This is a genomic window from Glycomyces amatae (assembly GCF_020991375.1).
Classification (GTDB): Bacteria; Actinomycetota; Actinomycetes; order Mycobacteriales; family Micromonosporaceae; genus Glycomyces; species Glycomyces amatae.
This window is the reverse complement of the sequence record NZ_JAJLQZ010000014.1, coordinates 1-54611: the sequence shown is the minus strand read 5'-3', so window position 1 is coordinate 54611 and position 54611 is coordinate 1. Positions and strand designations below refer to the sequence as shown.

Sequence of the window (54611 nt, the reverse complement as noted above, 5' to 3'; positions counted from 1 at the left end):
CGCGATCAACACGCTACTGCCCTCAGCGGACGTGCCCGCGGTCCAGCACGCGGCCATCGCCGAGATCGCCGCCACCGGCCGTCCCTGGATCTGGTGCGACGACAACGAAGCCGAGAACAGCAGCGGGCCGACCGAGCACGGGCCGCACCTCGAAATCCGCCCGAAGTCGAAGCACGGGCTGACCCCGGACGACATCGAACGCATCTGGGACTTCATCGACAACCCGTATGCCGTACGAAGCGCGGATGCCCCGGCGACGGAGGCGCGCCCGTGACCAGCGAGCAGTGGAAGACCGGCGGCTGGGTCCGCGACACCGAGGGCCAGATCTGGGTGCGCTCCAGCGACGAAGATGCGGCACAGGGCTGGGCGTGGAGGAACCCGCCGCCAACACCTGAGCGCGTCATCGGAGGGCAGACCTTCATCGTCGTCCCTTCAGGTGCCGTCCCGGAGGACCACCCGACTCGCCCGCTGACGCGCATCGTCAGGGCGTCGGCGATGCGTGAGGACCGATCGCGTTCATCGAACAGGACAGGCCCGACGAGTACGGCCACGACGCGCTGAACGAGATGAACTGGAGCCTGCTCCAGGTCGGTGCCGCGAGGGACCGGCTGCCAGTACTGCACCCGCGAGACCGGAGTGCCGATGGCCCGCCTATATCTGAACCGGAAGACCGAGCACGCCCGGTGCTGGCGCGGCGTGCCCAACCTGGGGGACCGCCCGGTGAAATCGCCGACCGTCCATCCGGGCCGGCTGCCTATCACCGTCACACAACGTGTGTAGGCGTTCGTCAACCACGGCACCGGGAAGCGGTGACAGGCAGGCACTGGCGAAGCAGGCACCTCCGGGGCACCTCCAAGCGGTCGTTCTGGGGCCGTATACGGCAACGGCTCAGCATGAGGCATTGCCGCGCGAGGCTGGCAGCACCAGCTGTCTGGTCAGAGGGGGTCGACGGTATCGATCGCACCGACTTTGCGAATGCAGCCGGACCGAATCTCCAGTTCGGCTTTCCCCCGCACCACACGGTAGGCGACCGTGATCCCATCGTCTCGCACTGCCACCAGTCCGTACGCCTCGGAAGCGTCGCCGGTCGCGGCTTCAGCGGAGGCGTCCTTAGTGATCGTGTACCCGGCCTCGTCCCACGATGCTCGCAGTGCCGCCATGTACGCGAGGTTGGTGTCGCTGCTGGGTTCGAGCGTGCCGAACCCGTACTTGATTTGCAGGTCGACCCAGGTTTCGTTCCATGCGGCGCCGTCGTCGCACACATCAAGGTCGGCATAGTACGGACCGCGGGTGACCTGGAAGCCTTCGACGTCCTCCATCACGGGAATGGAAGCGTCGACAACGGCCCCGAGACGTTCCCATGCGTCGGACGAGTCGAACGTCCGCGGCGGATTCGGCTCCTCAGGAACATACTCACGACCCAGTTGCGCGATCGATGCAGCGGTGAGCGCGACGACCGATGGGACGATGATGAGGTCAGGCCACAAGTGCAGTTTTGCGGAGGCCGGCCTGGCGAGACGGTTCCCTATGGATCCTGAGGTAATGACGGCAGCGATGCCGGCACCGGCGACGGGAATCATCGCCATGATGCCGAAGAACGGTTGCGCGATGAGGTGGAGCACCGCCTGGACCGCGAAGGCGACACCGGCGAGGATCAGGTAGGCGCGTCCGCGACGGGTGAGGCCGACATGGACTGCGGCGAGCACGTACACCGGGAACGCGACTGCTGCGGCGGTCAGGAACAGGACGGCGCTGCGGTGCATGTCGTCCATGGGCGGATTCACGTCGCCGAGGTACCAGAGATCAGGAGCGACGTTCGTTGCCGGCAGGCCGCAGGCGATCGTGAAGAACGCCATGCTCGCCATCGAGACACGCAGCCCTATAACGGAACCGTTTGCTGGATTGCTGGCCGGATCGGGGCTGCTGCGGTTGGCGGCTAGCGTGTCAGTGTTGCGCGGGGGCAAGGAGTCGCTTTCACTCGAAGTGACGGAGAAGTCACAACAGATGTGCGCAGTATAATGCAGGTGCGCTACGCCGACGGCAAGCCAAGCTTGTCGAAGAACGCCCGGTTCCGTTCCATGGCCATGTTAACAAGACGATCGAAGCTCATCACCTCGATGTACGCCTTGGCGGGTTCGTTGAAACCGAAGTACCCCAGCCCGTCATGGGTCGGACGCAGGTTCGACATCTCGCATCGTTCCACCATGGTCTCGGTCAGATCTGCCACGATGTAGCAGAAAGCGGGAGACTCCTCGGACTTCGGGATCGGGCGCCCAGTAGCGGTCCTAACTCCACCTGCGCGCACACGCTTCACGTAGCCGAGACACTGCTCGATCGGGTTCTTCCCCTCCGACGCGTCGTTGCGCATCGGCCGTTTGATTTCGACGACGACGAGGGACGGCAGCGGGAGCTTTTCACCTGCCGCCGCCAACACTGGCGTATCAGCAAGTCTCGTGGCAAGGATATCGGGTCTCTTGATCGAATCATCGCCGGTGATCGACATGCTCTTGAGAGTTTTATCAGAGGCAAGGTAATCATGGAACGCAAGACTCTCGTCGATGATCCACAGGTTCGACGCATCCGGGCCAATCTCATTCGAATCGGTCCGCATCGGAATGAGCAAGGAGTGGACGGCGTCCTCTCGACTATATTTGCCGTCATCGTCCGATCGGATCAACTTGAGCAGGAGGTCCAGAACGACCCGTCGCCGCGAGACATAAGCCGCCAAATCGGACTGATTGATGTCACTGAGCTTGTCGAGATACCGGGCGAGTCGCTCCTGGTAGTCCTCGGACATGACGGAGCCAGTCTCAGCGAAAACTTCCTGCCCCTCGGCAATGGCGTCAGCTTCGAGTTTCTGCAAGGCCCGATGCAGCAGCAGTTCGAGGTCCAGGTCCTTGATCCACGGATCCACGGTGATACCGAGCGCTTCGAGTCGGGCTAGGACCGGCCGGTACCGCGGCGCATGGCGGCTCACGAACTCATTGACTCGTTCCTTGCCCTCCTCGCGAACCGCCCTGAGCGGGACATCGAGGATTTTCTCCACTTCGCCCAGCACGCCTTCGCGGATATCGTCGAACGAGACATCATCGGCTGCCAACCTGCCTGAGACCGACTCGTCGATGTCGAAGGCGGTACGGTCCGCGCGAACGCGTTCGTCGAGGAAGCCTGAGGACAGATAACAGACGTACGTGAACTCGGCACCGTGCTCGTCCTTCAGCCTTCCAACCAATCCGGGCACCTTACCGGTGATGTTCTCCTCGAAGACCACGCGGTTCGCAGCGCACCAATACAGTCGCGGCGCAGTGCTGCGCGTGGAGGACCTGAATCGAAGGTTAACCATCGTGAACTTCTCGCCTTTGACATCGACCGTCGTCGGCGCCATTTCGGAGAACACGAAGTCCTCCAGCAATGCGTTGAGCGAGACGGACCCGTCGTCGTCGGCCACCGTCACCTCGGGCGCGCCGCCCGGTCGGAGGAAGTACCAGATGCAGTGCTCAAACACTTCACGTGCGATAGATTCGATGGTCTTCGGTGCGCTCTGCTGGAAAGCGACCTTAAAGCCCTCCAGGGACACCGTCGTGCCAGGTTCGTCGGCATCGACGTGCTCCCCAAGGTGCTCAATCTCTTCCGCCACAGAGAACCTAAACTGCCGGCCGTGAAGGCTCCCTGCCGCGTCCTGGTAGGTACTGTCGACCGAAATCCGGTCGAACGCTTTGAGCCATAGCAGACGGCCCACGCCTCGGCAGCCAATTCCCGCCTTGAACTCGCTGTCCAAGGTCTCGAAGGATTTCATGTTGTCCGGGTCGAAGCCCGTTCCATTGTCTTCGACACTGAATCCGACGATCGGTTTCAGCGCAGTGCGGCCAGGGCCGGAAGATCCGAAGTCCAGCGGATCCTGCGGGCTGCGCAGAATCCTGACGTGCAGGCGTCCCTTTTCGACTGCATCTCCGAATCGGGTGTCAATGGCTTGAAGCCCATTGACGACTGCTTCCAAGAGTGGGAGAAGGGCATGGCTCTTTGGCAGGCTAGTGTTTCGAACCCGACCTGCCAGCGATGTTCTCAGTGCCATGGCATACCTCTCAACGTTGCGATCACGCAAAATCTTATCGGTAGGAACAGAGCCCGTCGCAGGGCTGACTCGGACTGGGCTCGTTCGGTGAACGTTCAGGTCCAACAGAGGCCGTATTATCATACATATGTATGATAATATGTCATGCGTACGACACTGTTGATCCACCATATGGCTATGGGCTTGCCTCGGCGGCCCCGCGCGATCGACACCGTACTCCCACACGACGATGTACCCGGGGCGAAACGCGCCGCGCTGGAGCGCATCGCCCGGTCTAGGCGGCCCTTCGTGTGGTGCGACGACCGCGAAGCGGCCGACGTTGACGTCGTCGGCGCGGGCGCGCATCTGGTGATCAGGCCGCAGTCGCGGCAGGGCCTCACGCCCGCCCACGTCGAGCAGGTGTGGGCGTTCGTCACAGCGGCCACGGGGTCGAGTCACGTTGCCGCAGCGGAACGGATGACGTCGTAACCGCTGTTCACCAGCAGGTGCGCAGCGCTCTTGAAGACACATTGACCCATACGAGGAACTCGCTGCTCGGCCGGCCCAGACCAGTTCGCTCGTTCTCCCACTGCCAGGGCCGCAGTGCCGTCGTCGCAGTGGTCCTGGGGGTGTGGGGGTGATCGGTAGGGTTCACTTCAGAGCATGCGGGTGATGGAGGTGACCGCTCCGGCGCTCGCGCCAAAAGCAAGCGCGAATCCCATCGCCAGCATGCCGAACGTGATCAATTCATGTTTGCGACGCGTGAGGCGTTCGAGTGCCACGAGTTCCGTTGCACAGACCCGCAGTTTTCGGGAGGGGTGGCGCACCCGGTCAAGCGCGTGTTGTTCCGTAGCTGCAACGGATCGCTGCGATGCCGCTGACGACCGCGGCAGGAGCACGAGGCCGAAGCTGACACCAGCGATGGTGACAGCAATAAGCGCGCACCCCACCAGCATCTGCGGGACCATGTCAAGCATCGGCAGCACGGTCGTGGCCGCGGCAAACATCAATCCGACCACGGCAAAGGCGCCGACTGCCTTCGTGTCAGCTTGGCGGTGCAGGTCTCGTTCGTGGGCGATGCCGTCCGTGAGGTCATCGGCCGCGCTTGCGGCCTCCTCATCGCTAACGGGCGCCGTTGTCTCAGGGTTGGTGTGCTCGGTCATGCAGTCTCCAAGCGGACCTGCCGAGCGCAAACGGGGAGCAGCGTCGCCGCAGGGCCCGCTCAAGCATAGGCAACCCTGCCGATTCGGGTCCCGTCGCCAACCCGACCGAGTGCAGGCACTGGATGCCGAACGTTAGCGTGGCGCCGCGCGACAGCAACACGACGTCGCCGAGTGAAGCGGACCAACTGAACGGTCCTGACCCACGCCCTTTGGCACGGCCCATACGGCGATCCTTCAGGGCATGATCGAGCACATCAAGCAGCAAACCGGCACCATTGATGCGACTTCTGACGGCAGCGCCGCTGCGGAGGTCTATGCCGCGGCCGTCACCGCTGTGCCGCCACCGGCCCGCGGCCGCGCCGCCTGGCACAGTGCCTCGTGCGCCACGTGCCGGCGGTGGCGCGCTTCGCCGGTCTCGATACCGGCGTCATAGGTACGTCCGCACTGGTCGGCATGCGCTTCCGCTACGCCGACCGCCTGGTTCGCCTCCAGGTACTCGTTCGCTGCCCGACCGAACGCCACGGCACGTTCCAGACCGTCCACGGCGGCGACCATGCCCAACCAGCGTTCCCGGGCGGCGGCTACGTTCTCCCCGGCTAGCGTCGCGTCGAAGGCCGCAGTGCCGTCATGTCCGGCCTGCCAGTAAACGTGGCTCCACTGCTCCACGAGGTCAGCGGCGGCGATCAGTTCTTGGAGATCACGACGGGTATGCATGAGTACAACGTATCGGCTTTGGCGCCGTTGGCGCTTCGGCCGAACTGCCCCCGCGGCGATGGCCGTTCGCCCGAGGCCCACCATTGCCGCAGGTGGTGCAGGTAGCTGACACGGATCCACCGACAGGGGCCGGCTGACGCAGGCTGCCGTCGAGGACGGACCCGGGCCGACAGGTGCGACCGCGGTACGCCCTTGGAGAGGCCCGCGAGCATGCACCGCCCACGGCAGGTCGGACAACCCGCACGGTCGTGGGTCTAACCCGCACACAGGCATCACGGCCTCGGCGCAGCATGCGAACCGCAGGCCCGAGGCGGCCGTGACGACAAGGAGAACGCGACAATGACGACTGCTGATCCTGTGGCGGTACCGCACGGTATCTGCACCGCCCACGAGTTCACGAAAGGCAACAACGACCGGTTCTACCAGTCATCGACCCAGACGCAGCAAGGCCTCGCTGAGTAGCGCCGCACCGACCGCTCCGGCCTGGAAACGTGGGGACCGTTCGACCATGCCGAGCCCGACCCGGCAGCAGTCGCGGATGTGGACCGTGACCTATGGGTGCGCAATGCCGCCTTCCCGCGCTGGCACCAGCGCTACGTCGAACACGGCACGGCCGCCAGCCAGGCCCGCCCGGTCGCCTGGGATGCCTTGGTGCTCAAGTACGGACCGGTGACCGTCGCCCCACCCGAGCAACTAGCGTTTCTGCCGGCCCCGAAGCAGCGGCGCCAAGGCACGGCGCTGCCACCGATCGACCCGATCCTGCAACGACGCTTGCCCGAGCCCGGCGTGCCGGTCGTCGACGCGAGGTTCCGCCGCTGGCTTCCGGACGAAGACGGCCGGTACTGGAACCTCCGCGTCGGGGAAGCGGTCATGCCGGAAGCGCTCGCGGCTGAGGCTGGGCCGCTGCGCCCCCAAGGGTCACCCGAACCTGACGACGAGGACACGCTGATCGCACCGGTAGCGGCGGCCGGTACCGCGGGGCTGCTGGTGGCCACCCGCGCCCTGCAGGACACCGCGGCCCGACTCGAGAGCATCGTCCCAGTCGACCCGGAGACGGCGATGCGCGCCGGTCGGACCGGATCGTGGGAGTCCGACCGCCTGCACGACCTGGTGTGGGCGGCGCGTGTGCACACCGAAGGTCACGCGGTGCCAGCGGCAATGGTGGACGTTCTCTTCAGGTGGGTCACTGGTGGGCCGGACCGGCCCCGGCCTTATGTGGAACTGGCCGGGCTGTGGGCGCCCGCGTTCGACGCGGTCGGTATCGGCGCGCTGTCGTTGGAGCCGCTTGCGGACATCGGCCTGGCCGACGCCAGCGACCTGACCCGCGGTGTACCCGGGTGGCTGCTGTCGCGCACCAACGGTTTCATCAACCGCAGGTAGACCCGCCCCGGCCTTGGCCGCTGACGCGGTGCAACCCCGACCGAACGAGTGCTCAGCCAGCCCTGGAGCAGCTGCACCAGATCGGTCTAACACCGCTCAGCGATGATGCCGTGGGCAGTGCCACGCAGCAGGTAGGATCCGACTCGGCGTTGTTCGCCGTCAGCCAGCGTGATCAGGGCACCGTCAACCCAAGCCGTGTCGCCTTCGACCGTGATCTGCTGGCCGTGGTCGTTGAGTTCCATGGAGCCGTGAGCGTCATCGCCGAGGGCACCAATGAATGATGTGGGCCCGTCGCCGATCGCACCGTAGTGGTCGGTCATGTGCGCCTCCCTAGCGTTCGTGGTGTCACATCATGATTGCAATGCCGTTGCGGGCCATGGCATCGGGACTCATGAAACCCACCACCATAGGCTGGCGAACGCGACGGCGGCAACGGCTCTCGGCCCCAGCATCCTCCACCAGCAGCGGTCCAGATCGATGCACCACGGCCGGAACGCGAACACCAACACGACACCGGTCGCTACCAATGCCACAACGGTCAGCAGCGCTGCGAGTGGAGCAATGATGGACCCGAAGGCCACGGTCCCTACGACGAGGGCCATGACGAGGCTCGCTGCGTCAACGACGACGGTCGCGGTGACGCCGGTTCGGTAACGCTGCGTGTCGCTGCGGTCGAGAAAGGCCGTGACCGTCTCCAGCGTCTCCAGGTCGGGGGTGGCTGGTGCGACCGGTCCGAGCACGTCCAACGCGTCATGGAGACTATCGGCGTACCCGGGTTCGAAACCGACCGGGCTGTCACCGAGAGGCGGGTTGCAGGTGTGACCGTGGACCATGCTGGCCCATTCGGCGAGCTGCCTCGGAGTCCAGACGTCGTGTTGGGTGGCGGCGATCGCCGACCGCACATGCGCACGAGTCAGCGTGGCCACCGGAGCGCCCTGGTGTCGGCCAACCAGTTGCTGCAACGCGCTCAGGAGTGCCGCCACAGGTTGGCGCCGGTGGAGCAGGTCATCGAGGACAACGCTGATATCGGGAAGGTCCGCGTCGAACCGGCACGGGGCGACCGGGTGGAGGGCATCATTCATGCGCCGTCACCTGCTGCAGGGACCGCTCGGCAAATCCCGCGGATGCGGGCGGCAGTCGCACTAAGTATGCGGTTGATGGTGGGCATCAGGTCCGTTCAGTGAGCGATCAGCGGACGGCAGGTCGGTGCGGGGCCGGGAGGCACCGTCATGCTGTGTGCGGCAAGCCGGGAGCGGCGGCACGCTGAGGGACGGCACACCATGCTGCCGCTCCCGATGCCAGTGCCCGGCTGTGGATCTGCCTTCCGGGACTGACTGCCCCATTGTGGAAGAGACGGTCGCGTTTGGGAAGATGACGAGGCTTAACCATTGCAAGAGTCAGTTCGGCTACGGGGAGGGCCTGGCATGGAATTCGGGACGCTCATAGACCGCTACCTGCGCCGACAGGGCACCACCGTGGCCCGGTTCGCTGACACGAACTTCTTCGACCGGGCCTATGTGTACCGTGTCCGCAACGGCCAGCAGCAGCCGTCAGCCGGGCTCGCGCAGGCACTCGACCGGGAGTTCGCCACGACCGCGTTCACGGCGTTGCGTGCAGCGCACCTGCATGCCGACGCGCAAGCGGCCTCCCGGATCGACCTGGCTCAGGTGGCTGCGTTCCGACGCGATTTGGATGCCCTGCGGCACCTGGACGACGCGATTGGCTCTGCTGCCGTTCGTCCCGCCGCCCGCAGGAACCTCACCCAGGTCACCGGTATGGTTCGGGCGGCCCGCGGGCCCGGTCGTGACGAGCTTGTCGACGTCGCGGCAGGATGGGCGATCTTCGCCGGCTGGGTCGATATCGCCACTGCCGCATGGCGCAGTGCGAGCATGTCGCTGACGCGTGCGTGGGAATGGTCGGCCGAGAGTGCCAATCCGACCTTGCAATCGGTGGCGTTGACGTTTCAGGCCTATCAGGCGCTTAACCGGGCCCGGGTCGACCGGGCGCTCAGCTTGGCGGTCGCGGCGTCGCGTGTTGCTGGTGCCCATCCGGCGCAGCAGGCGTACACGGTGTTGCAGCGCGCCCGCGTCTATGCTGAGCTTGGTGAACGTGAGCGTGCCCGGCCGCTTTTGGACCAGGCGGACCGGGCGATCGCGGTGGCGGCCGCTGAAGGTGCCCCGCCGGAGGTGATCTACTGGAGCACCACGCCGTTCTACCAGCTGCATGCGGGCCGGACGTTGACGGTCATGGGCGAGAGCGCGGATGCGGTCGCGTATCTCCGCGGCGGTCTTGAGGGACTGCCGGACGCACAGGCTCGCGCTGCATGGACGAGGAAGTACCGCACCGCGCTGGACCATGCCGTAGCCGTTGGTTAAGGGACCGTACTTGCGGCCGACAGTTTCAACCAGTTGCACACTGTCAATTTTATGTGACGTGGAGTACAGTGCGAAGGCATGAATCCCACGATCCTCACCATCCTCATCCTCGCCGCCTACCTCACCATTGCCGCACTCGCATGGCGGCCCGCCGCGCGCTACTGCCTCACCGGCGAACGAGAAGAGCACCTGCGATGGCATGACGACCTCACGCAATGGGATCGCCGCCGCGCCATGCGAAAATCCGGCGCCATAGCGTTGTTCGCCGTGCTCCTGTGGCCCTACACCGCCGTGATCATGCTCCTCATTACCTACGTGCCCCCCGTCTACCGCAGGGCCATGAACCGACTCACGGCAGGTATCGACCCTGAGCCGCCCGACGCCAACGCGCCATCAACTCACGACGCCTTGGACGACCTCGAACCCATCGACGCGGTCGCCATGGCATGGACGGTCCCTGGTGATTCGCCCGCTACCCATGCCATACAAAAGCGTCATATTGCCGCCCGCATGCCTGAACTCGCGCGCGCACTCGACCGTCTTACACACCACCGCACCGCCGACATGTGAACCCAACCCGGGCCGGCCTGCACCACCGTCACGAAACACCGGACAGCCAGACGACCTCTGGAAAGCCCGATCACGACCGCAAAATGAGAACTACTTCTCAACCCTGAACCTGTTTGCGCCTCACCATGAAAGGAGCACCGACACACCAGGGAGCACCCATGGACGACACCGCCCGACCCGACACTGACCGCAGCTCTCGACAGGCACACCAATGACCGTCGAAGGCCTCATCGCGCACCTTATCGGCGACTACCTCATCCAGTCCGAGTGGATGGCTGCCGAGAAAACGAAACGGTGGACGCCAGCTGTGGTGCACGGCCTCGTGTACACGATCCCGTTCCTCATCCTCACGCAGTCCCCGTGGGCGCTCATCGTCATCGCCGGCACCCACATGGTCATCGACCGGTACCGGCTCGCCCGCCACCTGGTGTGGCTCAAGAACTGGCTGGCGCCGCACGGCTGGAACCTGCCGTGGGCGAAATGCCAAGCAACCGGATATGGGCCGGACAAAGAACCTGGTTTCGCTGTCGCACTGCTCATCGTCGCGGACAACACGATGCACCTGGTCATCAACGCCGCAGCATTGACATGGCTTGCGTGAACGTCACGAAAGCGGCGAGGGTCCAACTGCGCGCCGAAACCGTGACGGTGACAACGGCCGCTATGGTGCAGGTCATGTACACGTACCAGCCGCGATGTCCACGGCGCAGCGCCAGCGGCCAAGTCTGCGGTGCGCTGGCCGCGGAGTGGCCCGTTCTCCCATGCTGCCCGCTGCCCGTGCTGGCGTGCTGGGAGCATCTGAGCGCCGATGAAGCAGAGCACTGCCATGCGATCCGGGACGCCTCCGCTCGCTGGCGGTGGACCGGTGCGGCGGGCGACGGACCTGATGCGCCAACCGTGAGCGTGTTCCGGCAGGCTTGGCCCCGTGCCTACGAATCGTGGCTGAGCGGTGATGATGCACGGCTACAAACGCTGTGGCACGAAGAGGTCGGCATCTCCGCTCTCGCGGCGGCGTTCGCGCGGCATCCGGAAACCATCCGTGCCAGGCTCGTACTCCTGGGCGTAGTGGGCATGCCGGCCTCGGTTACCGCGTACGCCATCGCAACCTACCGTACGAGCGCCGCCGCGAGCGCGGCTCCGTCAGCGGTCACACCTACAGTCGCAGTCCCGCCGCAGCCGCGGCAGCCGTCACCATATGAACGGCTTGCCCACGCCGACATCCCTTTCCACCTGCGGGCGCGCGCATGGCTGGAACTGGCGATGCTGGTCGAATGCGGCGCGTGCTGTGCCGACCCGGGCGGACGGTGCACCGGTCCAGAAGCCGTTGACGTAGGGCGAGACGTGGTGGTCTGCCCCGCACGCGTTGACGAGATACCTGAGGTCACCGCTGAACGGTGCCCGCGCTGCAATGGCTACCTGATGGATCGTCCTATGGGCTGGCATGACACGTGCTGGAACCACAGCAGCAAAGAAGACAGAGTTGCCCTCGCGGGGGAGCGCACCGAGGTGTGGGACGCGGGCTACCGCTCATACAAGCGGATGCTGACCATTGACGTCGAGACGGCGACGCAGTTCGGATGCATGGAATGCGGCGTCACCCCGGGCGTTCCCTGCCGCGAACCGCAGACGTACCACCCCTCGGCCACACCGAACCCGCCAGGAGCGGAACTGTCGCACTACGCCCGGGTTCGAGTGGCGCAGTCGCACCGGCGAGCCCGGCACTTCCTGGCAACACAGGAGACAGCACCGCCGCCCTTCCTGTAGTTCGACCATCTCGACACAGACGACCCCGCCGCGGCCGAGAGCTGCAATAGCCCGCCGATCTAACGGCCGCAACGTCGCGCGGCCCATACCCGGCTTGGTCAGCGCAACCGCTTCCGGGAGCCAGTGTCGACCACGAGCGACGTCGCGTGTTCCATACCGAGCGGTACCCAGTCGCCGCCTGGCCCCCACCGGTTCTTACGGACGAGCACCACCCGGCGCGTGTCTTCGACCCGAACAGCGGCTTTCGCAGGGTACAGCTCGATCACCTGGTCGGAGTCCTGATGGAACGCCTCGAACGCGGCCGCGCTGTTCTCCGCGTTCGCAAGCGCCTTCTCCGCTTCGGAGGTGTGCCGGGAGACGCGCCGGCCGACGGCGATCACGGTCGCGTCGTTCTTGAACGCGAGATGTTTCAACGCCCGGGAAGCACGCGAGAGCGACGCAACCCGCGATTCGCGCCGCGGCGTACCCCATTCGTCAACGCCGAGGTCAGGATCGTCGAGGAGCTGCACGGCGTCGACCACGATCAGGTCCAGGTCGCCGTAGCGTTCTGCGGCCACTTCGACCACGGCGTCAAGCTCGTCGACCGGGAGCGACTTTGGGTTCTCCACGAACAACGGGGCGTCTCGACGAACCTTCTCGTAGTGCTCGATAGCAGCCCGCTGCGCTTCGGTGAGCGTGTCGTCCAGGACGGCCTGGTGCGGGACGCGGGTCGAGCAGCCGCGCAAGCGGGCGTCGAACGCGTCAGTTCGCTGCGACGGCAGCAGTACGAGCGTGGCCGCACCGGCGCGGAAGGCCATGTGCCGGATCATGTTGACCACGAGCACGGAGTTCTCTTCCGCGCGGGCACCGGCAACGGTCATGAGGTTCCCGGGCGTGAAATGTTGGAGGGCGTTGTCAAGACTGGGGAAGCCAGTGGAGAATTCCATAGCGTCGCCTTCGGTACGTTCGGCAAAGGGGTCGCGGTTAGCCGCAACGGTGATGACAGGGTAGCCGCTGGACCGGTCGGCACGGCCCCAGGCGGGGTTCCTTTTCGGAGTGACGGCCGCTCACGTCCGGACATGACCACTGCACTCCTGATCACGAACACACGATGCTCGAAGGCGGGTACACGCTGCTGGTGTCCGGTCGCCGACGGGTTGGGGACTCGAAGCCTATCGAGACATGCTGGCTGCACCTGAACGATGCAGCACGGCTCCCGTGCGCCACCACCGGCGGCGAGACCGGACCGAGGAAGCGACCCAGCCGTCCACCGAGACGGTCCGGCTCCTGACCGCATCCGCATCGCAGACGCTGGCGCTCGTCGTTGGCAGCATCGCGTACGCTCCGTTGCAGGGGAGCAGTGCCACAACAAGGCTCTGCGTGATGCAGGCTGCGCAGATCGCAATGTCGACGCCGCCGGTCTGCAACGCGGCAAACCGTGGCGGATCCCACGCCGGCGGCATCGAGTATGGCTACCACGTCCGCTGGAAGCACCTTGACACCGGGGAGCGGCGCTCGGCCGGACGGAAACGATGGTGACGGCAGCGTAGACGCCGACCGGCGTCCGTGTGGGTTCAGGTCCGCAGGGTAGCGGGCCCCTTGGTCGCAGCGGATGGTCGGCCTTCGAGAGAATCAGGTGATGTCGAAGTACCGAACAGGTCAGACCGCGCTACTGGTCGTAGTTGATGACGTCGAGCCCCTGGTGGATCCTTGGCGGCAGCGGTTCAACACTTCCGCAGCGGCGGGGCTGCCCGCGCACGTCACCGTACTCATACCGTTTCTCGACATCAAACGCATTGATCCGGCGGTGCGCAACGAGCTGACCGCGCTGTTCGCGCGCCAGGACCGGTTCAGCGTCGAGTTCGGTAAGGTCGGGCGCTTTTCCCACGTGCGGTATCTCCAGCCGACACCGGCCCAGCGATTCCGTGAACTGACCGAAGCGGTGGTGGCCAGGTGGCCAGAGGCTCCGCCCTACGGTGGCCAGTTCACCGAGGTACATCCGCACCTGACGGTCGCGAACGACCAAAGTCCTGAAGTGTTCGACGAGATCGAGGCGGCCATAGAAGCGCAACTTCCCCTATCAACCGTGGTGTCGTCAGTCAGTCTGTTCGTCAGCGACGGCAGCCGCTGGCATCGCCGCCACGAATTTCCCTTCGCCTGCTGACCGCATCGGTACCTTGCGGCCTTGTAGCGCGAAAATGGAAAGGATCCGCACGGCGAAGGGATGGGGCGGTCTGGAAACTCGTCAGAGCCCGGGGGCATGCCGGACAGGTCGGTCATGTCAGGGGTTGCGGCCGATACGCACTGACCTGTCGGCCCGCTAGCGAGCCGCGTTCGCGTCAACCGGGTGGTGGCAGTGCGAGAATCCTGAGCATGGAATACACCGCCCTGCACCGCCTCCTCAACCGCCCGCCCGGCCCGATCGATGACGACCTGCTCAACGCGGCAATCGAAGCAAGACTCGGGGAGACCGACGACCTCGACTGGAAGCGTCAACTTCCCGAACGGAAGGGACTGGGCGATGCGGATTCGTCCTACCTGCACGATATTGCTGCGTTTGCGAACGGTCGTGGCGGCGTCATCGTGTACGGCGTCAACGAGAAGAATCGCTTCGCCACGGGGCGCACCCACGCCGGTGACTGGTCCGAGGGCCTCGAGCGCTCGCTGACGCAGATCCCCGCCTCACACCTACATCCTCCCGTGCTTGGCGTGCAAACGTTCCCGTTCGGGCCAGATGACCTGCGAGCCGTAGCTGTGGTCGTTCCGGCCAGCGTCGACCGTCCGCACCTGATCGGGTCCGCCACGACCGGGTTCCGGGCGCGGGTGCGCAACGGTGCCGACTCGACGTGGATGAGCGAACGCGACCTGGAGGCCGCCTACCGGGGCCGGGCCGCTGAGCGCCAGAACGCCAGCGACGCGCTTGACCGCCTGTACGCGGACGCGATCATGTGGGCGGCGCCGGCTGAGCGCGCCTGGGGTGTCGCTGTCGCCCGGCCGCGCCTACCGGTCGAGCTGCGTAGTAAACCCGACCGGAAGGAGACCGCCGACATTATTGGGGCAGCTGGCGGCATCGGCAAGCGAATGGCGAAGGATTACTACCACCCGCTCAAGTCCGTTAACGAGCACCATCTTCGTCCGGGTTTGCGGCGCTGGATTGCCCGAAACCAGGCGAGCGCCGCGACGCCGTGGCTGCACGCATACGCGAGCGTGCACTTCGACGGGTCAGTGACGCTGACTGCGGCACTCGGCGGCCACCACGGCGTCAACAACACGGTCTGGCAACCGCACGAGTTCCAGTCATGGCGTCTGGAAACACTCGTGTGCGACTTGTTCGGGCTCGTGAAAGCTGCCGCTGACCGCTTCGGCGGGTACGAGTACGACGTGCGGCTCGGCATTGCCTGGGAGAGCGCCGAACGCCTCCTCATGGCCGGGCGGGACAACTTCGGGTATCCGTACACGGACGGTTCCGTTCCCCTAGCCGCGTACACGCCCGTGGAAGCCACCGTTGACACCGACACTGACGAAGCCGGTATGAAGACGCAGGCTCGCGAGTTCGCAACCGACTGCATCAACCAAGGCGGCCTGGAACAGTTGACCGCATTCGACCCCGACGCCCGCAGCGACATGCGATAAAAGGTTCCCTCTGGCACGCGCGATCGAGCGCCGAGCGACCACGCTCGGCGTTGCTCCCAGCTGCCTTGCTCTCAGAATGATGCCTCTGTGTTTCCGGTGGACACTTCGATCGGAGCGTCGGCAAGCTCGGTCATGGTCCGCGGATGGTGCGGCGCGGTCTTCCGCAACCGCAATTCGATCGCTGACGGTTTCCGACCGAGCGTCGAGGCGATGTCCGCGACACGGGCGCCTTCAGTCCACAGTTGCATCAGTTCGGCTTGGTCCTCGTCGCTCCAACGCTGCCCGGCTTTCGGGTACGCCGCGTCGGCCAACTCGGCGTTGTCACGGACGCGGTCGGCGGCAGCGCCGGGTTTACGCGCCGCTAGTTTCGCGATGTCGAGGTGCAGGCGTGCGGACTTGACGCACGCGTCATGGAACGCGAGCCGCGTCGCATCGTCGACGTCGTTTCGTGGCCAGGTCGCCGGGTCCAGGGCACGCCACCGGTCCGCTTCTTCCACAGCGGCAATGGCTTTCGCAAGGTGGTCGCTTGGAATGCTGGTCATGGACGCGATTGTGACCCACCTTCGGCGGCCTGTCCACCCTCGTTGGCGGCCACGGGTTCGGTAACCACGAATGCCGCCCCACCAGCGCCGCCGTTCACACGCAAGCACTAGCTTCCGTGAACGCCCGGGGGAGTTGCAGGTTCGCTGCCATCCGCTAGCGTTCGATCATGACTTCCGAGCGGTCTTCTGTCACGTTGCACCCGAGCAGTGCGGGCACGACCATGTACGGTCCGACGCGGCCCGGCGGTCTGCTCAACACCATGACTAGCCAGTACCGGCGGGCGTTCGCTAGGTCGCCGTCCGCGGCGTTCATGGCGAGTAAAGGCCTCGATAAGGTCCGGGTCCACGGCGTTTCGGTTGCATGGTGGTTTCGCCTCGGGCACGTCACCTCACCCGGCCGGGGCCATCAAGCGTTCGCAGGCAGGCTTGCTCTCCCTTATTCCCGGGCGCTTCCGAACGGGCATGACACGCTAGCGTTCCGGTTCGCGTGCGTGACGCCCGGATGCGCGCACGTGGATCATGCTGCTGTGGAGAGTCCTCCTGGAGACCGGCCGCGCCTGTTCAACGCTCGACCGCCGTTCTCGTGGGGGCTCCCCGTAACGGTGTGCTTCAACGAGGTTGACACGATGACTGCGGTCGCGCTTGGCTTGCGCGCTGTTGGTCTCCCTGGTACGAGCGGGTGGCAGGACGCGTTCACTGAAGTGCTTCGACAATCCAGGCGTGTGAACGTCATCGCTCCGCGAAACGACGGCGGTGCGGCGCTCGCGCTTGCCGAACGTATCGGCGAGACGGTCCCGGCTGCGGCCGTGGTCGTCTGCCCTGACGGGCACGACCTCAACAGTGCCTTCCGTGCCGGTGTTGCCGGAGCGGTCATCGACCAATGCCGTGATGAGCAGCCCTGACTGCGTCGGGCGTGCGCCTGCTGGCGCCTTCGGGTGCAACAGGTACCGGACTCGTGGCCACCTGGCGATATTAGGGGCGGGCTGCCGCATCCAGGAGCGCTCGAAAGTCGCCGGCGGACATGGTGAACATTGGGGAGGCGGCATCAAGCTTCGAATCGCGAATGTCGAACAGGCTGCAGTGCGCCCGAGCCTCGACACAGTCGCCGTTGCCGGAACTGGAGCTTCGGCTGGACTTCCGCCAGCGCGCCTCCACGCAGTTCGTGCTGCCGTTTCCGCTGCTTCGGGTTGCTTTCCGCCAAAGGGTGACTGCCTGCATGGCCGCTCCTTCACGTCATGGCCTGTGGTTGACCGTACGCGGCGTGCGCATGGGAAACTGTCAGATTGCGGACTCGTTCGGGTTCTCGCGGTCCGGTCCGAGCATCAAGTACCGGTCCCAGAACTCGGCGCCGTCCCTGCTGCGTCGTTGCAAGTCGGGGCTCGCTTTGATGATGGTGAACCGGGACGCGAGGTGGTCGTGGACGGCTTGGTTCTCTTCGGGGGTGCCACGGAGGCGGATTGCGGTCACGAGGCCGCCTGCCAGCCGAAGGGGCGTGCAAGGTCGGTTATGCCCGCGGTGTCGAACCCGACGACAAGCACGATCAACCACCCGTCAACGCTGCTGGCGGGCACCTGGGCGCCATGCAGGACAGAGCCCCGGCGAAACTCGCGCTGCTGCCTGAGCGTCGCCGCATGGGGCGCCAGGGCACTATCAGGCATGGTCGGCAGCCCCGATCAGCGCGCTGCGACCGGGTGCGAACACGTCGACGATCGTCATGAATGGCCCGAACCCTTGCGTGGCCAGATTGTCAGGGCCAATCCGTGCCCAGGGCCGGTGTTCGCGCAACCAGGTCATGCCGCGGCGCCACTGTTCCGCCTTGTCGAGCTCGCTCCAGCTTTCCTCTCGTGCTTCACGTTCGGCAGTTTGGGTGTCAGTGAGCGCCGACCAGTGGCCTTCGGCGACACCCGCAGGCCACGCCAGCGCCATGTCGGAACAGTCGACATTCGGAAACGATGACTCGACCGTGTACGACATGACAACCGGTTCGTCGTCGCGCTCGCACAGGAGCGCCTGGACGTCCTCCCAGCCTTGCGGTACGACCGCGGTCGTCTGCCCGTTGGTGTCCTGGTGGTGAAGTACCCGCCGGTACAGGCCGATTTTCAGGCCGGTCTCGATGAGGCCTGCAGCCCATGCCCGGTCGGGGCCGTCGAACCAGCCGTGGACTTCGCAGCGGCGTTCGATCCTGGCCGCGAGCCGGATCGGGTCGGAGCCGGTTATGAGTGCGGTGTTGTAGGCAAGGTCGGTCGTGTGGTGTTCGGTGCCGTTCACGGTCATGAACAGGCCGTGTGCCCGCAACGCGGTCTTGACGGCGGAGACGAACCGTTGCTTCGCCTCCCCGTACCGGTCGCCGGGGCTGCCACCGGAGCCAGCGGTCGACAAGGTCCGCACCTCGCGCGCATACCGGCTCAAGTAGCCGTGCCCGGTTCGCTCCAGGCCCGCTGCACCTGCCATGTCCACGAGACCGAGCAGCCGCTCAGTCCCATCCATGTCGTCGAATCCCCACATGCCGTGCGTGTGCTGGTGGATGAGTTGCGCCAGCCAGGCGCGTTCGGATCCGCGAAGTTCCGCTTCGTGGCCACTGGGGGTGTGGAAGACGATGGCGCTCACGTTTCGCTCCGTTCATGATTGTCAGGTTCGGCATGGCCGGGGCTGGTCTCCCAGGGCCGGGCGGCCATCGGGTACGGCTGCGCGGGCGCTGGCACTCGGTCCCGATGGTCATCGAACCAGAACTCGCCGTCGAAGTGCGGGCTCGCGTGGTACTTCACCAGTTCGCATTCACGTTCGTCCTCGCCGTCGTTCCAGTAGACGACTTCGAGACAGTTGTGACCGTGTTCGCTGCGGGCTTTCGCCAAACCCGCTTCAGCATCAGCAAGGAGAGCGCGAGTGCGATCGAGCACCGCAAGCAGCTGCCTGATGTCACGACCGGCCCGGGTGGCGTCACCGGCCCAGCGTTCACGAATCGGTTCCATGTTAGACATGTCGGGGCTCCTCACAATCGCATGGTTGGCCTTCTTCAAGGTGCCAGAAGTGGTTGACGACCGCAGCGGGGACACTGGCGTGGTTCAGCAGCCAGTTGAGAGCAGCACCGTTGCGCGGCGGTTGCTGCGAACCGGGGCAGCCATACATAGCGGGACCATGCGCTCTGATGCGGCCGTCCTTACGCAGCTCAAATGAGCGGCCGCAACCGATGCAGGTGCCGCGGCGCCGTCCGACCGGTGCGGCAGTGTCCTCGCCGGTGTTCCAGGCGTCTTCGACCGCTTGACGGGTTTCTCGAATTGCTCGCGCCATGCGTCGCCCTTCCCCGGGGTCAGTGAGCAGGTCAGGTTCAGCGTCGTCTCAACGGCCCGCTTCGGACGCAAGCCGGTTGATGACGTTGTAGTAATGCGGGCTTTTCAGGACAATGCGCTTCGCATACGCGTCAGCCATGCTGGTCCTTGGGCGTCTTCGTGGCAGTGCCGCAGGTGCATCGGTCGGCGGTCAGGATTGCGCACTGCTCGTGGTGCCACCATGTGAGGGGCGGACCTGGATGGAGTGTGGAAGGCGGCACGATGGCGATGGTGCAACCGTCAAGGGAACGTGACGCGGCCCCTTCTCGGGCGACGAAACCACGAACCTTAGGTCTCATCACGACTGTCCTCGCTTACCACGATTGAGACGGTCCGCCGCATCGCGAAGGTGAGCGGCTGCGGTACGGACCGCTGATGGTTCATTCATCACCGTCAAGGATGCCCTTCAGATGTCGCCGATGTTCACGTTGTACTGCCACACCGGCTGGCCGGCGGCCTTCCGGTCGCGCACTACAGCGGACACATCCGCGCAGTGCTCAAGTGTGTCAGGCATGGGAGGCGGCCTTTCCATCAAGTCCAATGGCAACAACGGCTGAGATGCAGTTACCTGGTCAATCCTAGTGCACTAGCTTTGACGACGCTAGCTCACTCAGGTACGGTGTGAGCGTGCCGAACCTGCCGACGACCGTGACCACTGCTTCCGATGCGACGGTCTGCCCCGTTCCTGGCGTGCGCCTGCCTGAGCGGACGACGACGACCGCCACCACGGCAGCGGGTGTCACCGTGGCCATAACGTCGCGCTGGGCGGAAACGACCGGCAGCTACGAAACCACTGCGGTCACCGTCAGCAGCGCGAACGGGCGCCCAGTCACCGGCGCGGTGTTGCGATCGGTTCCTCTCGCGGGCATCGCTGCGTCCGGCGCCGCCGACGTCGTCGACCAGCACTGGCCTCCACCGTCGCCGGTGGAGGTGACAGCAGGTCCGACACCGGAGGTGCTAACCGCCGTGGCCGCATGGTTTCGACGCGCAACCGCCGCCGGACGGTCACCGCAGCCTGAGATCGCCCGGGAACTGGGTGTGCCTCGCGGTACGGCAGCCCGGTGGATCACGCGCGTCCGTGACCGCGGCTTGCTCGACTTTGAGTGTGCGACGTAGATGACGCGACACCGGACGGCGGTGCTGCCGTGCCGCCGGCCAGTGGCCCGCATACGACGAGCAGACGATCGGCTACCGCGTCGTAGAAGGCGTCGAACCCGGCGTAGACGCTCGTATGGATGCCTTCGCACCACAAGATCTCACCGGCGCGAGCGTGTCCGGGCCGGACCGCCACCGCTGTGCCGCCTTCACCTGCCCACGCCACCGGGTACACGTCGGCGGGTCCGAGCCCCGCGGCCGCGAGGTCACCGGTCTTGGCCAGTTCCGTGGTCAGGCACTCCATGCGGGACTGGTCGCCGAGTTCGGGAAGGCCGAACAGTGCGACCGGCCAGAGAGCAGGCCAGCCGTTCAGATGCAGCAAGAACTGGCGATGGGAGGCGTCCAGGCGGACACCAGTGCCGTGCTCATACGCGGCAATGGCCGCGGGTGTCGCTCGCGGCCGCGGCGGTCCGGCCCGCAAGTGCCCGTCGATGCTGAGGCTGGCGAGTGCAACGAGGCCGCGCATGACGGGATAAACCCGAGCGGGCCAGTGCTGAGGTGCGGGTGCGGCGGTGTCCATGCCTGACCGTAGCCGACAACTGGCGCGTCCACCGATCCTTGCCACCGGGCGTGTCGCGTTGCCCTGCAGGAAAAGTACATGCGGCACCACACGCTCCCGTAACCGATGCTGCCGCTTCTCAGCCCTTAATGACCTGTCGTGACAAGTGGACGGGGATACATTCAAGCCAGCCCCCTCAACCGCTCCTTTGGCCTTCCCTCAGGTATGCATCCCTCGCCTCGGAGGCCTGCGCATGGAATGCTCGCTCAACCCTGCCGAACTGGGCCCCTACTGCGAACCACAAGACCTCCTGCTCGAACTGTTTCGCGACCTCGGGTTGGTGGGCGCACCAGGCTGGTTCGCGCTCGTCATCATTGCGTTGATCCAACTGGCGACGTGGATCAAAGCCTGGACCGATGCCGCGAGCGCCACCGCTGCGCACACGCGAACCGTCCTACGCGCCGCCCATCGAGTGGGCGTGTTCCTGAGGTCGAACCGCTGGACCCGCAGTGTCGCCGCAGTCGTCATGACCTTGCTCATCCTTGTCGCACAATGGCTCGCGCTCGCATCCGCGTTCGCCGTAGGCACGTGGGTGTCGGTCATCGTTGACGGCATCCAAGGCGGCGCGCGCGGCGCCGCACTCGAAACAATCCTGAGCGACCGCCCCGCAGCGCTACTGTCACCTGAGCACACACGAGACCTGATCCAATTGGACGGCATCACGATCGGCTACGTCTTCATTGGGCTTGTGGTGTTGTCCGCGGGATTCCGCCAGGACCGCGGCCACCGCATGTGGCTGCTCCTTCCCGCGGGACTGCCGGTGATCATCACATTGATCTCCAGCGCTGTCACCACGGTCGGGGTCGGCTTCATCTGCCTGCTGTATGTCCTGCCGGCCCTGTTCGGCGCCGACACGCTCACCGTCGACAGCTTCCGGGACGCGTTGAGCACCCTGCAGTTGGCGAGCGCGTGCACGTTGATCAGCGGTGCCATAGGTCTCGCGTGGTGGTCAGCGACGCGAACGGTGGCGTTGCTGCAAGCGATTTGGGCTCCGCCCCAGCAGCCGCTGGGCACGCCGTAGCGGACATCGATCGAGTCGGGTTGCACAGCGACGCCAGCGCTGGTGCGGTGCACCGCCTCCCCAACCTCCGGTCGGGATCGACAGTATGCCAACTCGGTCGTCACGGTGGACAGTGGCGCCGCATTCGTTTTAATTTGTTCACGTTCGCCATGTTTCCGAGAGCTTGACCCCTGCCACCCTCCAGGAGCGCACCGCAACATGACCGCAACACCTAGGCGCACCAGCGTCCTCACCAAGCGACAGCAGCCTCCCCTCCTGTCCGTCCTGATCATGACGTTCGCAGCCTTGGCGACCCTGTTCGCCGCGCCCGCTACCGCTGCACCGGCTCCCGCGCCCCCGAGCGGCACCGCCGATGTCGGGACCTTCGCAAACGACAATCCGATCGACTGGACCCAGGTCGAATGGTTCATCAACTATCAAGGCGACGGGTTCCCCCTGCGGGTCGGCCAACACGACGACAGCGCCAGCGACGGGTTCGGCGAGCGCCACATCATCGACGGGCACGGCGCCGTCCCCGCGTATGAGGACATTCAGGAGGCCGTCGCTGACCCCACTGCCTGCTGGTACACCGTCCTTGATGAACGTTGGCGCTGCTACAGCGGCGAATCGCTCGTGTTCGTCGTGTACACCACGCAAATCGACGACCGCTCCGGGGACAGTGAACCGTTCGGCATCATCACCGCGTACTACAAACTGCCACCGGGCACCTGCGGCAGGGCAGCGACCACGCCAGCGCTCATGCAATGCGACGTCGAACCGTTGGAAACCAGCATCGACTACCGCGGACCCGACCATGTCGTCAACGGCGACAGTTTGGAAGTTTCGGCTCGACTCGGCGACGACCTCGGCATCCCCAAAACCGGTCAGCCACTCACGTTCAGCCTCGGCACCGGCGCCGACCGCCAAACGTGCGAAGCCACCACCGCCAGCACTGGTGTCGCCACCTGCACCATCGATCACGTCGACCAGCCGGCCGCCGCCAGTGTGCCCTTGACGGTCGAATACGCCGGCAACACCGTGCTTCAGCCCTCCAGCACTGTCGTGGATCTCGCGTTGCAAACACCGACAAGCATCACCTTCACCGGCCCGGAGTTCATCGCCAACGGCGACAGCGCCACACTGGCAGCGGTCCTCACCGACTACCAGGATCACCCGGTTGCAGGCGCACCGGTCGCGTTGACCATCGGCACCGGAGCGTACGCGCAAACATGCACCGGGACGACGGATGCGACAGGGGAAGCCACCTGCGCGATCGAAGCCATCAACCAGGTTTTGAACGAGGCGGCGACCCTCCCTGCCAGCGCCGTGTTCGCTGGCACCAGCGCATACGTCGGATCGGACGATACGGCCACGGTCAAGCTCGAGTACTACACCGGCCGGGCCTACGGCATGGAAGCCACCATCGACCTACTGGTGCTCCCAGTGGAAGTGCCGTCGCAACCGGACACGGGTGAACTTCGCACCGCTGCAGCGGCCACCACCGAAGAAACATGCACGGCGCAGATCACCGCAGTCGTGTTGACCCTGGAAGCCATCTGCGCGAGCGCGACCACCACACTCACCCCGGGCACCATCACGACGGTGGCAAGCACGGAGCACGCCACGATCGGGCTTCCCGGGCTTCCCGTGATCGACATTGCCGGTCTGACGACGACGGCTACGGCGACGTGCGAGGCCGTCACCGGTTCGACATCGTTGACGTTGTCCATTGGCGGCGTGGCGACACCGGTACCGACAACCCCAAACACCGTCATTGACATTGCAGCGGGTGTGCGGTTGACGCTCAACGAGCAGGTGCACACCGGCAACGGCATCACGGTCACGGGCGCGCGGTTGAACGTCGCTGGTACCGACACTGACGTCGTGTTGGGGTACAGCACCGCGGCCGTTCACCACTGCGCCCCTTAGCATTGACGTCCATGAGCGAGCTGGCTGCAGATGGAACCGACCGCGACGAGCGCATCCGCTACATCGCGGCATTCCTGCCTGCAGCCTGGGGCGGCATCAATGCGATGTTCACCCATCCGCCGTGTGACATCGAGTCGTTCGGCGTGGACGGTGACGACACCGTCCACGCCACGACCGTGGGGCAGTACCAGGAGCGGCGGTGGCGGTTCCGCCGACAGATATGGCCGCCGGCGCATCCGGCGATGCTCGCCGCGCAGTTGTACACGACGTCGCTGGAGGAACGCCTGAACATGAGGAAACTACCTCCAGGCAGCGGCGACGTCATCGACTTGTAACTGCAGGCCAGGGTCGAAAGCCGTCGCTGACCCGGCCACAGCCTGCTAGACCCCGTGCAGTTTCAGTCCCACATGGTCGACGACCCATTGGCGCCCAACGTTGTCAAGAGCGAAGTAGATCCGGCCGACCTTATTGGGCTTCGTGTGGTCGTCGAGCTTGATGTGCGGCGTCCGGTCCAACGACCGTTCGTCAAACGTGAACGTGTCCAACCCGGCCCGCCGCAGCCCTTCATCGCTGTGGGCGTACTTGAGTGCCGTCCGCTCCCTGATCCAGTCTTCAAGCCGCTGTCCCACGTTGCCGTCTACCGACCGCCACTCCCGTGCCAAGCCAACCAGCGCGTCGAGCGCTCCCCACATGCCCTCGAAGTCCTCGTACACACAGTCGGCCCAACTGGACTTGGCACGCTCGGTAAACACCAGGGCGCCTTCCGACCGGGCCTCCCATCGCTCCCATTGTTCGGTAAAGTCCCGCGTCGGCGCTGGCGTTCCCGATTCAGGCGCAACTGAGGCGGAAGCGGCATAGGCCTGCTGCGCGTCCCGGTTCTCAATCTCGACCTGAAGCGAACGGATCTGCTGTTCAAGGCGCACGTTCTCCTCAAGAAGTTCAAGATTCTGGGCCCGTTCGTCGTCGAGCAGCGCCTTGAACCGGTTGGCACGAGCGGCTTCGGTCTCCGCAAGGTCGTCGAGCGCCGCCGCGTCGTCTGCGGCCCGAACGGCATCCCACAACTGGTCGCGGCCGCGGGCAACGACACTGAAAGGCGTGATCATGCGCGTCAGACGAGCCAACAGTTCCTCATGGTTGCCATGCAACGCGGTCGCATCCCACCAAGGATGCCGAGCGTCCATGTCCGGCCAGTACAGGCGCCCAGCATCACGGACCAACCGGTCATGGTCACTGCGTCCTTGGTTGAACGCGTCAAGCGCCAACCATCCGGAAATGACAACAACGTGGGCCAAACCCGTAAGCTGGTCGGCTGCACTGTGCGCCAACGTGGCCGACGCACCCGAGGGACGCATGGCAGAGATGACCAGGACGGGAAGGCGACGTTGCAGATCGGTGAGCCAATCGCAGATGCCGCGGACTTGTGCCGTGAGCACGTTCGTCACCGCCGCCGTCACATGGTCGGACCCGTCCGTGCACGAGAGCGCACTGTCGGCCATGACTGCTCGGAGGGCCCGTGGCGGCTTCAAATCGTCAACGCGCGCAGGCGTGAGCCTGCCGTCACTGCGTCGACCGAGCACGACACGGAAGCTGGTCTCGCTCGCGTGGTCAGCAGCCGTCAGCTCACATACGAAGCGGCCACCGGTTTGCAGGTCATGCTCGATGGTCAACCTGAGCGCGCGAGTGCGGTCATTGACGATGACCGGACGCCATGACAGGTGGTTGTCCGCCCATTCGGGTCGACGGGATTTGATGACAGTTTCGCCTGCTCTGGCGATGAGGTCAGCGCGGCGAAGACCGGTAACGCGCGATTCCAGATGCAGCGCCATATGGTCAGCGAGCCGGTCGAACGCCGTTTCGGCGCTGTCGGCTGTGGTGAGTTCGGTGTTGAAGCCGACAACGTAAAGGCGCTGCATGAGGGCGTTCCTCTCACTGCGCGGCTGCTGCAAGGGGCAGGTCACGCGGGAAGGGTTAGGGGACGTATCGATGGTATCGGCCGTTGCGCGTCCCCGAAGACCCTCTTAATGTACCGCTTAAACCCGATTTACACAGGTCAATGGCTTTATCCTGGCAGGGAAACTGCGCGGCGGCACCTCACACACAGCGGTCCTCGGCTGCAGTTCATGGACCGATATCACCCGGCCGATGGCTACCACATGATCCGCGCACACTCGACAACTGAGACGTGTACCAGCATCCTGACGGTAAGCATTTGAAAAGGCATATGGGGAGTATCCCAGGGCAACCTTCGCGTCGTCGTCACTAAAGCAGTGAAAGAGCCACTGTCGGTGGCGCGGTTCCAGTCCAGGAACGGGAGAGACCATGTGACACCGAACGACTGAAGGCTCATGCCTTCCGTGAGGCTGCACATGGAATCCCGACGTCAGGACCGCCCCGCCGCTCTCCTCATCATCGTTATCTGCACTCACGTCGTCCACCGGCCCGCACGCAACGTGTCAAGGCGTCATCAGCGGCGCCGTTCACCTACGACCTGGATCAAACACGGAATCGTACGCGCATGGCGATGCGACGAGCTACCGCGGATAGCCGCATGGAGCAGCGTTGCCGCGATGGGCATCAGCCTGGTCGCCTTGCTGAGTCAGTGCACTTGAACGTCGACGGCGCAACTCAAAGTTTGAGGAAAACATCCCGCTGGTGAGCCGCTGTTGCGCAGTCCGATCCAGGCGGTATATCAGGGGCACGGTCTCATTCCTGGGCCCATGCAGTCGGCGGCGCTGGCGGGGCAAGCAGGCGTGGCGAAACACCAGTGTATGAGCGAGGTCAGCGAGCGTATGACGTCGACCGGCACCTGTGCGGTTGTCGCAACCGCCCGCATGCTACCGAATCATGAAGGTGGCAGTACCTGTCGCCAGCGCTCGCGGCCCGCAACGTGAACCAGACCAAGCGGCTGCCCCGGCGCTCGATGACCCGGCACGACGCCTGCGCTGCCCTTGTGTGGCGTTCACGCCTAGAGGATCCTGCTGCGCTCAGGTCATGCTGGTCGACAGGCATAAACTGCCTTGGGTGTGACGACCCGGCCCTCCCAAGTCGCAGCTTCGCTGCACGTGCTGGCGAAAGGTGATGAGAATGGATCGGTTTTCGGCCTTGGTGGGTCCATCAGGCATCGGGCCCGGGATGCCGGACTACTCCTGGTTTCAAGTCGCGACAGGCCTGACCCTGCCCAGCGACTATCTGGCGTGGGCGGAAGCGTACCCGAGCCTGGAAATCTGCCACGAACTGCTGGTCACCAACTTGATCGCAGGCACCGGCCTTGTCGACATTCCTGACCACCGGGCTTCGACAGTCAGCCGCATTGCGGCAGACAGACAGCATTCGCCGATGCGGCGCACGGTCTACGACGATGCCGGGACTGACATCGGGGCGCAACCATGGCCGCCGATCTACCCTGAGCCAGGTGGTCTCCTGCCGTGGGGCGTTGACACCAAGGGCGGCATCTATCTGTGGAACACGGAGGCGGCAGACTCGAACCTGTGGACCGTCGTCGTCTATGACGGCGCCTGGAGGGAGTTCGATGCCGGGTTCCTTGCATTCCTCATCCGGTTGCTGCATGGTGATTTCGTCGGCTCCCGGATCTTTCTCAGAGGATGGCCGTGGATACCGGCAATCCGCGAGTTCTACGAGGGCGGCGTGCTCGGCGAGCCAGGATGGCGCACCCCGGCGCAGTGGAGCGCGTACTTTGATGCGTATAGCGCTCGCCGGCGGTCCAACGCCGACGGGGCTGACAAGAGCTGGGTCGACCAGTTCAAGGTCACGGAGCTGACGATCGAGCCTCAGCACCCATGCGCGGAGCAACAAGGGCTGTTACGGTTCACTAGTGAGGAACCGTATGCCGTTGCAGCGCAAGGGATCATGCACACGCCGCGTGTTCGAGCCGCTCTCAGTTCCCGATCTAAGGACACCATGACCACCAACCACGCCGCGGAGGCGGACGCCCCCTCCTGGCCTCGAGCAATCCGGCTGAGCGCCCGGTGGACGATCACCGAGAAGATCCTTGGCACCTCAGGTGTCATTGTCAGCACACCCGCTGCGTCTGACGCCGCCAGTATCCCAGGCGCCCGCATCGCCACCGGTCCCGCCGGCCAACCACTGGTCATCCGGGCAGCGAGTCGCACCAGGTGGCTCGTACCGGTGCACCACCCCCGGGCTGCCAGCGAACGCGACAATTTCGACTTCGCAGCCTGGGTCTACGACAACGCGCCGAACCTTGCCCTGCTCGGGCCAGGGGAGCATCGTGGCGAATGGTACGGCGCCGGGATCGGACATGGATACGGGCTCGCTCGGCGCCAGTTCGCGTTGCTTGACACTGACCGGTGGTCGCCCAAGAAGTTGCCTGCAGGTGTGCCCGAGACGCTGATGTTGGTGCCGATGCTGGCCGAGTGCCGCGGTGATGCACTCAACGCCACGATCACGGCATGCCTGCTCCGGTTGGCGAAAGACGGTTCAAGCGTGGTTCCGGGGGCCGTGGCCGAGGGGATCGTTGCCCGCTCACGCGGCGACGGCCGACTGGTGATCACCGCGAGTATCGCCGACCTGCCCATAGCAATCCGCAGCGGCTAAAGCGACGTCGAGCGCCTGAGTCACCGGCGACCAGGTTGTGCTGATCGCCGGTGACCTTACCCGAGATCGGGATAGCAGACTCGGGGCTACACGCCAGGACGCAACCCGGTCAGGCCACCACCGCTGGCCATTCACGCGCCGAGGGCCACACGCGGGGTCGCATCATCACGCGAATCGCGAGAAGGTCCGCGCACCGGCCCTCGATGGCATCGAGAGCCTCGGATGGCGTCCAATCGTCAAGGTGCAGGACCCTGATCTTGGCGAACACAGCTCGCTTGGCGGCACTTGCGTGGTGCTGTGCGAGCCGTCCGGACAGGCCGTCGTTCCGGTTGACTTGGCCGAGCCACCGCAGTCGATCGTGGCTGTCGGAGATGAGATAGACCGCTGTCACGATGTCCACCTCTTCGAAAGTCCAGCGCTGCGGCCATTGGACGGCGTCGAACCGTGATTGGAGAAGGTATCGGCCGGCGGCGCCTGGCAGCGCCCCAAGCCGACCGACCGTGAGGGTAGGGCCGACAGGCAGGACAATGGTCACCCTTGGTCGGCCCCTTCGGTCAGGAACCGCGCACACGAGGATTCCTGAACCTGCACTTCGCTGACCCGCATCAATGAAATCGTTGAAATGAGCGCCTGCAGGTCAGCATGGAGCGCGCTGAGCGCTTCCATCAAGCCGCTGGCCTCATCGTCGGTCACATCGCCCAAAGGAACGCGATTAGCGGCCTTCGCTGCGTCCAGCAGTTCCTGAACACGCCGGAAGCACTCGGTCATGTCGGTCGGCAGCAGGTGAGCCACCATCGCGTACAGGTCACTGCGGGCGGCGATGAGGGTCGCCAACGGGTTGGGCGGCGGCTCTTGCGGCTCAGTCGCGTCCGTGCTGGGTTCCCAGTTACGTTTCGGGCGACGTCGACCTTTCGCTTTGGGGAAGACCTGGTCGAACCACCATTTATCAGCTATCGTGCCGGGAATCGGCTGGCCGTCATCGTCGATCTGCCGCGGACGCTCACCCGTGTTCGCGGCGTGGGCAAGCTCGCGCAGGAGAGCGACCGCCCGGTCGGGGTTGGCGAGCATGGCGGTGCGAGCGTTCGTCGCGCTACGTCGGACCTTCTTGTCGGCAAGCGTGTCACCGTTGGCGTCGGCGCCCTCCCGGCTCTGCGCTTCCATTGAGCCGCGATCGGCTTCGATGATTTCGAATTCGGCCAGCCAGTGGATGCCGCGCGTGGTCACGAAATCAAGAAGCTCGCTGTCGCTGTGGGCGGTTTGGAGCCCGTCGAGGACTGAGTACCATTCGGGAATGCCGGTAAGGTTCTTGCCGTCTTTGAGGAACTTCGCGGGCAGGAGTCCGTCGAACACACGCGGGTTCCAACGGTGGCGGTATCCAGCGCTGATGGCTGAGGAAAGCATACGCAGGCGGTTTCGCATGTGGTCCTGGTTCGTAGCGGACCTGGCGGGTTCGCCGAGGACATGCCGAACGACGGCGGCCTGTTCGGGGTTCTGCGGGAACGTGGCTGCGTACAGCGCGCGGTCGCGTCGGTCGCGACCGGACACGAAGTCCTCGCTTGGGACGCGGTCGGGGTCGGGGCCCTCTCCGGCAAGCCAGGCGCGCGTCTCCTCGGTCATCCACCCGTTGTGTTTCAACGCCCGCAGGACCGCCCGCATGTCCGATTCGGACTTCTCCAACACGTCGTAGTCCAGTGGCGGGCGGCGGTGATCGACTCGGTTGGGGTCGAACACTTGGTTGTGGAAGTCGTCAGCACTTTCGGTGCCGACAATGATCTGCATGTTGACGGTCGCAACCTGCTGAGCTTTGACTGCCATCTGGTGCAAGGGGTGCTCGGGCTGGTCGAACGCGACGCGCAACTGATTGGCGAACGCTGGCACCCAGATTGTCGGATCGGCGACTCGGCCGGTTCCTTCGATGCCGAGCCGGTTGCGTTCGATGCCGTATATGACGTCTTTCATGGTCAGCTCAAACAGGAGCTGCCTGGCTCGGGACCGATTAGCTCCTTTGATCGCGGTCAAGTCGACGACGTGTCGAACCTGGCGGCGACCGGCGTCGGTTTCGACCAGGTGCCGGTCGAGCACCGCATGCAAGGTCGTCTCATGTTGGCCGAATGTCGCAAGGTCATCTTCGAGGCTGTATCCGCGCCGCCCGTCGGCGCGCCGCAGCGCCTCATCGGTGATGTCGATGAGGTTGCTGAGCTTGGCGCTGGCAACCGGCTCCCGCGTGGTCAAGTAGGCCGAGGGCTGCCCTGCGTCGTCAACCCCAGTTACCAGGGCCGGCAGCGTCCGATCATCGACTGCGTCGCGGCGGATCGGAGCGTCGAAGGCTGAGCGAATGCGTTCGTTGTACTCGCCGGGGCCACCGGCGAAACCATGGACCGTGACCGTAATGACGCTGTGGTCGTATGGGTCGACAGTGATGACGTCGTCTTTGAGCTGATATTCGATGTCGTGAGATGCGCGCGAGCGCGTCAGGTAGGACTTGGGGTGGACGACGTAGACGGCGATAGTGTCGGTCACCGGCTTGGGAAGGGCTGTGGCGTAGTGGAGCGCTTCGGAGAAGTTGCGCGACCACGTCGACTTGTCGGCGCCCGGGAACGGGTTAACAGTCGCGTCGTCGCGGAGACGGGGGAATGAGGATGGCATGGTGCACCTGGGGTTCACGAGTGGTAGTTGCGGGCTGCCCGTCATGGGCAGGGCACGTTGACACCCGCACCCCGGTTGGTTCCAGGGCCACCAGATCAGCACCGCACGTCAGAGCAATATAGGTGCAGCCTCGTCCGGGAATCATCCGTCGTTCCACGCCGCAGTGAGACACAGAAACTGGCTCAGTGGAGCATTATGGATTCCTCAACCCTTATGGGGATATGGAGGTTCGGGAAGATACACGGCATGGAGTCTTCGGCTGGTCTGTACTGTACCAGGCTCCCTTGAGGGCAGCTCATGACTGTTTGAGAAGGGGTAACGCCAACGCTAGCCTGCCGTCGAATCGGGAAGCTCGGGCGAGATCGATGTACTGGTTCACTGCGGCCACGTCGGCGGACGTTGCCAGGTGCGTTCGGCACCGAGAACGTCAGCGAGCCACCGCGGCAGCGGCATGATCGGCAAGTCCATTTCCATGCGATAGTTGCGGCCGTCTACGACAGAGCCGGGCCCGGCCAGGTAAGCACCGAGCCGCCTGCCGGGAGCGCGCACGTCAACGCCGGCCCCGAGTGGTGAGGCAGGCCCGGAGTAACTGGGGATGATACGTCCAGCGGGCGCCCGGAAGTACAAGTGGAGGCCCCCGGAGCCGGTTCGGGTAGTGAACGTGTCCGGCCAGCGCTGGCCGTGATCGGCGCATGCACCTGCGAACCGTTCGAGACCGTCGTGTTTGACGTCGAGGTCGATGCCGACGACGCCGGAGGCGCGGCAGGCGACGCCGATGTTGTCGCCTTCGCGCCACTCCTGACGCACTGCTTCGCCGTTCAGCAGGAGGCGGCCGTGCCAGCCAGGTGCGGCGCGTTTGGCGCCTGCAGGCAGTGCGAACACAACCAGGCCGCGGGCCGTGAGGGCCGCAGCGTCGGCGGCCGTCGGCGGCACGGCGGCGTCAGCAGTCACAGCCGTAACCGTTCCTGTCAGCGCCGCATTCGAAGCAGTGGGCGTCGTCAGCGCCCGACTCGGTGTCGTATTCGGCGTGCCGCCAGCCGGTGCACTGCCCGGTGTAGCAGCCGCAGCCGGGGCATTCAGGGCAGGCCATGCTGTTGGTCCAACCGCAGTTCTCACATAGCACCTGGTTGCGGGGGTCCTCAAGGACGGCGACCGCGTCGGCGTACGTGGCAAGGTCGTAGGCGTCGATGTACGCGCACAGGGCTTCACATCGCGGGTCGTCAAGGACGGCGACCGCTTCCGTGTGTGTGATGTTGAGCTGCTGTTTGATGGCGCGGAGCGCGGTGGCGCGGGCGTGGTATTCAGGCACGATGCCTCCTAGCGGCGCGGGGCCCATGACGCGCCGCGGCAGTCGTCGCCTCGGCCAGATAGCGCACGCCTACGGTGCGCGCATGGTTCGTGGAACGCTCGGTGCGGGGCACCTTCGGTGGCGTTCACCAGTCATGGGCTGGGGAGCTACCGGGCCGGAGCACAGCCCACAGTCGATACCGCGTGATCATTCTATCGTAGGCAGCCGACCATCAGTCGCCGTGCAGCTCATCGCAGTAGCAGCCGTCGCAGGACGTGCACACGTGGCAGCCGTCGCATCGCCACGCCATCGGATGCCCACACACCGGGTTGCCCCAGTCCTGGGGCGGTGCGGGCGGGCAGCGGTCGAGGAGGCGCTCGCCTTCAGCGCGCGCCGCCGCGACTGCGGCCTGGTCGTCGCCGTTGATGCGCACCTCCATGATCCGGTGATCCCATCGGGCATATTCGGCTCCGGCGTGCCCAGGGCAGCCCCAGTCGGACAGGACCGGGCCGCCGTCTCCGGGAAACCATGTGGACACCCGGACGCGTTCAGGTCCGGTGCATCGGCGGTGGCTGGCCTGACCAAGCAGGCATCGGCCGCCAGCGATTGCCGCAACCTCGCGTACGCGGGCGTACAGGACCTGCGCGTGCCTTGTGAGTGTCTGGTGGTCTCGGTAGACGAGCTCGCGCGCGGCAGCCATGAAACCTTTCGCAGCGAGCCTCAGGGCTTCAACGGTCGCCGTGTCGAAGGTGCCGGCAGCGAGGCGATCGCGGCCCTGCTGGAACCGCGCAAGCGCCAAGGCGACCTCGGGCCCGAACACTGCCCTTGCGAGACCGTTGTCGTTCACGGTCGCAGCGGCCACAAACGCGGTGATGGTGGCCGCGAGCCGGTCGGTCATGTCGCTGACCGCGTCCGGCTGCGGGTCCAGGGGCGAAGCTGTGGCAGTTTGGGCGGTGGCACGTTTCGCATCCATATACGCCCTGCCAGTAGCTCGTTGTGCGGCGACGGCGCGTTGGCGTTGCCCCTGTGATCGGGGCCGTGGGTTCGACATGTGTTCGTCCTCCGGGCGGGCCCCATGCGTCCGCGCTGCTCGAAGGCGGCTATCAGCCGGGCACGGTCGTCTACTGCTGCCTGTGTCCCGTGTTCACCTGGCCTCTGGTGTCTCCGGCGGCATGGGCGCAGAGTCGGGCGCGGGCGCGGCAACGGCACCCGAAGCAATGATACTGGCACGGTATGACACCGGTGCTGTCGACATTGCGTTGTTCGGGGGACGCACACGGCCGTCAATTATGCGATGATGCGCCATGTGGCCGCGACGGCAATGCGGCGCCGGGATGCGCACCGCAAACGCGTTCTTACTATCGATGCATTGGGCACTGCCAATCCGGCGTCCAGCCCAACGTCGGTGCCTCTCCTGTCAGCGTCACTCCTTCGACCATAACGCCTCATGTCCCCTCAAGGTAGATAGGTCATGTCATGTGTGGATCAACGTGCGAAGTGCCCGCTCCCGCTGCTCCCGGTAAGTCCGAACTCGGTGAAGGCCCGTTCACGCGCGGCATCGACAGCTCACTTGACCGGTTGCGTGATGCTCTGCAGTCATGGGGGCCGTTTTTCGATGCCATGAAGACCTTTTTCGGATGGGTGGTCGCGCCCTTTGCCCTACTCGTGTGGATCACCACCCCTGTAGCGTTGGCGCTCGCCTACGGCGTCGAGGGGACCTATACCGCAATATCGCTGATACCCGCGCCACCGTGCACGTCCATGGTGCTCCTGGCCGCCGTCGCACTCCTGGTGCTCCTTCGTCTGCTCATGCTGCCGATGCAGTTGCGCGGCGCCCGCAGCGGCGCGAACATGAGCCGGTTGGCACCGAGGGTGAAGGCGCTCCAGGAACGCTACAAAGGAGACCGGGGGACGCTTCAAAAGGAAATGATGGAGCTCTATCGAGTTGAACGCGTCAATCCAATGATGAGTTGCCTGGTGGTGATCGTCATGGTGCTGTTCGCTGCGGGAGCTTGGCGCATGCTCAAGGGCCTGGCAGTCAAGGGCGAGAACGGCATGTTCAATCCTGATTTCCTGCACGAGGGATCAAATCTGCGAGACTATCTTACCGGCATTGACGGTATCGACTCGTGGGGTATGAACCTCCTGGTCTCCGTCGGCGAGGTCGGGTTCTGTCAAGCGCTCGTTCCCTACGCGGTCACGCACGTGGTGTCGATAGTGCTCGCGCTCATTCAAACGAGTTTCACGATCAAGGCGGCCAGGCGCCTCCCTCATGCGAAAGGCGCCTACTTGGCACTGATGTGCTTCGGCATCGGCACGCTCCTGTTCCTTCCCATGTTCCTTGTCATACTCAAAATCGTCGACAGTACGCAGTCATGGATACAAACCACCTACATCAAACGCAAGGTCGCCGGCGAACTTCGCCGTCTTCGCGACGACCAGGACATACAAAGGAACGTTGGCGAGAACGTCGCCGATGAAATACTGGGGCGCGCCGCCAGGAAACCGCGGCCGATGCCCCTCGACGGCGACGACCTCACCGCACGGTGACCAGACGCGGCACCGACGCGGCAATCTCCGTATCGGTGCGCGTCGCGCACCTGTCGACCTGGTCATTCCTGCCGTTGCACGGCGGACCTGCCGGCAACGGCGGCCGGGTCGCGGTCAACGATGACGACGTCGGTGGCCTGGTCGCTCCAGGTCACCACTGGCGCGGCAGCGTGCGTCAGGCAACCCCAGTCGCTGATCGTCGGGTCCGCGTCGCCGGGTCCACACACGTGCACGCGGACGCGTGCCGCTCCCGCGCAGGTCGTGTCGCTCTCACCTCCGAGCAGGCATCGGCCGCGTTCGATCGCAGCGGCTTCCCTGGCGCGAGCATGCGCAGTACCAGCCATGTGCGTCAGCACCGCATACACCGGCGCGGATTCGGCCACATACGCAGCGGCGAAGGCGAGGCTCCTGGCGACCGTGCGGATCTCTTCGGCGATGCTGCCGGTCATGAGTCCTGCGGCAACATGTGCCACGGCGATCTGCAACGAGCCGCGGGCCCGAGCGAGCGCAGAGCTGCAAGCGATATGCACCAGAGCGTCCTCCACATAGGCGAACCCGTTCGAAGGCAACGCGACCAATTCCCTATACAAGTCACCCAATGCCCGGGTGAGGGCGTCCGAGTGCGGGTCGAACCGCGAACGGTGGGCAGGGGATGGCACCGCGAGCGTGCGGGCAGCTTCACTGTAGGCCACACCATCCCGTGCAGTGGTGATGCGAATGGCGCGGCGGCGTGCCCGGTCGTTCAAGGAGGCAGTCATGGCAGGTCCTGTTCTACCGCCGTCCCACACGCAGCGGTAGGTCCATAGACAGCCATGACAGATACGTGTCCCAGGGGGACCCGTTGACGCTGCGTCGGTGACGGCTTGGCCCCTGGCGACGGGTCCGTGTGGGAAACCGCGTCTCGGCACGGGCCAGCGCATGGCCCGTACCGATGATAGCGTCCCACTGGCGTCCCGTGCCGCCCACACGCCGTGACGCCGCTTCGTGAAGGATGCGAGCAGGACTGCCATATGCGACAGTGAAGGTATGCCCCCTCCTTTCGAGTTCGACGAATCATCAGAGCTGCCCCCGCAGCGGCACGATTCACCCCACTACCAGGTTGATTACGCTGCCGCATTGCGCGGGACCGGCCCGATCGGCTTCGGCGATGTTGATCCCGAGGACCTCCGCGACCTCATGGAATGGATCGAATCGGAAGCGGCCGTTCCTCCCGCAAGCGATGCGGCGCCAGCAGACGGATTCAGTGCGGCTGCCGGTGCGGAGAGCAGCCCCCAGCCGAACCCCAAGCCGATTCCGGTGCCGGGGAATGAAACATCCGACAAGGTGCCTGAGACCGAAGCCGACAACGTCACCGCATTCCATGATGTCCTCAACGAGGCCGTGGACGCGCCCCCTGCCGGTGGCCCTCCTGATGACGTGATCGGCTCCGAAGCTGACGTCCCTCCTGGCACGGTAGGCGACGGTGCAGATGCACAGGAGGCAGCGGGTCTCATGATGGAACCCGTTGACAGCCCTGACCTCGACGACACCTTGATGGTCGACCGGACCGTACCAGTTGCTTCCCGGACCGCCATTGACGCCGAGGAGAACCATGCCCCGCCTGAGGAACACAGCGAGAGCCCAGCCATGACCCCTCCCGCAGATTTCGGTGGCCCCTCAGATCATGCCGCTGAGCGTTGCAGCGGCAACGATGTCGGACCGGCCTACACCAGCGGATTCGACAGCGTCAACCCAACTGCGTTCCTGTTCGAACCTGATGACGCGACGGTGCCAGCCGAAGCGGTGACCTTCCATCACTGCTGGAATGCGAACCCCGGCTCCGAAGCCACCTCAGGCGTCGTCGGTGCCACTACAGCACCAGACGAGGACGCCCACGGTCCAAAACGCGCCAACGCTCTCCCGCCCCCGCAGTCAGATGCTGCCTTTGGCAGCGGCACCGAGGGACCCGACGTCGCACCGCTTCCCGCTGCGCCCGAGCCCGATCATGAGGTCCCACCAGGCAGTGACGACAGCCAACCGGGTGCAGGTCGCGAAAGGGCAGCGCAAGAGCCCCAGGTCGATGCGGTAGCGGAACTCGATGTTGACGCCGATCCTGAGGCAGTGCTTGAACACGAAGTTGCGTCCGCGACCGACGCAGCATCAGAGCAGAAAACCGTCACCCTGGCCAAGGACGGCAGCACGGGCAAGCAGGCACCCGAAGTCAGCGAAAGCGGCCGGGTGTCGGGAAGCGCGACAGAGCGGGAGACACCCAATGATGCACCGTTTCGTGAACTCATGCAGCAGGCCGGAGCGCTCTTCCTGGCAGAGCACATCGCGCCGGTGCATCCGTTCAGCCCCGAAATGCTCGGTGCACGCGCGGCCAGTTTCGCTGCCGCGCCGAACCCGTTCAGTAAGTTCGTTGGCTTCGTCACCGAAACCACTGTTTTCGTATGCACCGGTGACGCGTTCGGATCGAAATGCGCCGGCACGTTCGCTGAGCACTTCACCAACCTCCTCATACAAGACGATTTCGCCAGCTCAGCGGACGGCATCCGTTCAGGTACCGGGCAGGCGATCCTGGCCGCCAACGCCACCGTTGACCTTTTCCACGGGAACGCCAAGGGCAGCCTGGCATTGAAGACACTCCTCGAGCAGTACGGCATGACACGGGTTGACGCGGCATTCAAACGCGGTGTTGACGCTTTGACGCCAGTGGTCAACGACGAGGTCCGCATGGCTCCACCGCAGCAGCCGCACACGATGGCGGCAGTCCCACGGCATGGGTTCGCTGCCGCGTTCACGGCCCGGCTTGATCAGGTGCTGCAGGACGCGAATCTGCGAGCAGTCATCGAGCAGCACTGGCGGGTTGAAACGACCGGGTGCCCGCGGGCCGTCACCTGCACTCGAGAACAGCCGTGCCTGCGGTGCCGGAACACGCGATGGCGTTGACAGCCCGGCACGCCCACCTCGGCGTCCTGGACGTGACCGAGTTCGTCGCCGGCCAGCCCGCCGCATGGTGGCACGTCGTGCACCGGACCAAGGCACCGTTGACGTGTCGTGCTTGTGGAGCGGTCATGGATGCCGTGCACGCGCCGCAGCACCGGCACCGCCCGTTCTACTTCCGGCACCGTGCCGTGTCGGACTGCTGGCTGTCGGCAGGCGAAAGCGTCGAGCATCACCAGCTCAAGGGTCTGCTCGCCGGTCTCGTGCGCGCAGTTCCAGGCTGGGCGGCCGCGCTCGAGGTGTCCGGGGACAACTGGCGGGCGGATGTGCTCGCGACCGGCCCGGGTGGGCGCCGGATCGCGTTCGAAGCGCAGCTGGCGGCTGTCAGCGCCCGCGACCTCCGGGACCGGTCGGAAACGTACGCGGCCGCTGGAGTTGAGGTCTGCTGGGTGACAACGCAGCGGCGCGGCTGGTTCGGTGCGGCACCGTCGCTGCTGCTTGAACTCGGCTCCACTGGGGACTGGATGGTGGTCGACGGGGCACGGGCGCTGCCGCGGCAGCCGCTCGCCGGCCTCCACGCCCGTCGCGCCGACCCAACTTCGAACGCGAGCGGGAAACCGTTCCTGGTGGCGCGTCCGCAAACGCCTGCGTGGACGTGGGAGGCGATCTTGGCAGCTGGCGGTGTCCCGGAACGTCTGGCGTCGACGCGGCAGCCGTGGCGGTTCGGGCTGTGGCTTCAGCGGCGCGCGAAGGTCGCATGGCGGTCGGGAAAGCCCGTGCCGCTCAGTGTCGTGGTCGCGTCGATCTTGCACGGCCGGACCGTCCCGGTCGCCTTGAACGGGCCCTGTCTCGACTTCGGGAAGCCGCGCTTGGCCACCGCGTGGGTGCGCCGCACTGACGCCAACATGGCGGCGCCACTGATCGCGTTCGCGTACGGATGGCCGGTCGTGCCGGCCCCTACCGCGCCGCATGCGCTCGCTGTGCCCGCGTCGGCACGCTCCTACTGTACGGCGGCACCGGTTGGATCGTGTCCCTGTGTCCGGACTGCGACCGGCCGCTGCACGAACTCGCTGCGCAGCTCGCACTTGTCGAACATGCGGACGTCGGCGACAACGCGCCGCAGGTCCAGCCTGTTACGGTGCCCAAGGGCGGCCTGGTGCGCCCGCCACGGCTGCGCCGAAATGCACCGGAGCCGCTGCGGCTGGTGTGGTGACTCCAGCCCACCAAGGCAGAGCCGCTGTGCAACGACGTACCCGCCCCGGCAGGCTGACGCTACTTCGCTACCGCAGCCCACGGGTCAACGACGTCAATGCCGGTCACGATCCACCGTTGCAGGCCGATCCGCATCTGGTCGCCGATGCGCCCGGTGAGCTCGCCGCGGTCCAGACGTTCGTCCGCGAACTGGGCATCTTGAACCCAGTCGCCCGGAACGTCGACGCGGAGGCGCTCGGCGGCAACGTTGCCAAGGAGTTGCCAGGCCGCTGCCGCACCCGCAACGTCGTAGCGGCCATCGACCTCGTGCGCGTTCACGTCCAGGTACCACACGATCCTGTCATGCATCCGCTAATCCTTCCTCCTGGTGGCCCGGCCTACTGCCGAACCGAAGGAGGACCAAGGCGTGCGCCCAGTGGCAGGGGAAGGTCAGATACTGGCAGCGTCCCAGGCCTTCTCGTACGCTTCCGCGTCCACGCGGGCGCGAATAGCCGCAAAGAACGCCGGGGCGTCTCCTGGTGCGGGCGGATGCATCATGCCGTCGGTGACGTACTGGAGCGCGGCGTTCAGGGAGTGGAGGCCTTCAGCGTTGAGCCGTTCCAGGTCGACCAAGACGATGGCGACGGCAGCGGTCTCGCGACCGGACCACGGGGCCATGCTTCGCCAGCGGTGTTGCAAGCCAGCGCTACCCGAGCTCGGTGCGCCGTCTCAGCTGCGAACATGCGCTCAGGACCCGTGAAGGGATCGCTGGCGTCCGCCAAAGAGTCCCGTGGTTTCCCACCCGGGTACAAGACCCGGCCAAGCGCATAATGCTGCGCGTTCACGGCAACGAACGCCTCGACCTTGTCTTGGTCGATCGGGTCCGGAAGCGCTTCCCATTCCTCACCGCCGAGCTTGAGCTGGAACTGCTCAGCAGCTCGAGCAACCTGCCCGGTTTTCTGATGCTGGTAGTCAGACCCATGGGTCGCGAAGAGGACACGAGAGGTGAAGTCGATGAGCGAGAGAAGCTCACCAGCGATGCGTTCTTCAGAGTCGTTCAAGTCGGTCATGGGTGGCCCTTTCAAGATGCAACGTTGACGATGGGGCGGACCTGCAAAGTTCAGGACCGTTTCACTCTTGCGGCAGCCGGTCCCAGAACGCAGCGTAGGTTTCCTCATCGACGCGGGCCCGAACCGCAAAGAAGAAGTCTTCAGCTTCGGCCATCGTCCGGAACGGCTCGGCCAGGTGAGAACTGACGATGTCCATGACGCTGGTGAGCGTCGTGGAGCCCGCAGCAGCCATCTGGTCCGTGTCGCCCAAGGCGAGCGCAACGGCTGCATGCGCGTAGTCAGGCATGTCATGCCAGGGTTTCCCATGCGCGGCGTTATTGAGCGCGAGGCGGGCCTGGTACACAACTGCGGTGGCGAAGTCACCGTTCGGACCGTTGAGCACGTCGTCAGTAGCCATGTCCATCAAATCCCCAACTTGTCGTAGAGACGAACTGCCATGGCGCGAGCAAGACGGCCGAGGTCTTCACCAGGGTAGGCAGCAGCGAGCACGTCGAGCAGTTCTGCGGCAACGCGGCCTTCGGCTTCATTCAGGGTCGCTCCGGGGCGCGCCGTATCCGGGTCGAACGTCGCAAGCCTCTCGTGGAGATGCGCCGCGTAGTCGTCGCGGGAGATCGGCTGATGGTCCGTGTTGGTGATGCCCGGGGTGGCACTGTCGCCGCTCATGCGGCATTGCCGTTCTGGTGCACCTCATGGAGCACGCTGGTGTTCATGTCGGCACGGACGTCGTCCATGGTGTGCGGAGGCGTGTCAACGATGATCGTCTGGTAGACCTCGGAGAGGTAAGCCGCTGACCCGCCTACTCGCAGGAGCGGCTTCACGCGGTCGCTTCGGATCGTCGAGTGCTGCGGCGCTTCGTCCCGGTGGTGTTGGAACGTAGTGCCCCGCAGGATCGCTTCGGTTTTCCCGACGCCACCTTGGCGGATCGGCGGAAGGTCCTGCAGCGACAGTGCATGTTCGGTCATGGCTGGCTCGATTCTCTCGTTCACTGGAGGTCAGTGGTTCCACTATCGCATTCAGGACAGGCACGCGTCGGCGTGCCTGCGGCACGGACACTGCGGTTCGCTCAACAGTTGGAGTATGCGCGGGGCTCGCCGTCCCAAACAACGTCGAAATGCTCAGCGTCAACTCGGGCCCGAATCGCCGCAAAGAACCCTTTCATTTCATCGTCAGTTCCGAGCGGGTGCAGCAAGGTGTTCGACACGAACCGGGCTGCCTCGGGGAGCGTGCGAAACCCCATGTCCTCGTCATACAGCAGCCGCTCGCGGCTGATGAGAACGATGGCGACAGCAACAGTCTCGCGTTTCGACCACGCTGGCCAGGCGCGGTCGTTTGATTCGCAGGCGCGAGCGTAGAGCGCCCGCTTGACAGTTTCGTGAGCGAACGTGCCGTTCGGGCCGTTAAAGACGTCAATGGTGTCCATCAGATTCACGGTCTCTCCTGGGTGGGCGTCGCATGGGGGTGGTAGTTATCGAAACCGTACTTTCGTACGGCGCTGCACCCCAGCGCCGGCCATGATGGTTAGTTGCCAGCGGAGAACCGCAAGATGGGCAGTGTTCTGGGCTTGTCGTCGTTCGCAGGCGAGTGGCCCTGAGCGGTGAGCGTGGCGGTGTTGGCGTCGTCGGTGGGTGGCGGGGCGAGGAACAGCGGGGACCCGACTGTGGTCGTGCCGGTGCCGTCGTGGCGGGCGGGTGAAGGGTTGACGTGGGGTTGCGCTGCGGTCATGGGTGCGCTTTCGTTCGGAGTGGTGTTGGTGGTGCAGTGCCCAGTATTCCTTGTGGGTCCGACGCTCGGGGTGCGTTCTGCTGCGCTGCACTTGGCCGGGCCCGGCGTGGCATGGGAAGCCCGTTGGCCTGTCGTACGTGGGCACGACAGGTCACCGGACGTGCTGGGAGTGGGCGGGCTACACGAGGATGCCCGGGGCGATCTTCGGGGCTTTCACCGGGGCGTCATCGACGTCTGGCATGGCCACAGCCCCGGTATGAGGCTCAATGGCCGTTGCGGCGAGCGCGTATGCAGGTGCCACGTCGTACGCCGCAGCAAGCTGGACAAGCGCGGTCTTCCAGGTGCCGTTGTCAAAATTGGCGGCGAGCCGGGAGGCGGCCTGTTCAGCGACGACGTCACCAGCGAGGCCGGTCAATGCGTCCAGCATGGGCACTGCCGGGTCCGTGTCCGCGGCGGTCTTGTAGCTACGGGCGGCGAGCGTGTCTGCGGCTGCGGCGCTGACGTTCGCGGCCGTGTAGGCAATGAGTCCGGCGGCGATGTAGTGCTCGCACGCGGCAGCGTGAAGCGGGCCTATCCACGCATGTTCGGGGTCAGTGGTGGCGGCCCTGTCCGCGAGCCACAGGCGGACGGTGCCTTGCGCGGCGTGCCACGCGACCATGGTCGGGCCGGTGACGGCTGCCGTGTGGATGGGCCAGGGCGCGAGCCGGGCCGTGTGTGCCAGCAGCAGGCACTGGAGGCGTTCCAGGTCGTCGACGGTGGTGGGGATTAGGGCAGTCATGCCGGGGTTCGCTTTCTCAGTTGCAGGTCGGTAGTGCGAGTCTGATGGCGAGGCGCAGGGAGCGTGAAGGTTCAGGCACGACCGGTCCCCGTTCGCGTGGTCGCGGCCATGCATTCGACACCGGATAGGGCGGTCCCGCCGACGGTGCCGGCGGTGGGCGCCCAGCCGTCAGCGATGAAGGCCTGCGCGGCGGCGGCGCTGGACGCGTGACCGTTCGCGGCCATCCATGCGGCGAGTGCGTCTGCGGTAGCGAACACGGGGCTGATGGGGGAGCCTTCTGAGATGGTTTCCCACAGTTGCTAGCCGTCGCCTGCGGGAGGTGCCGCAGGCTCCCATGCTGCCGTTGCGGCCCGCTGGCCTGCGTACTGTTCGATAGTGCCATGTCCCTGACATGTGGCGCACAAGAACGCAAGGTCGGCACGGGCGCAGTGGGCTTTGATGACCGCGGCCGCGTTGAGGCTGTCGTGCCCGAACCCGTGCAACGACCATGCGTTGACCGCCGTCGCCGTCGGCATCACCAGCGGCTGCTTGGGTCGCCAGCCGTGCTGGGGCGTCCATGTGTGTGTGAACTCGACGAGGCGGCCGGCGTCAACGAGCGCGTCCACGTCCGTTTGCGTCAGGTGGTAACGCCATTGGCGGTTCCATAGCCGGGCGAGACGTTCGGCTTCACGGTCGACGGCGGCGTCGTCCGCGCCGTAGTAGTCGGGAGCAGCGGCAATATGGCGCTCCGCAGCGTCGCGCACGGCGGGAGTCGCCGCGGTGAGTGGTGTGCTGCCGTTGCTGGCAGGGTCGAACGGCGCTCGTCCGTACCAGCGGTCAAACAGGCGCTCGGCTTCCGGGGTGTACCCGCGTTCGCAGCCTGGGCATGGTTGTTCGCGCAGCGCCGCGGGTGTGATGAATCCGTGCCAGGTCCGCCGCTGCGGCCAGTCGAAATCAAGCGGCACGCGCCGCAGTATTCGTCCCATGTTCAGTGCCTTTCGTTCGCGCTGCTGGCGGTCGCGTTGCCCAAACGTGTCTCGAGGTCGGCAATGCGACCGAGGAGGAACGCAAGGTCGTCCGGTGCACCGGCGACCAGTTCGGCGTCAGCTCGCGAGTAGAACGAGCACAGCGGCGGGTCGTCGTCGGCCATGGCAACAACATCGGTGACGTAGTGGACCTCGGCGCCCTCATCAGCACCGTGGAGGTCGCTGCCGTGCTCGTACTGCCACGGCCCTGGGGTCGCAGCCGCGAGACGGGCGCTGATGTCCTCGATGCGTTGCCGGTCGGCTTCGGCTGCTGTGCACCGGAAATCGCAGGAGTCACCGCACGCACCTGGGCCTGCTATGCACCGTTCGCATATCCAACACCAGGCACAGACGGGCGCTTCCCCGTCGTCGCAGTCCTGGCACCGAACGGGTTCGTCGGCGAGGCTCTGGTCGACGTCAGCGGCGTCCGCGGGCATGGCCTCAGTGGTCACATTTGCTCCTTCGCCGCAGCTCGGGCTTCCCGCGTTTCGGCGGCAGCGATCCGGAAGTCCAGCGCGTCAATGCGCCGGTTCAGGCTCGCGACGCGTGCAAGGTCGCGGTCGAGTTTGGCGAAGCGTCGCCTGCCGGCGGCGCGGGCCGCTTTCGACCGGGCGAACGGCGAGAGGTTCACGATGGCCATGTCGCCGTCGTCATCCATGCCGATGATCGCAGCACGGCGCGAGGCGAGCCGGTCCCGTTCTTCTCGGAGGGATGCCGCGGACCGGTACACACGCGGCTGCGGCTGGCGCTTCGGCTTCGGTTCGGGGAGTTCCACCAGGTTTTCGTCACCAGGCTCGATGAACCACTCCAGAAGCGCAACCGGCGGCTTCCAGTCAGACCTGATGACCGGGTTCACTCCGGGGAAGTCTCGCTTGATGCGCTCAATCTGCGCCTGGACGGCTTCACGGGCGGGGTGAGCGGCTTCCCACGCGTCCCGGCGCTGTTCCAGGAGCTTCATGTACTCGTCACCAGTCAACTTCCCCGCGACAGCCGTCTTCGTCGCAGACGGCGTAGCTGCATCGCTCATCACTGGCTCCGGAGTCTCTAGACGTCTACTATGGTCTCTCTATGATATCGACTCATGTTGCACTGCAACGCTTCTGGACGGAAATGTTGCCCGACTGTGGTGCGTCATACCGCAATCACGTGGTCGCATCCCGACCGCCTAGCCAGGCCGGGGCGTTGACCGCCCCCGGGCACCTACGACGAGGAGGACATGACTGAGGATGACGACCGACCATTGCTCTTTCTCGACGTCGACGGGACCGTGATTCCTTTCGGCAGGCACAACAGCAACAAGGCGGCAACGGCCGCCGCAGAGCCGTACCTCGCGGGAATCGACCCCACCTTGGGCGATCGACTGACCGGGTTCCCATGTGCGCTGGTCTGGGCCACAACCTGGGAAGATCATGCCAATACCGTATTGGCGCCGCTGCTGGGGCTGCCTCGATTGCCGGTGGTGCGCTGGCCAGCACCCTCAAGTGCCGACGAACGCGAAGACCGCTGGTGGAACCTGCACTGGAAAACGCGCGCGCTGACCACATGGGCCGGTGGACGTCCGTTCGTGTGGGTCGACGACGAAATCACCGGCGCGGACATCGACTGGGTCGCCGCTCGCCACCCTGGCCGTGCCCTGCTCCACCCCGTTGACGCCGCCAAAGGCCTCACGCACCGCGATCTCGCAACACTCGACGTCTGGTTCCGCCAAGCGTGAAGCCAAGTCCGCGCAGGTGCTCGCACTCGCCGAGGAGGTCGACACTGCCGCGCTGGCGACCGCGCTTGGCGACGACCGTGCTGACGGGAAGCGAGCACGCGGCGCCGCTACAAGCCGTCACGGTGAGCGGGTACCGGGTCGTGTCCACGCACCCGCGCTCGGTGATGCGCGCCGACCCCGCCGCACTGGGTGTGTGTCGCGATAGCGTGCCGCACGTGCTCGGCAACGACGGCCGCGCGGGAGGCGATCACAGACGTGCACGCGACCAGAATGGACCCGAGGTGCGCCCGGTGGCGCCGGTCAGGCACGCGTGTGCCCCGGGTCGAACCCGACGGCGGACGCGGGGGTCTTCGCGAGCGCGGCACGGCCTTGGGTTTCGGCGCCGACCGCCCACGCAGGCGCGTCGACGACGGTGAGGTCGGCTGTCGCGACCTGCTGCGGCCCGATCGGGACCGTTGCAGCGATGAGCGCCAGGAGGGTGTGGTTCTCGTCGGTCATGGGCGACCGGGCAGCGTGCAACGCACGACCCGCTGCGCGCGTGCCACGATGGGCTCCTTCGGTGCGTTCGCTGACTGCTTGCCAGCGGTCAGCGGGCAACGGATTGACGATGCCGCGGCCGGGTACCGGTAACGATTCCCGACCGCACTGACACTGCTCGACGGGCTAAAACGGCGGGTCCTCGTCAAACGTGCGACCCGCACTCGGCGCGGACGCCGCCCACGCGTCCGCGTCACCAGCTCCGGGCTGACCCGGTGCCTTCCGGCCGCCGGCACCGGCCTTGGCCACCGTCGCAGTCGCGAACCGCAGCGCTGGACCGACTTCTTCGACGTCGATCTCGTACACGGTGCGCTTCTCGCCCTGTGCGGTCTCGTACGAGCGCTGCTTCAGGTTGCCCTGGACGATCACGCGCGTGCCCTTCGACAAGGACTCGGATACGTTCTCGGCGTACTGGCGCCACACCGAGCACGTGAGGAACATGGCCTCGCCGTCTTTCCACCCGTTCGTCTCCTTGTCGAACGTGCGCGGCGTCGATGCGATGCGGAACTTTGCGACGGCGGCCCCGGAGGGCGTGTATCGCAGTTCGGGGTCGTCGACGAGGTTGCCGACGACGGTGATGGTGGTGTCCCCAGCCATATCGGGTTCCTTTCTGGAGGATTGGTGTGTCCCTCTATGTTGTCGTACTGGGGCGACATTTCCGCAGGTGGTTCCCGTTTTAACCCGGGTGCGTCGCGAAGGTGAGAATGGACCGGGCCGTTGCGGTCCGGCCCACGACGTCCACGGACAGCAGTTTCACGGCACGGTTTCGGGTCGTGTCAGGGTGTTCGTAGCGGACACGGATGGCGTCCCGGTCGTCGTGCACGCTGGTGAACGGGGCGTCCGCTCCGGCTTTCTCGATATCGTCGTAGTGGCGGTAGGCGCAGCCGCCGGCGCCAGTAAGGTGCTCGGCGAGGTCGTCGTAGGCGCTGACTTACAGGATGATGTCCGGCATGGCGGTCGCCTCTTTATTACTGGTGGCGCGACGGCGCGACCTTGACCGGGTCACCGCGGCGTCAGTTGCCTGCAGCGTAAGAAGCGCGAAGCGTTTCGATCGTGTGCGACCGGATCGGCTCCGCGTCCTCGTCGAGGTCGCGTTCGAGTGCGGCGAACGCGCCTGCCGGGTCGGTCCGGGAGGCCTCCAGGTAGGCACGCACCGCAGATCGGGGAAGTCGCCGCAGTTCGGTGCCGCCGTCGCGGATGAGGATCACGTCGTCGCGCCAGCCCATGTGCCCGGGTTCGTTGTAGGCGTGTGATGACGTGCCGAACGCGTCGACGCGGTCCAGGAGGCGATGCTGCTTCGCCAGCCAGTCCGTATCCTTCCCGCGTGGGACCTGCAGGAAGGCCTCGCGGGTGCCGTAGGCAACGAAGCCGTCGACGATCTCGGCGTACATGGCGTAGCAGTCCACGCCGGGTTCGGGTTTGATCAGGATGCGGCCCATCAGCGGGCGACCTCCAGCAGGCCGGGGAGTAGGGTGCGCAGTTGCGCGGGCGGAAACGCGACCCGGAACTGGCCGTTGCGGCCGTTGACCACCCAGGCGTACCGACTCGGTTGCGTGCAGGATTCACCGGCGGGTTCATAGTCGTCGAACAGGAGCGTCGCGGGCCCGTACCGCTGCGTCACTGCTTGGAGCGCGGCTGCTGGGGTCGCGCCGATAGCGGGCCGTCGCCGCCCTGGTCAGGTTCGGTAACAACAGCGATGGTCCACGGACCGGTCCCGGTCCACACGCGCAGGCGCCGCTGGACCTCCCGGCCCAGGGCAGGCCAGTACGTGAGCATGGTGTCCTCGGCGAGGACCCACGTGTCGTTGTCGATGTCGCTGAGGCGCGGCTCCCGTTGCGCAGCGGTGCTACCGGTCATCGTCGGCCCCTGACTCGGACAGTCCCGGGAGTGCGCGTTCAAGGTCGGTGGGAGCGAACGGTATCGAGAACACGCCGCCGGCGCCGTCTTCAAGGAGCCACAGGTACGGTGTCGCGAATCCGTGCGCCAGCGCCGGCGGGTGGTCCTCAATGAGGGCGATGTCGGGCCCGTACTGTTCCCGCAGTGCCCGGAAGGCGGCGGTGGGGGCGGCGGCGACCGTGGGCCCGTCGCCGGGTTCGGTGACGACAGCGAGTCGCCAGTTGCTCAGGCCCGCCCACACTTGCAAACGGCGACGGATCGGCGTGCCGAACCCTGGCGTGTACGTGAAGGTCGTGTCCTCCAGGTGCACCCAGGTGCCTTCGAGAATGTCAATGTTCGACAGCGACCGTTCGTCGTCCCGGTTAGGCATCGTCACGGTTCCCTTCGGGACCGGTGTGCGTCGTCGCCGCCGCGGGCAGGTCTGGCAGTGCGGCGGCGAGGGCGTCCGCGTCGAGCCTGCGCCAGGTCGCTTCACCGCGGGCGTTCACGTCGACAGCGTCGAAATGTTCGGGGTTGTCGGGGCCGCTGGCGGGATGGTGTTCGATGACGGTGCAGGCTGGGCCCCACCATACCTGCGCGGTCGCGGTCACGTCCGCGGCGGCGTCCGTGATCGACGGGCCCTCATCGTCGGGCCGCTCAGTGACAACGCAGTAGCGTTCCCCAGTGCCGGGGCGTTCCCACACGCGGGCGTGACGGGTTGCGCTGCGCCCGTTCGCGGCAATGTACGTGAGTGTCGCGTCGTCAATGGGATGCCACGTCTCCGATCGCAGGTGTGGATCGTGCGGCGGTTCATGCTGCATATGCAGTGGTTCCTTACTGCCAGTGGGGACGGCGTCCGCGAGGTCGTCCGAGTCGGAGCGGCTATCGGTGAACGTGTCGGTAGTCCACGCTCATGTCCGCGGGACCGGTTCAGTGTTGCGTCAGCGGGAGTCGAGGTCAATGGAAGCGGCGTAGCGGCGCCAGCGTATGCCGCCCTCACCGCCGAAGGCTTCCCGGGAGCGCTGCGCCCACCAGACAGGGCGCGCTCCGTCGTCAGGGGCCGGTTCGGGGCGCCCATAATGCCGGGGACGTGTTGGAGGTCTAGGCCCCCGGCGTGTGGTGACGTACCGGAACGGTCCGAAGCCAGTCTCGTGTTGCTCGTGGCGGTCGGGTCGGTGTCGCTGACGGCCGCAAGCGGTGCGTGTCCACAGCAGTGTCGAAGGACAACAGGTCTCCTCACGGAAGGCTTTGCACAGGGAGGCATTGCCCAGCCGTCACAAATTTGCAGTTCAATAGTACCTCAATTTCTGATTTTTTGCGGTCATCGTGTACGGTGGTGCTGTGCCGACCTTCACCGTTTCCGAAACTGCCGCGCAACTGCCAGCCCTCCTGCACCGAATCGAAAACGAGAACCTCCACGTCAACATCTGCGTACGCGACGCTGACAACGTCGTCGCCTTCCTCGTCTCCGCCCGCGACTTCCCCGGCCTCGACGTCACGCCGACCGTGCCGGTCGCCGAAGCGCGAAAGACGTTCAACGCCCTCGTCCGGACCGCTCACGAACGCAACGACGTCACGGCGGTCATCACACGCCATCGCAAACCGATCGCGGTCCTCTCCGGCGTACACCTCGATGACATCACGATCGACAACATGACGGTTCCCGCACTGACGCCCACCGTGCTCCACGACCACAGCCCCGTGCCAGTTCCCGCACGCGCCGACACCGCGGGGCGTCGCGACCTCACCGCCGCGGCGATGACCGCAGCAATCCAAGCCCGGTTCCCCTCCGGTGACCGCACCTGGGGCCGCGCCGACCACACACAGGCGCGCAAACTCATGTACCGCATCTTCGGGCCCGTCTGCCTGCTGGGCAACCACACGTCCTACCGGCCGGTCATCGAATGCGCGCACCTGACGGACTGGCGCTCGACGATCGCAGCGTTCTGCGCCGACGACTGGAATCAGCACATGGTCGAGCAGGTCGCCTGCTACGACGAGCCGCTGCCGCGGATGGTCACACTCTTGTACGACGCGCTCGGTGAGGCTTTCAACGGCATCGGGAACGTGGTCCCGCTCTGCAAGGTGCACCACGACCGGTACGACGGACGCCGCCGCGACGGCACCCCTATGGCGAAAACGTCCCTTATCGAACGCCGCGACCAAGTCCTGCTGCTGCCCCCGGTCGCGCTCAACGTCATGCGAGAGCTCGAGGCGGCCTGCTACGGACGCCGCACTGTTGACGCCGACCAGCGGCCCATCATTGCGCAAAACCTCGCCGACCAAAACATGTACATGCTCAAGGCATGGGCGGCCTGGGCGTGGCAGCACGGCGCCTACGGCGACGTAGACCCGGTGGTGCGCATCGGCGCGTGGGCCATGGACCTGTCCGATGGACGCATGGAGACTCGGGGGCGCCTCCTTGAGGAAACGGTCAAGTTCTGGTGGACGGGCTGGCGCTAGCGACGCGTCAACGGTCGTTGCCGACATGCCCTTCCAGGATCGAAAGCACCTGCTGGTTCTTACTTTCCTGAGTGAACTGCCGGTGCAGGAAATCTCCCAGGACCCACGTAGGGGCGCCGTCGCGCTTGTCAATGGTATCGAAGCGAAAGTCAGTCACGGTGGCGTCATCCGGATCGAAGTATCCATCATCGTTCAATACTTGCCGAAATTCGGGCGTGATCACCACTTCGCGGTCAGCGTAGAAGTGCACGACGTCACCGCGTTCGATTTTGTCGAGTTGTACTCGGTGGATGCCAATTCGCCAGCTTGGCTTACGGTTGATGTTGTACTGCGGTACCGCAACCTGTTCAGTGCGCTTGAATAGGCCGCGCCCGGTCACGACTTCACGCTGCACCGAATCCCCTGCTGAACAGGTCTGTATCGATCCTCGGTTGCCAAGGTCAACGAGTGCTTGCAGCGCCTGGACGATGCCTTCCTTGAGGGCCTGCCGACGTCCCTCCGGAGATGCCGCAACAAGCTCAGCATCCTTGAGCGCCTGCGCTGCAGCGCATCCCGAGCACTCCGTGACGTTTCGTCCCTGATGAGACGCGCAGAACGCTGTACCGCACCCATGGCATCGCCCTTGCGCTTGCACACCGCAGGACACTGCCCCCGCAATGACGGTTTCACACTCCGCTCCCATTTTGGCAGCATAGGCAGCGCCGCTGACTGCGTCAAGATCACATCAGTCCGCCACTGGGGGAACATGTTGTGCATCGGGATTCGTGGCCGGAAACGTCTGTCCTGTCCCCTCATCGGTTTGGGCGCTGACGGCGGGTGACACCCAATGCAACCATCACGTTCCCTCGCATGGCCCTGATTCGAAACCCCGCCGACCCGGCGTGGTCGCGGCAATTGCGACAGCGGCAGAATAAAGACCGGACGTGTCACATCAACGGAAGGCCTCTGGTGAAGCACTGCTGCCCCCGTGGCGCACAAGCCGGGATCCAGTTCGACGAGAGCGGGAGCCGCACCTGTCGACGTCACTATTCATCAGAACAGGCCTCGCTCATTCAGGACCTGGACCGACGCGGGACTGCCATTGGCCTCAGCCGGGACGACGCCGACCAGCTGCGCTGGCCCGCAAGCGCCAATACGGACGTGCAGGCACGGACCGCTCTGACCACCTGGGCCGAGTCACATCGTCTCCGGCGTAGCCAGGGCCAACCGGTCTTGCACTGTGTCTGCTGGCCGACCTCACATCGCCGGTCGCGATGCGAATGCGGCCACAACGGGACGCAGTTCTATCTGTGCGACGCGACATTCGGCCACCTCACCCACTGGTCGACACCAGCCGGCGAACGAGCGGTACTCGTCTACCAGCCGTACCAGATCACCGACGCAGGGCGAGCGATCCTGGACGAGTGGAACGCCCGCAACGACGTCCACATCGAGATCCGTGACGACGCCTGGTACGGGCACGGCACCACGTTCATCGGCATCTGGAACGCACGCTTCGCACCGGAGGCCACCGCTGGGTCCGTTGCTGCTATCGCGGCACCGCAAGCGGTCGCCGTCATCGAATACCGCGACCGACCGGACGGTGGGCGGGGGCTGGAGACCGCAACGCATACAGTCGCGATGGACGGCACGGTCTACACGGTGCCGGCAGGAGCGACGGTGCTCGCGCCAGGATGGAAGCTCACGGGTACGAACATGGGCATCAGCGGCATCCCGCGATGATGCGCGGCCAGGTGTCGCGCTGCTTACCGTCTCGCTCGAGTTGCCGCGCTGGGCTGCCGCAAACCATCCCCGTCGCCCTCAGTTTTCATATCGTTACTTAATGGACGCAACTGCGTCGAGTCGGCGAACGTGTGTCATACGTCTTGTCCAGCAACGGCCAGGTCGTGCCCTCCGGCAGTGTGTCGCTCGTCAGGACCTGCAGTCCTTCAGTAGGGTAGGAGCCCCCATGTCTTTCACACGCCGGGCAACGCATCGGTCGCAGAGATGAATGAACAGCAACCGACCGCGACGGACTCACTTTGGGTCAAAGCGGGAGTCCTCTTTGCCGCAGCGGGCGTCGTAGTGGCAATCGCCGCCCCTTTCTTCTCTTCGAGTTCCACAGACCAAAGCGAAGACGCAACAACCGAGGAACCCTCAGCCCAGGTCACGAACATCGACGATCACAGCACCACTGAGGCGCCGACTCCCTCGGCAACACCGACCGAAGAGCCTCCAGAATCGCCCACCAACAGTCCCGACCCGCCCACCACACCCCCTGTCGATCCCGGGACGTCAACTGCCGGCGACAACTACAATGAATTCTGGGTCGACGCCGAGAACGTCAAAGGAGACCCGGGCGGCTTCAGCATCAACGGCAATGATGTTCGGACAGGCTATCTTGAATCCAGCTCATGCTTCCAATGCACCGGTGAAACCGAAGCGAGCGTCGAAATTGACCTCAACCGCGATTACTCACGTTTCACCGCATTGCTCGGGCTCGAGGATTCAAGCCGCGCCGACGAAGAAGTCGGGTTCTACATCTATGCCGACGGCGCTCTCATATATGAAGGCAAGTTCAGCCTTGGCGAAAGCGAGCAGATCGAGTTGTCGGTAAATGACACGCTCCGGTTGAAGTTCGTCTTCACCGGTAGACTGTCGCTTGATCGCGTGAAACCTGCGGTTGGCGATCCGCTGGTGTTCAAGTAGCACCAGCCCCGCACTTCATGGAGAATGACCGGGTCTTGCACACTCTTGACCTGCTGAAACGGCAAGTCGCGGCGGCTCGGCCACGCAGTGAACCCGCCCGCCTAGTTCCAGTCGGGGACTTCCCCATCGAGCAGCGGTGGCAGCGCCTGGCCGAGACGGTCGGCGTCCAGCAGCGTCCAATGCGACTGTCCGGGCCCGAGCATGTGCACCCAGGAGTACGAGAGGCCGCGCACACCGGCGACGCCAGGGCGGTGCTCGATCACGGAGGATTCGATGCCGAACTGGTCGCGAACGGCATCGATGACCGCACCCGGGTCGAGGAGGGTACCGATCCCCGGACCAACGTCATGCTCCGAGACGACGGCGAGCGTTCATCCGTCGTGCTGCCATAGGCGGGTGCGCTGCTGCGACGGCCCATACGTGTGGTGGCATACGCGAGCATGCCGTCGCTGACCAGCTCCCACGTGTTCTTGAGAATATCCAGGTTCGACAGGGCCCCGCCGAAGCCTTCCATATCGCCTGCCGACACTGCTCGTCCTGCTCAGGTGCGTCATGTGATCAGTCGCTTCACGATGACACAGGCAGCGTCACTGCTGGTGTCCCAGCAGGAACGCTTCAATCCGGTTCGCGTCGTCCGGTGTCAAACCGAGCTTCGGGTTCGGCTGGATTGCCACGTGCGGGGCGATGCCGGGTTCGTCGAACGCAATGGCTTCCTCATCGTCGCACCAGACCCAGGGCCGGCCGGAGGCGATCACTTCCGCGACGAAGCCGTGCTTGGCCTGAGCGACCTGCGCGGAAGGCAGTACGGTGCCGATACCGCGGGACGCGTGCTGCCTCGGGAGTTGCCACAGCGTCTCAAGCTTGTCGACTTCAGGTCCCCAGCTGGTCAGCCACCACAGGTCGACGTCAAACGCTTTCGGTAGCTCTCGGAGCCAGTCGATGAGTGCGGGCGACCACGCGATCTTGAACTCGCCGACGCTGGTGCGCACATGCTGGCGTTCCACTCGCGAGTTCCAACGCGGCCGGGGTGCGTTCAGGACCCCGTCAACGTCCATGATGAGGAGCGGCGCCGTAGAGGCGGCCAGTTCACGGTCGGTCATGTGCGGCTCCTAGTGACGGCACGGGTCGCGGTCGAGTGCTGCTCGTCGTAGACGAACGCCGCGATGCATTCGGCGAGCAACGGCGCGGTGGCCTCGGTGAACTCCTCGACGGCACCGGTGCGGTAGACGGTCACGGTCGCACGGGTAGGGTGTGGCAAGTCGATGCGCGTTACGGGGTCGTCAATGGCGCGTTCGCGGAGCGCAAGCGTGTATCCGGTGGCGTGGAAAGCGGCCGTGACCGTGTCCAAGGCGTCACGGTCGAATGTTGCGGCGTCAGGCCCGAGGATGACGTTCGGTGTCGGTGCCAGCATGGTCAGCTCCGCTCAGGTTCACTGGTACAGGGGGGTA

General features: G+C 65.3%; 66 protein-coding genes and 1 pseudogene (1 of these 67 running past the window's edge). 23 read left to right on the top strand and 44 right to left on the bottom strand.

The features are described from left to right. Together LO763_RS19805 and LO763_RS19800 are read left to right on the top strand one after the other, a co-directional pair. A protein-coding gene (locus LO763_RS19805) for an HAD domain-containing protein (RefSeq protein ID WP_230787743.1) crosses the window boundary here: on the top strand, positions 1-274 show its 3' end. 299 nt of this gene lie to the left of the window's left edge; the window shows 274 of its 573 coding nt (coding positions 300-573); its start codon lies beyond the left edge, outside the window; its stop codon occupies positions 272-274. Beyond that, positions 271-561, top strand: a complete 291-nt coding sequence (locus LO763_RS19800) for a hypothetical protein (RefSeq protein WP_230787741.1) — start codon at positions 271-273, stop codon at positions 559-561. Before LO763_RS19805 ends, LO763_RS19800 begins: the two co-directional genes overlap by 4 nt. A 374-nt stretch (positions 562-935) precedes the next feature. Here LO763_RS19800 and LO763_RS19795 read toward each other — a convergent pair whose 3' ends face one another. Both LO763_RS19795 and LO763_RS19790 read right to left on the bottom strand, forming a co-directional pair. After that, complete coding sequence (locus tag LO763_RS19795) at positions 936-1856, bottom strand: hypothetical protein (RefSeq protein WP_230787739.1); 921 nt, start codon at positions 1854-1856, stop codon at positions 936-938. Between the two features lie 173 nt (positions 1857-2029). After that, positions 2030-4072, bottom strand: coding sequence for an ATP-binding protein (locus LO763_RS19790; protein WP_369432035.1), 2043 nt, complete (start codon positions 4070-4072; stop codon positions 2030-2032). Positions 4073-4216: 144 nt separating this feature from the next. Between LO763_RS19790 and LO763_RS19785 the strand changes: the two genes are divergently transcribed. Beyond that, complete coding sequence (locus LO763_RS19785; RefSeq protein ID WP_230787735.1) at positions 4217-4540, top strand: hypothetical protein; 324 nt, start codon at positions 4217-4219, stop codon at positions 4538-4540. 167 nt (positions 4541-4707) lie between these two features. Here the strand turns inward: LO763_RS19785 and LO763_RS19780 are convergent, their stop codons facing one another. Both LO763_RS19780 and LO763_RS19775 read right to left on the bottom strand, forming a co-directional pair. After that, positions 4708-5214 (bottom strand): Pycsar system effector family protein, encoded by a 507-nt coding sequence (locus tag LO763_RS19780; RefSeq protein ID WP_230787733.1) that lies wholly within the window; start codon positions 5212-5214, stop codon positions 4708-4710. A 312-nt stretch (positions 5215-5526) separates the two neighbouring features. Beyond that, complete coding sequence (locus LO763_RS19775) at positions 5527-5928, bottom strand: hypothetical protein (RefSeq protein WP_230787732.1); 402 nt, start codon at positions 5926-5928, stop codon at positions 5527-5529. A gap of 540 nt (positions 5929-6468) precedes the next feature. Between LO763_RS19775 and LO763_RS19770 the strand changes: the two genes are divergently transcribed. Next, a complete protein-coding gene (locus tag LO763_RS19770) occupies positions 6469-7308 on the top strand; it encodes a hypothetical protein (protein WP_230787730.1) in 840 nt (279 codons plus the stop codon). Between the two features lie 86 nt (positions 7309-7394). On the opposite strand, the gene LO763_RS19765 is transcribed toward LO763_RS19770, so the two are convergent. Then, on the bottom strand, positions 7395-7628 hold the full coding sequence (locus tag LO763_RS19765; protein ID WP_230787728.1) for a hypothetical protein: 234 nt from the start codon (positions 7626-7628) through the stop codon (positions 7395-7397). A gap of 69 nt (positions 7629-7697) precedes the next feature. Next, positions 7698-8390 carry a hypothetical protein gene (locus LO763_RS19760; RefSeq protein WP_230787724.1) on the bottom strand — a complete coding sequence of 231 codons (693 nt, stop codon included), beginning with the start codon at positions 8388-8390 and terminating at the stop codon, positions 7698-7700. Positions 8391-8732: 342 nt separating this feature from the next. Here LO763_RS19760 and LO763_RS19755 point away from each other — a divergent pair, with 342 nt between their 5' ends. The 4 genes from LO763_RS19755 (at position 8733) to LO763_RS19740 (ending at position 12017) form a co-directional block, all read left to right on the top strand. After that, positions 8733-9683: an NsdA family TPR-like regulatory protein gene (locus tag LO763_RS19755; protein WP_230787720.1), complete on the top strand. Its 951-nt coding sequence runs from the start codon at positions 8733-8735 to the stop codon at positions 9681-9683. A 78-nt stretch (positions 9684-9761) separates the two neighbouring features. Then, entirely contained in the window at positions 9762-10253 is a 492-nt protein-coding gene (locus tag LO763_RS19750) for a hypothetical protein (protein ID WP_230787717.1), read from the top strand. Positions 10254-10464: 211 nt separating this feature from the next. Then, positions 10465-10854: a DUF3307 domain-containing protein gene (locus LO763_RS19745; protein WP_230787716.1), complete on the top strand. Its 390-nt coding sequence runs from the start codon at positions 10465-10467 to the stop codon at positions 10852-10854. Further along, the gene (locus LO763_RS19740) at positions 10851-12017 is read left to right on the top strand and encodes a hypothetical protein (RefSeq protein WP_230787714.1); all 1167 of its coding nucleotides are present in this window, start codon (positions 10851-10853) and stop codon (positions 12015-12017) included. Before LO763_RS19745 ends, LO763_RS19740 begins: the two co-directional genes overlap by 4 nt. Positions 12018-12115: 98 nt before the next feature. On the opposite strand, the gene LO763_RS19735 is transcribed toward LO763_RS19740, so the two are convergent. Continuing rightward, complete coding sequence (locus LO763_RS19735; RefSeq protein ID WP_230787712.1) at positions 12116-12943, bottom strand: DnaB-like helicase C-terminal domain-containing protein; 828 nt, start codon at positions 12941-12943, stop codon at positions 12116-12118. Between the two features lie 235 nt (positions 12944-13178). On the opposite strand from LO763_RS19735, the gene LO763_RS19730 reads away from it, so the two are divergent. The 3 genes from LO763_RS19730 (at position 13179) to LO763_RS19720 (ending at position 15629) form a co-directional block, all read left to right on the top strand. After that, a complete protein-coding gene (locus LO763_RS19730) occupies positions 13179-13535 on the top strand; it encodes a hypothetical protein (RefSeq protein ID WP_230787711.1) in 357 nt (118 codons plus the stop codon). A 100-nt stretch (positions 13536-13635) separates the two neighbouring features. Beyond that, on the top strand, positions 13636-14160 hold the full coding sequence (locus LO763_RS19725; protein ID WP_230787709.1) for a 2'-5' RNA ligase family protein: 525 nt from the start codon (positions 13636-13638) through the stop codon (positions 14158-14160). Between the two features lie 209 nt (positions 14161-14369). Continuing rightward, a complete protein-coding gene (locus LO763_RS19720; RefSeq protein ID WP_230787706.1) occupies positions 14370-15629 on the top strand; it encodes an AlbA family DNA-binding domain-containing protein in 1260 nt (419 codons plus the stop codon). Positions 15630-15700: 71 nt separating this feature from the next. Here LO763_RS19720 and LO763_RS19715 read toward each other — a convergent pair whose 3' ends face one another. Continuing rightward, positions 15701-16171: a helix-turn-helix domain-containing protein gene (locus tag LO763_RS19715; protein WP_230787703.1), complete on the bottom strand. Its 471-nt coding sequence runs from the start codon at positions 16169-16171 to the stop codon at positions 15701-15703. A 722-nt stretch (positions 16172-16893) separates the two neighbouring features. Between LO763_RS19715 and LO763_RS19710 the strand changes: the two genes are divergently transcribed. Continuing rightward, entirely contained in the window at positions 16894-17073 is a 180-nt protein-coding gene (locus LO763_RS19710; protein ID WP_230787700.1) for a hypothetical protein, read from the top strand. A 70-nt stretch (positions 17074-17143) separates the two neighbouring features. Here LO763_RS19710 and LO763_RS19705 read toward each other — a convergent pair whose 3' ends face one another. From LO763_RS19705 to LO763_RS19685, 5 genes are all read right to left on the bottom strand, one after another. Then, positions 17144-17389: a DUF397 domain-containing protein gene (locus tag LO763_RS19705; protein WP_230787698.1), complete on the bottom strand. Its 246-nt coding sequence runs from the start codon at positions 17387-17389 to the stop codon at positions 17144-17146. Between the two features lie 60 nt (positions 17390-17449). Further along, the gene (locus LO763_RS19700) at positions 17450-17638 is read right to left on the bottom strand and encodes a hypothetical protein (protein WP_230787696.1); all 189 of its coding nucleotides are present in this window, start codon (positions 17636-17638) and stop codon (positions 17450-17452) included. Positions 17639-17821: 183 nt separating this feature from the next. After that, positions 17822-18778 (bottom strand): hypothetical protein, encoded by a 957-nt coding sequence (locus LO763_RS19695; RefSeq protein WP_230787695.1) that lies wholly within the window; start codon positions 18776-18778, stop codon positions 17822-17824. Beyond that, on the bottom strand, positions 18775-19149 hold the full coding sequence (locus tag LO763_RS19690) for a hypothetical protein (protein ID WP_230787693.1): 375 nt from the start codon (positions 19147-19149) through the stop codon (positions 18775-18777). The genes LO763_RS19695 and LO763_RS19690 overlap by 4 nt, the downstream gene beginning before the upstream one ends. Before the next feature lie 1414 nt (positions 19150-20563). Further along, on the bottom strand, positions 20564-21172 hold the full coding sequence (locus LO763_RS19685; RefSeq protein ID WP_230787692.1) for an SMI1/KNR4 family protein: 609 nt from the start codon (positions 21170-21172) through the stop codon (positions 20564-20566). A gap of 232 nt (positions 21173-21404) precedes the next feature. Here LO763_RS19685 and LO763_RS19680 point away from each other — a divergent pair, with 232 nt between their 5' ends. From LO763_RS19680 to LO763_RS19670, 3 genes are all read left to right on the top strand, one after another. Continuing rightward, positions 21405-22232, top strand: a complete 828-nt coding sequence (locus LO763_RS19680) for a hypothetical protein (protein WP_230787690.1) — start codon at positions 21405-21407, stop codon at positions 22230-22232. A 198-nt stretch (positions 22233-22430) separates the two neighbouring features. Continuing rightward, positions 22431-24140, top strand: a complete 1710-nt coding sequence (locus tag LO763_RS19675; protein ID WP_230787688.1) for an Ig-like domain-containing protein — start codon at positions 22431-22433, stop codon at positions 24138-24140. Between the two features lie 11 nt (positions 24141-24151). Then, on the top strand, positions 24152-24475 hold the full coding sequence (locus tag LO763_RS19670; RefSeq protein WP_230787684.1) for a hypothetical protein: 324 nt from the start codon (positions 24152-24154) through the stop codon (positions 24473-24475). A gap of 45 nt (positions 24476-24520) precedes the next feature. Here LO763_RS19670 and LO763_RS19665 read toward each other — a convergent pair whose 3' ends face one another. Continuing rightward, positions 24521-26053: a hypothetical protein gene (locus tag LO763_RS19665; RefSeq protein WP_230787682.1), complete on the bottom strand. Its 1533-nt coding sequence runs from the start codon at positions 26051-26053 to the stop codon at positions 24521-24523. Between the two features lie 1171 nt (positions 26054-27224). Here LO763_RS19665 and LO763_RS19660 point away from each other — a divergent pair. After that, positions 27225-28715: an RNA ligase family protein gene (locus LO763_RS19660; protein WP_230787680.1), complete on the top strand. Its 1491-nt coding sequence runs from the start codon at positions 27225-27227 to the stop codon at positions 28713-28715. A 109-nt stretch (positions 28716-28824) separates the two neighbouring features. On the opposite strand, the gene LO763_RS19655 is transcribed toward LO763_RS19660, so the two are convergent. From LO763_RS19655 to LO763_RS19635, 5 genes are all read right to left on the bottom strand, one after another. Then, positions 28825-29250 (bottom strand): hypothetical protein, encoded by a 426-nt coding sequence (locus LO763_RS19655; protein WP_230787678.1) that lies wholly within the window; start codon positions 29248-29250, stop codon positions 28825-28827. Beyond that, a complete protein-coding gene (locus LO763_RS19650) occupies positions 29247-31361 on the bottom strand; it encodes a hypothetical protein (RefSeq protein ID WP_230787675.1) in 2115 nt (704 codons plus the stop codon). Before LO763_RS19650 ends, LO763_RS19655 begins: the two co-directional genes overlap by 4 nt. A gap of 375 nt (positions 31362-31736) precedes the next feature. Continuing rightward, a complete protein-coding gene (locus tag LO763_RS19645; protein ID WP_230787672.1) occupies positions 31737-32312 on the bottom strand; it encodes a bifunctional DNA primase/polymerase in 576 nt (191 codons plus the stop codon). Then, positions 32302-32670: a hypothetical protein gene (locus LO763_RS30005; RefSeq protein WP_230787670.1), complete on the bottom strand. Its 369-nt coding sequence runs from the start codon at positions 32668-32670 to the stop codon at positions 32302-32304. Before LO763_RS30005 ends, LO763_RS19645 begins: the two co-directional genes overlap by 11 nt. A 211-nt stretch (positions 32671-32881) precedes the next feature. Continuing rightward, positions 32882-33547, bottom strand: coding sequence for a hypothetical protein (locus tag LO763_RS19635; protein ID WP_230787668.1), 666 nt, complete (start codon positions 33545-33547; stop codon positions 32882-32884). A gap of 599 nt (positions 33548-34146) precedes the next feature. On the opposite strand from LO763_RS19635, the gene LO763_RS19630 reads away from it, so the two are divergent. Then, on the top strand, positions 34147-35199 hold the full coding sequence (locus LO763_RS19630) for a YidC/Oxa1 family membrane protein insertase (protein ID WP_230787665.1): 1053 nt from the start codon (positions 34147-34149) through the stop codon (positions 35197-35199). Positions 35200-35261: 62 nt separating this feature from the next. Here LO763_RS19630 and LO763_RS19625 read toward each other — a convergent pair whose 3' ends face one another. Next, the gene (locus LO763_RS19625; protein ID WP_230787662.1) at positions 35262-35957 is read right to left on the bottom strand and encodes a hypothetical protein; all 696 of its coding nucleotides are present in this window, start codon (positions 35955-35957) and stop codon (positions 35262-35264) included. 268 nt (positions 35958-36225) lie between these two features. Here LO763_RS19625 and LO763_RS19620 point away from each other — a divergent pair, with 268 nt between their 5' ends. Continuing rightward, positions 36226-38127, top strand: a complete 1902-nt coding sequence (locus LO763_RS19620; protein ID WP_230787659.1) for a hypothetical protein — start codon at positions 36226-36228, stop codon at positions 38125-38127. Further along, positions 38118-38570: pseudogene (locus LO763_RS30290) on the top strand (competence protein CoiA family protein); the annotation flags it as partial. The gene LO763_RS19620 and the pseudogene LO763_RS30290, both read left to right, overlap by 10 nt. 287 nt (positions 38571-38857) lie before the next feature. On the opposite strand, the gene LO763_RS19615 reads toward LO763_RS30290, so the two are convergent. The 12 genes from LO763_RS19615 to LO763_RS19560 form a co-directional block, all read right to left on the bottom strand. After that, the gene (locus tag LO763_RS19615; RefSeq protein ID WP_230787657.1) at positions 38858-39016 is read right to left on the bottom strand and encodes a hypothetical protein; all 159 of its coding nucleotides are present in this window, start codon (positions 39014-39016) and stop codon (positions 38858-38860) included. A gap of 377 nt (positions 39017-39393) precedes the next feature. Continuing rightward, positions 39394-39681: a hypothetical protein gene (locus LO763_RS19610; protein ID WP_230787654.1), complete on the bottom strand. Its 288-nt coding sequence runs from the start codon at positions 39679-39681 to the stop codon at positions 39394-39396. Positions 39682-39899: 218 nt separating this feature from the next. After that, entirely contained in the window at positions 39900-40382 is a 483-nt protein-coding gene (locus LO763_RS19605; protein ID WP_230787651.1) for a hypothetical protein, read from the bottom strand. Positions 40383-40443: 61 nt separating this feature from the next. Next, positions 40444-40779 carry a hypothetical protein gene (locus tag LO763_RS19600; protein ID WP_230787649.1) on the bottom strand — a complete coding sequence of 112 codons (336 nt, stop codon included), beginning with the start codon at positions 40777-40779 and terminating at the stop codon, positions 40444-40446. A gap of 5 nt (positions 40780-40784) precedes the next feature. Beyond that, on the bottom strand, positions 40785-41045 hold the full coding sequence (locus LO763_RS19595) for a hypothetical protein (RefSeq protein ID WP_230787646.1): 261 nt from the start codon (positions 41043-41045) through the stop codon (positions 40785-40787). Next, on the bottom strand, positions 41042-41344 hold the full coding sequence (locus LO763_RS19590) for a hypothetical protein (RefSeq protein WP_230787643.1): 303 nt from the start codon (positions 41342-41344) through the stop codon (positions 41042-41044). Before LO763_RS19590 ends, LO763_RS19595 begins: the two co-directional genes overlap by 4 nt. A 101-nt stretch (positions 41345-41445) precedes the next feature. After that, entirely contained in the window at positions 41446-41811 is a 366-nt protein-coding gene (locus LO763_RS19585; protein WP_230787640.1) for a hypothetical protein, read from the bottom strand. A gap of 89 nt (positions 41812-41900) precedes the next feature. Further along, the gene (locus LO763_RS19580) at positions 41901-42104 is read right to left on the bottom strand and encodes a hypothetical protein (protein WP_230787636.1); all 204 of its coding nucleotides are present in this window, start codon (positions 42102-42104) and stop codon (positions 41901-41903) included. 178 nt (positions 42105-42282) lie between these two features. Beyond that, positions 42283-42882 (bottom strand): hypothetical protein, encoded by a 600-nt coding sequence (locus tag LO763_RS19575; RefSeq protein ID WP_230787633.1) that lies wholly within the window; start codon positions 42880-42882, stop codon positions 42283-42285. A 299-nt stretch (positions 42883-43181) separates the two neighbouring features. Next, complete coding sequence (locus tag LO763_RS19570) at positions 43182-43847, bottom strand: hypothetical protein (protein WP_230787630.1); 666 nt, start codon at positions 43845-43847, stop codon at positions 43182-43184. A 2-nt stretch (positions 43848-43849) separates the two neighbouring features. After that, the gene (locus LO763_RS19565; protein ID WP_230787628.1) at positions 43850-44338 is read right to left on the bottom strand and encodes a hypothetical protein; all 489 of its coding nucleotides are present in this window, start codon (positions 44336-44338) and stop codon (positions 43850-43852) included. Then, positions 44335-44913 (bottom strand): hypothetical protein, encoded by a 579-nt coding sequence (locus LO763_RS19560; RefSeq protein WP_230787627.1) that lies wholly within the window; start codon positions 44911-44913, stop codon positions 44335-44337. The genes LO763_RS19565 and LO763_RS19560 overlap by 4 nt, the downstream gene beginning before the upstream one ends. Before the next feature lie 189 nt (positions 44914-45102). Between LO763_RS19560 and LO763_RS19555 the strand changes: the two genes are divergently transcribed. Beyond that, positions 45103-45600: an HAD domain-containing protein gene (locus tag LO763_RS19555; protein WP_230787626.1), complete on the top strand. Its 498-nt coding sequence runs from the start codon at positions 45103-45105 to the stop codon at positions 45598-45600. Between the two features lie 300 nt (positions 45601-45900). Here the strand turns inward: LO763_RS19555 and LO763_RS19550 are convergent, their stop codons facing one another. From LO763_RS19550 to LO763_RS19520, 7 genes are all read right to left on the bottom strand, one after another. Next, complete coding sequence (locus LO763_RS19550) at positions 45901-46098, bottom strand: hypothetical protein (protein ID WP_230787624.1); 198 nt, start codon at positions 46096-46098, stop codon at positions 45901-45903. 165 nt (positions 46099-46263) lie between these two features. After that, positions 46264-46734, bottom strand: coding sequence for a single-stranded DNA-binding protein (locus LO763_RS19545; RefSeq protein ID WP_230787622.1), 471 nt, complete (start codon positions 46732-46734; stop codon positions 46264-46266). Between the two features lie 416 nt (positions 46735-47150). Next, complete coding sequence (locus LO763_RS19540) at positions 47151-47576, bottom strand: hypothetical protein (RefSeq protein ID WP_230787620.1); 426 nt, start codon at positions 47574-47576, stop codon at positions 47151-47153. Beyond that, on the bottom strand, positions 47576-47758 hold the full coding sequence (locus LO763_RS19535) for a hypothetical protein (protein WP_230787617.1): 183 nt from the start codon (positions 47756-47758) through the stop codon (positions 47576-47578). Before LO763_RS19535 ends, LO763_RS19540 begins: the two co-directional genes overlap by 1 nt. Further along, complete coding sequence (locus LO763_RS19530) at positions 47755-47994, bottom strand: hypothetical protein (protein ID WP_230787614.1); 240 nt, start codon at positions 47992-47994, stop codon at positions 47755-47757. The genes LO763_RS19535 and LO763_RS19530 overlap by 4 nt, the downstream gene beginning before the upstream one ends. Then, positions 47984-48403: a hypothetical protein gene (locus LO763_RS19525; protein WP_230787611.1), complete on the bottom strand. Its 420-nt coding sequence runs from the start codon at positions 48401-48403 to the stop codon at positions 47984-47986. Before LO763_RS19525 ends, LO763_RS19530 begins: the two co-directional genes overlap by 11 nt. Beyond that, entirely contained in the window at positions 48396-48833 is a 438-nt protein-coding gene (locus LO763_RS19520) for a hypothetical protein (protein ID WP_230787609.1), read from the bottom strand. The genes LO763_RS19525 and LO763_RS19520 overlap by 8 nt, the downstream gene beginning before the upstream one ends. A 520-nt stretch (positions 48834-49353) precedes the next feature. Between LO763_RS19520 and LO763_RS19515 the strand changes: the two genes are divergently transcribed. Then, on the top strand, positions 49354-50475 hold the full coding sequence (locus tag LO763_RS19515) for a type II toxin-antitoxin system Phd/YefM family antitoxin (protein ID WP_230787607.1): 1122 nt from the start codon (positions 49354-49356) through the stop codon (positions 50473-50475). 7 nt (positions 50476-50482) lie between these two features. On the opposite strand, the gene LO763_RS19510 is transcribed toward LO763_RS19515, so the two are convergent. Continuing rightward, a complete protein-coding gene (locus tag LO763_RS19510; RefSeq protein WP_230787605.1) occupies positions 50483-51157 on the bottom strand; it encodes a hypothetical protein in 675 nt (224 codons plus the stop codon). 167 nt (positions 51158-51324) lie between these two features. Between LO763_RS19510 and LO763_RS19505 the strand changes: the two genes are divergently transcribed. Beyond that, positions 51325-52197 (top strand): D-lyxose/D-mannose family sugar isomerase, encoded by an 873-nt coding sequence (locus tag LO763_RS19505; protein WP_230787603.1) that lies wholly within the window; start codon positions 51325-51327, stop codon positions 52195-52197. 264 nt (positions 52198-52461) lie between these two features. Continuing rightward, positions 52462-53163: an NPCBM/NEW2 domain-containing protein gene (locus tag LO763_RS19500; RefSeq protein WP_230787601.1), complete on the top strand. Its 702-nt coding sequence runs from the start codon at positions 52462-52464 to the stop codon at positions 53161-53163. A gap of 101 nt (positions 53164-53264) precedes the next feature. On the opposite strand, the gene LO763_RS19495 is transcribed toward LO763_RS19500, so the two are convergent. The 4 genes from LO763_RS19495 to LO763_RS19480 are packed head-to-tail and all read right to left on the bottom strand — an operon-like array spanning position 53265 to position 54574. Continuing rightward, positions 53265-53426, bottom strand: a complete 162-nt coding sequence (locus LO763_RS19495; protein ID WP_230787600.1) for a hypothetical protein — start codon at positions 53424-53426, stop codon at positions 53265-53267. Beyond that, entirely contained in the window at positions 53423-53692 is a 270-nt protein-coding gene (locus LO763_RS19490; protein ID WP_230787597.1) for a hypothetical protein, read from the bottom strand. Before LO763_RS19490 ends, LO763_RS19495 begins: the two co-directional genes overlap by 4 nt. Positions 53693-53750: 58 nt before the next feature. Continuing rightward, positions 53751-54263 carry an HAD domain-containing protein gene (locus LO763_RS19485; RefSeq protein WP_230787594.1) on the bottom strand — a complete coding sequence of 171 codons (513 nt, stop codon included), beginning with the start codon at positions 54261-54263 and terminating at the stop codon, positions 53751-53753. Continuing rightward, entirely contained in the window at positions 54260-54574 is a 315-nt protein-coding gene (locus tag LO763_RS19480) for a hypothetical protein (RefSeq protein WP_230787590.1), read from the bottom strand. The genes LO763_RS19485 and LO763_RS19480 overlap by 4 nt, the downstream gene beginning before the upstream one ends. Positions 54575-54611: the final 37 nt, after the last annotated feature.

Coding starts and splice junctions, on each gene's coding strand:
- LO763_RS19795 (WP_230787739.1), bottom strand. CDS start 1,856: ATGGCGTTCTTCACGATCGCCTGCGGCCTGCCGGCAACGAACGTCGCT.
- LO763_RS19730 (WP_230787711.1), top strand. CDS start 13,179: ATGCTGGCTGCACCTGAACGATGCAGCACGGCTCCCGTGCGCCACCAC.
- LO763_RS19660 (WP_230787680.1), top strand. CDS start 27,225: ATGGATCGGTTTTCGGCCTTGGTGGGTCCATCAGGCATCGGGCCCGGG.
- LO763_RS19745 (WP_230787716.1), top strand. CDS start 10,465: ATGACCGTCGAAGGCCTCATCGCGCACCTTATCGGCGACTACCTCATC.
- LO763_RS19715 (WP_230787703.1), bottom strand. CDS start 16,171: ATGACCAGCATTCCAAGCGACCACCTTGCGAAAGCCATTGCCGCTGTG.
- LO763_RS19530 (WP_230787614.1), bottom strand. CDS start 47,994: ATGACCGGTAGCACCGCTGCGCAACGGGAGCCGCGCCTCAGCGACATC.
- LO763_RS19550 (WP_230787624.1), bottom strand. CDS start 46,098: ATGACCGACGAGAACCACACCCTCCTGGCGCTCATCGCTGCAACGGTC.
- LO763_RS19595 (WP_230787646.1), bottom strand. CDS start 41,045: ATGAGCGGCGACAGTGCCACCCCGGGCATCACCAACACGGACCATCAG.
- LO763_RS19665 (WP_230787682.1), bottom strand. CDS start 26,053: ATGCAGCGCCTTTACGTTGTCGGCTTCAACACCGAACTCACCACAGCC.
- LO763_RS19510 (WP_230787605.1), bottom strand. CDS start 51,157: ATGGGAGCGGAGTGTGAAACCGTCATTGCGGGGGCAGTGTCCTGCGGT.
- LO763_RS19635 (WP_230787668.1), bottom strand. CDS start 33,547: ATGACCGACCGGCTCGCGGCCACCATCACCGCGTTTGTGGCCGCTGCG.
- LO763_RS19675 (WP_230787688.1), top strand. CDS start 22,431: ATGACCGCAACACCTAGGCGCACCAGCGTCCTCACCAAGCGACAGCAG.
- LO763_RS19560 (WP_230787627.1), bottom strand. CDS start 44,913: ATGAGCGATGCAGCTACGCCGTCTGCGACGAAGACGGCTGTCGCGGGG.
- LO763_RS19545 (WP_230787622.1), bottom strand. CDS start 46,734: ATGGCTGGGGACACCACCATCACCGTCGTCGGCAACCTCGTCGACGAC.
- LO763_RS19575 (WP_230787633.1), bottom strand. CDS start 42,882: ATGACTGCCCTAATCCCCACCACCGTCGACGACCTGGAACGCCTCCAG.
- LO763_RS19785 (WP_230787735.1), top strand. CDS start 4,217: ATGCGTACGACACTGTTGATCCACCATATGGCTATGGGCTTGCCTCGG.
- LO763_RS19590 (WP_230787643.1), bottom strand. CDS start 41,344: ATGACCGAACATGCACTGTCGCTGCAGGACCTTCCGCCGATCCGCCAA.
- LO763_RS19760 (WP_230787724.1), bottom strand. CDS start 8,390: ATGAATGATGCCCTCCACCCGGTCGCCCCGTGCCGGTTCGACGCGGAC.
- LO763_RS19720 (WP_230787706.1), top strand. CDS start 14,370: ATGGAATACACCGCCCTGCACCGCCTCCTCAACCGCCCGCCCGGCCCG.
- LO763_RS19735 (WP_230787712.1), bottom strand. CDS start 12,943: ATGGAATTCTCCACTGGCTTCCCCAGTCTTGACAACGCCCTCCAACAT.
- LO763_RS19505 (WP_230787603.1), top strand. CDS start 51,325: ATGGCCCTGATTCGAAACCCCGCCGACCCGGCGTGGTCGCGGCAATTG.
- LO763_RS19705 (WP_230787698.1), bottom strand. CDS start 17,389: ATGCAGGCAGTCACCCTTTGGCGGAAAGCAACCCGAAGCAGCGGAAAC.
- LO763_RS19725 (WP_230787709.1), top strand. CDS start 13,636: ATGTCGAAGTACCGAACAGGTCAGACCGCGCTACTGGTCGTAGTTGAT.
- LO763_RS19480 (WP_230787590.1), bottom strand. CDS start 54,574: ATGCTGGCACCGACACCGAACGTCATCCTCGGGCCTGACGCCGCAACA.
- LO763_RS19605 (WP_230787651.1), bottom strand. CDS start 40,382: ATGACCGACTTGAACGACTCTGAAGAACGCATCGCTGGTGAGCTTCTC.
- LO763_RS19520 (WP_230787609.1), bottom strand. CDS start 48,833: ATGCAGCATGAACCGCCGCACGATCCACACCTGCGATCGGAGACGTGG.
- LO763_RS19690 (WP_230787693.1), bottom strand. CDS start 19,149: ATGTCTAACATGGAACCGATTCGTGAACGCTGGGCCGGTGACGCCACC.
- LO763_RS19780 (WP_230787733.1), bottom strand. CDS start 5,214: ATGACCGAGCACACCAACCCTGAGACAACGGCGCCCGTTAGCGATGAG.
- LO763_RS19650 (WP_230787675.1), bottom strand. CDS start 31,361: ATGCCATCCTCATTCCCCCGTCTCCGCGACGACGCGACTGTTAACCCG.
- LO763_RS19625 (WP_230787662.1), bottom strand. CDS start 35,957: ATGACTGCCTCCTTGAACGACCGGGCACGCCGCCGCGCCATTCGCATC.
- LO763_RS19580 (WP_230787636.1), bottom strand. CDS start 42,104: ATGACCGCAGCGCAACCCCACGTCAACCCTTCACCCGCCCGCCACGAC.
- LO763_RS19680 (WP_230787690.1), top strand. CDS start 21,405: ATGGAATGCTCGCTCAACCCTGCCGAACTGGGCCCCTACTGCGAACCA.
- LO763_RS19525 (WP_230787611.1), bottom strand. CDS start 48,403: ATGCCTAACCGGGACGACGAACGGTCGCTGTCGAACATTGACATTCTC.
- LO763_RS19540 (WP_230787620.1), bottom strand. CDS start 47,576: ATGGGCCGCATCCTGATCAAACCCGAACCCGGCGTGGACTGCTACGCC.
- LO763_RS19670 (WP_230787684.1), top strand. CDS start 24,152: ATGAGCGAGCTGGCTGCAGATGGAACCGACCGCGACGAGCGCATCCGC.
- LO763_RS19750 (WP_230787717.1), top strand. CDS start 9,762: ATGAATCCCACGATCCTCACCATCCTCATCCTCGCCGCCTACCTCACC.
- LO763_RS19500 (WP_230787601.1), top strand. CDS start 52,462: ATGAATGAACAGCAACCGACCGCGACGGACTCACTTTGGGTCAAAGCG.
- LO763_RS19755 (WP_230787720.1), top strand. CDS start 8,733: ATGGAATTCGGGACGCTCATAGACCGCTACCTGCGCCGACAGGGCACC.
- LO763_RS19485 (WP_230787594.1), bottom strand. CDS start 54,263: ATGACCGACCGTGAACTGGCCGCCTCTACGGCGCCGCTCCTCATCATG.
- LO763_RS19775 (WP_230787732.1), bottom strand. CDS start 5,928: ATGCATACCCGTCGTGATCTCCAAGAACTGATCGCCGCCGCTGACCTC.
- LO763_RS19600 (WP_230787649.1), bottom strand. CDS start 40,779: ATGGCTACTGACGACGTGCTCAACGGTCCGAACGGTGACTTCGCCACC.
- LO763_RS19555 (WP_230787626.1), top strand. CDS start 45,103: ATGACTGAGGATGACGACCGACCATTGCTCTTTCTCGACGTCGACGGG.
- LO763_RS19790 (WP_369432035.1), bottom strand. CDS start 4,072: ATGGCACTGAGAACATCGCTGGCAGGTCGGGTTCGAAACACTAGCCTG.
- LO763_RS19620 (WP_230787659.1), top strand. CDS start 36,226: ATGCCCCCTCCTTTCGAGTTCGACGAATCATCAGAGCTGCCCCCGCAG.
- LO763_RS19610 (WP_230787654.1), bottom strand. CDS start 39,681: ATGCATGACAGGATCGTGTGGTACCTGGACGTGAACGCGCACGAGGTC.
- LO763_RS19685 (WP_230787692.1), bottom strand. CDS start 21,172: ATGGACACCGCCGCACCCGCACCTCAGCACTGGCCCGCTCGGGTTTAT.
- LO763_RS19765 (WP_230787728.1), bottom strand. CDS start 7,628: ATGACCGACCACTACGGTGCGATCGGCGACGGGCCCACATCATTCATT.
- LO763_RS19570 (WP_230787630.1), bottom strand. CDS start 43,847: ATGGGACGAATACTGCGGCGCGTGCCGCTTGATTTCGACTGGCCGCAG.